Annotated in this window: 55 protein-coding genes (1 of these 55 only partly in view); 38 read left to right on the forward strand and 17 right to left on the reverse strand. The window is 75.7% G+C overall.

Features of this window, described 5'->3' with window-relative positions; genetic code table 11:
- The 7 genes from BLS21_RS17645 to BLS21_RS17675 form a co-directional block, all read left to right on the forward strand.
- On the forward strand, positions 1-471 hold a 471-nt coding region (locus BLS21_RS17645), incomplete at its 5' end, for a YsnF/AvaK domain-containing protein (RefSeq protein WP_139177195.1).
- A 247-nt stretch (positions 472-718) separates the two neighbouring features.
- The gene (locus BLS21_RS17650; protein ID WP_217636184.1) at positions 719-1,636 is read left to right on the forward strand and encodes an AAA family ATPase; all 918 of its coding nucleotides are present in this window, start codon (positions 719-721) and stop codon (positions 1,634-1,636) included.
- 124 nt (positions 1,637-1,760) lie between these two features.
- Entirely contained in the window at positions 1,761-2,804 is a 1,044-nt protein-coding gene (locus tag BLS21_RS17655; protein ID WP_245700518.1) for a vWA domain-containing protein, read from the forward strand.
- A gap of 74 nt (positions 2,805-2,878) precedes the next feature.
- Positions 2,879-4,000, forward strand: coding sequence for an XdhC family protein (locus tag BLS21_RS17660; RefSeq protein WP_091221483.1), 1,122 nt, complete (start codon positions 2,879-2,881; stop codon positions 3,998-4,000).
- 116 nt (positions 4,001-4,116) lie between these two features.
- Positions 4,117-4,416 carry a helix-turn-helix domain-containing protein gene (locus tag BLS21_RS17665; protein ID WP_091221486.1) on the forward strand — a complete coding sequence of 100 codons (300 nt, stop codon included), beginning with the start codon at positions 4,117-4,119 and terminating at the stop codon, positions 4,414-4,416.
- Positions 4,413-5,081: an ATP-dependent Clp protease proteolytic subunit gene (locus tag BLS21_RS17670; protein ID WP_091221490.1), complete on the forward strand. Its 669-nt coding sequence runs from the start codon at positions 4,413-4,415 to the stop codon at positions 5,079-5,081. Before BLS21_RS17665 ends, BLS21_RS17670 begins: the two co-directional genes overlap by 4 nt.
- Positions 5,059-5,715: a molybdenum cofactor biosysynthesis protein gene (locus tag BLS21_RS17675; protein ID WP_245700520.1), complete on the forward strand. Its 657-nt coding sequence runs from the start codon at positions 5,059-5,061 to the stop codon at positions 5,713-5,715. The genes BLS21_RS17670 and BLS21_RS17675 overlap by 23 nt, the downstream gene beginning before the upstream one ends.
- Here BLS21_RS17675 and BLS21_RS17680 read toward each other — a convergent pair.
- From BLS21_RS17680 to BLS21_RS17690, 3 genes are all read right to left on the reverse strand, one after another.
- A complete protein-coding gene (locus tag BLS21_RS17680) occupies positions 5,669-6,604 on the reverse strand; it encodes a vWA domain-containing protein (RefSeq protein ID WP_245700522.1) in 936 nt (311 codons plus the stop codon). The two genes, BLS21_RS17675 and BLS21_RS17680, sit on opposite strands and share 47 nt — an antisense overlap.
- A 98-nt stretch (positions 6,605-6,702) precedes the next feature.
- On the reverse strand, positions 6,703-7,596 hold the full coding sequence (locus BLS21_RS17685) for an AAA family ATPase (protein WP_091221493.1): 894 nt from the start codon (positions 7,594-7,596) through the stop codon (positions 6,703-6,705).
- Between the two features lie 128 nt (positions 7,597-7,724).
- Positions 7,725-8,855 carry an NDMA-dependent alcohol dehydrogenase gene (locus BLS21_RS17690; protein ID WP_217636185.1) on the reverse strand — a complete coding sequence of 377 codons (1,131 nt, stop codon included), beginning with the start codon at positions 8,853-8,855 and terminating at the stop codon, positions 7,725-7,727.
- 151 nt (positions 8,856-9,006) lie between these two features.
- Here BLS21_RS17690 and BLS21_RS17695 point away from each other — a divergent pair, with 151 nt between their 5' ends.
- The 8 genes from BLS21_RS17695 to BLS21_RS17730 all read left to right on the forward strand — a co-directional run bounded on the left by BLS21_RS17695 (position 9,007) and on the right by BLS21_RS17730 (position 18,849).
- Positions 9,007-10,452: a bifunctional 3-(3-hydroxy-phenyl)propionate/3-hydroxycinnamic acid hydroxylase gene (locus BLS21_RS17695; protein WP_091221498.1), complete on the forward strand. Its 1,446-nt coding sequence runs from the start codon at positions 9,007-9,009 to the stop codon at positions 10,450-10,452.
- A gap of 37 nt (positions 10,453-10,489) precedes the next feature.
- Positions 10,490-10,702: a hypothetical protein gene (locus BLS21_RS17700; protein WP_091221501.1), complete on the forward strand. Its 213-nt coding sequence runs from the start codon at positions 10,490-10,492 to the stop codon at positions 10,700-10,702.
- A gap of 117 nt (positions 10,703-10,819) precedes the next feature.
- Entirely contained in the window at positions 10,820-12,049 is a 1,230-nt protein-coding gene (locus tag BLS21_RS17705; protein WP_091221926.1) for a cysteine desulfurase-like protein, read from the forward strand.
- Positions 12,050-12,228: 179 nt separating this feature from the next.
- Complete coding sequence (locus BLS21_RS17710; RefSeq protein WP_245700523.1) at positions 12,229-13,482, forward strand: iron-containing alcohol dehydrogenase; 1,254 nt, start codon at positions 12,229-12,231, stop codon at positions 13,480-13,482.
- Positions 13,483-13,492: 10 nt separating this feature from the next.
- A complete protein-coding gene (locus BLS21_RS17715) occupies positions 13,493-14,812 on the forward strand; it encodes a sensor histidine kinase (protein WP_091221504.1) in 1,320 nt (439 codons plus the stop codon).
- Positions 14,805-15,473 (forward strand): MadR family response regulator transcription factor, encoded by a 669-nt coding sequence (locus BLS21_RS17720; protein ID WP_091221507.1) that lies wholly within the window; start codon positions 14,805-14,807, stop codon positions 15,471-15,473. Before BLS21_RS17715 ends, BLS21_RS17720 begins: the two co-directional genes overlap by 8 nt.
- 109 nt (positions 15,474-15,582) lie before the next feature.
- A complete protein-coding gene (locus BLS21_RS17725; protein ID WP_091221509.1) occupies positions 15,583-16,566 on the forward strand; it encodes an oxidoreductase in 984 nt (327 codons plus the stop codon).
- Between the two features lie 60 nt (positions 16,567-16,626).
- Positions 16,627-18,849 carry a glycoside hydrolase family 15 protein gene (locus tag BLS21_RS17730; RefSeq protein ID WP_217636186.1) on the forward strand — a complete coding sequence of 741 codons (2,223 nt, stop codon included), beginning with the start codon at positions 16,627-16,629 and terminating at the stop codon, positions 18,847-18,849.
- A gap of 63 nt (positions 18,850-18,912) precedes the next feature.
- Here BLS21_RS17730 and BLS21_RS17735 read toward each other — a convergent pair whose 3' ends face one another.
- The 4 genes from BLS21_RS17735 to mftR form a co-directional block, all read right to left on the reverse strand.
- The gene (locus BLS21_RS17735) at positions 18,913-20,424 is read right to left on the reverse strand and encodes a VWA domain-containing protein (protein WP_091221512.1); all 1,512 of its coding nucleotides are present in this window, start codon (positions 20,422-20,424) and stop codon (positions 18,913-18,915) included.
- A 1-nt stretch (position 20,425) separates the two neighbouring features.
- Positions 20,426-21,673, reverse strand: coding sequence for an AAA family ATPase (locus tag BLS21_RS17740; protein ID WP_245700525.1), 1,248 nt, complete (start codon positions 21,671-21,673; stop codon positions 20,426-20,428).
- 219 nt (positions 21,674-21,892) lie between these two features.
- Positions 21,893-23,185 (reverse strand): NDMA-dependent methanol dehydrogenase, encoded by a 1,293-nt coding sequence (gene mdo / locus BLS21_RS17745; RefSeq protein ID WP_091221515.1) that lies wholly within the window; start codon positions 23,183-23,185, stop codon positions 21,893-21,895.
- Positions 23,186-23,395: 210 nt separating this feature from the next.
- A complete protein-coding gene (gene mftR / locus BLS21_RS17750) occupies positions 23,396-23,995 on the reverse strand; it encodes a mycofactocin system transcriptional regulator (RefSeq protein WP_091221519.1) in 600 nt (199 codons plus the stop codon).
- A gap of 123 nt (positions 23,996-24,118) precedes the next feature.
- Here mftR and mftA point away from each other — a divergent pair, with 123 nt between their 5' ends.
- From mftA to BLS21_RS17770, 4 genes are read left to right on the forward strand one after another with little or no spacing between them, the layout of a single operon-like run.
- Entirely contained in the window at positions 24,119-24,244 is a 126-nt protein-coding gene (gene mftA, locus BLS21_RS17755) for a mycofactocin precursor MftA (protein WP_091221520.1), read from the forward strand.
- Entirely contained in the window at positions 24,229-24,615 is a 387-nt protein-coding gene (gene mftB / locus BLS21_RS17760; protein WP_245700527.1) for a mycofactocin biosynthesis chaperone MftB, read from the forward strand. The genes mftA and mftB overlap by 16 nt, the downstream gene beginning before the upstream one ends.
- Positions 24,612-25,853, forward strand: coding sequence for a mycofactocin radical SAM maturase (gene mftC / locus BLS21_RS17765; protein WP_091221523.1), 1,242 nt, complete (start codon positions 24,612-24,614; stop codon positions 25,851-25,853). Before mftB ends, mftC begins: the two co-directional genes overlap by 4 nt.
- Positions 25,814-27,676 (forward strand): mycofactocin system FadH/OYE family oxidoreductase 1, encoded by a 1,863-nt coding sequence (locus BLS21_RS17770; protein WP_245700529.1) that lies wholly within the window; start codon positions 25,814-25,816, stop codon positions 27,674-27,676. Before mftC ends, BLS21_RS17770 begins: the two co-directional genes overlap by 40 nt.
- Positions 27,677-27,849: 173 nt before the next feature.
- Here BLS21_RS17770 and BLS21_RS17775 read toward each other — a convergent pair whose 3' ends face one another.
- The gene (locus BLS21_RS17775) at positions 27,850-28,329 is read right to left on the reverse strand and encodes a pyridoxamine 5'-phosphate oxidase family protein (protein WP_091221525.1); all 480 of its coding nucleotides are present in this window, start codon (positions 28,327-28,329) and stop codon (positions 27,850-27,852) included.
- A 206-nt stretch (positions 28,330-28,535) separates the two neighbouring features.
- On the opposite strand from BLS21_RS17775, the gene BLS21_RS26350 reads away from it, so the two are divergent.
- Positions 28,536-28,919, forward strand: coding sequence for a DUF222 domain-containing protein (locus BLS21_RS26350; RefSeq protein WP_342705879.1), 384 nt, complete (start codon positions 28,536-28,538; stop codon positions 28,917-28,919).
- Positions 28,898-29,785, forward strand: coding sequence for an HNH endonuclease signature motif containing protein (locus BLS21_RS17780; RefSeq protein ID WP_342705880.1), 888 nt, complete (start codon positions 28,898-28,900; stop codon positions 29,783-29,785). Before BLS21_RS26350 ends, BLS21_RS17780 begins: the two co-directional genes overlap by 22 nt.
- A gap of 108 nt (positions 29,786-29,893) precedes the next feature.
- Here BLS21_RS17780 and BLS21_RS17785 read toward each other — a convergent pair whose 3' ends face one another.
- The gene (locus tag BLS21_RS17785; protein ID WP_091221528.1) at positions 29,894-30,271 is read right to left on the reverse strand and encodes a YchJ family protein; all 378 of its coding nucleotides are present in this window, start codon (positions 30,269-30,271) and stop codon (positions 29,894-29,896) included.
- A gap of 25 nt (positions 30,272-30,296) precedes the next feature.
- Complete coding sequence (locus tag BLS21_RS17790; protein WP_139177196.1) at positions 30,297-30,728, reverse strand: SPOR domain-containing protein; 432 nt, start codon at positions 30,726-30,728, stop codon at positions 30,297-30,299.
- Positions 30,729-30,795: 67 nt separating this feature from the next.
- Here BLS21_RS17790 and BLS21_RS17795 point away from each other — a divergent pair, with 67 nt between their 5' ends.
- From BLS21_RS17795 to BLS21_RS17820, 6 genes are all read left to right on the forward strand, one after another.
- Positions 30,796-32,721, forward strand: coding sequence for a mycofactocin system FadH/OYE family oxidoreductase 2 (locus BLS21_RS17795; protein WP_091221533.1), 1,926 nt, complete (start codon positions 30,796-30,798; stop codon positions 32,719-32,721).
- Between the two features lie 14 nt (positions 32,722-32,735).
- Positions 32,736-33,449, forward strand: coding sequence for a mycofactocin biosynthesis peptidyl-dipeptidase MftE (mftE, locus tag BLS21_RS17800; RefSeq protein ID WP_245700531.1), 714 nt, complete (start codon positions 32,736-32,738; stop codon positions 33,447-33,449).
- A 38-nt stretch (positions 33,450-33,487) separates the two neighbouring features.
- Positions 33,488-34,030 carry a cysteine hydrolase family protein gene (locus BLS21_RS17805; protein WP_091221538.1) on the forward strand — a complete coding sequence of 181 codons (543 nt, stop codon included), beginning with the start codon at positions 33,488-33,490 and terminating at the stop codon, positions 34,028-34,030.
- Positions 34,027-35,565 (forward strand): mycofactocin biosynthesis glycosyltransferase MftF, encoded by a 1,539-nt coding sequence (gene mftF / locus BLS21_RS17810; protein ID WP_091221541.1) that lies wholly within the window; start codon positions 34,027-34,029, stop codon positions 35,563-35,565. Before BLS21_RS17805 ends, mftF begins: the two co-directional genes overlap by 4 nt.
- A 5-nt stretch (positions 35,566-35,570) precedes the next feature.
- A complete protein-coding gene (locus tag BLS21_RS17815) occupies positions 35,571-36,893 on the forward strand; it encodes a GAF domain-containing protein (RefSeq protein ID WP_091221942.1) in 1,323 nt (440 codons plus the stop codon).
- Positions 36,894-37,093: 200 nt separating this feature from the next.
- The gene (locus BLS21_RS17820; RefSeq protein ID WP_091221544.1) at positions 37,094-38,323 is read left to right on the forward strand and encodes an MFS transporter; all 1,230 of its coding nucleotides are present in this window, start codon (positions 37,094-37,096) and stop codon (positions 38,321-38,323) included.
- A 70-nt stretch (positions 38,324-38,393) separates the two neighbouring features.
- Here BLS21_RS17820 and BLS21_RS17825 read toward each other — a convergent pair whose 3' ends face one another.
- Positions 38,394-39,395, reverse strand: coding sequence for an iron-siderophore ABC transporter substrate-binding protein (locus tag BLS21_RS17825; protein WP_091221547.1), 1,002 nt, complete (start codon positions 39,393-39,395; stop codon positions 38,394-38,396).
- A gap of 317 nt (positions 39,396-39,712) precedes the next feature.
- Here BLS21_RS17825 and BLS21_RS17830 point away from each other — a divergent pair, with 317 nt between their 5' ends.
- The 4 genes from BLS21_RS17830 (at position 39,713) to BLS21_RS17845 (ending at position 44,642) form a co-directional block, all read left to right on the forward strand.
- On the forward strand, positions 39,713-40,243 hold the full coding sequence (locus BLS21_RS17830) for a (2Fe-2S)-binding protein (protein ID WP_091221549.1): 531 nt from the start codon (positions 39,713-39,715) through the stop codon (positions 40,241-40,243).
- The gene (locus BLS21_RS17835; protein ID WP_091221552.1) at positions 40,240-42,735 is read left to right on the forward strand and encodes a xanthine dehydrogenase family protein molybdopterin-binding subunit; all 2,496 of its coding nucleotides are present in this window, start codon (positions 40,240-40,242) and stop codon (positions 42,733-42,735) included. Before BLS21_RS17830 ends, BLS21_RS17835 begins: the two co-directional genes overlap by 4 nt.
- Before the next feature lie 58 nt (positions 42,736-42,793).
- Positions 42,794-43,651 (forward strand): FAD binding domain-containing protein, encoded by an 858-nt coding sequence (locus BLS21_RS17840; RefSeq protein WP_091221554.1) that lies wholly within the window; start codon positions 42,794-42,796, stop codon positions 43,649-43,651.
- A 97-nt stretch (positions 43,652-43,748) separates the two neighbouring features.
- Positions 43,749-44,642: an SRPBCC family protein gene (locus BLS21_RS17845; protein WP_091221557.1), complete on the forward strand. Its 894-nt coding sequence runs from the start codon at positions 43,749-43,751 to the stop codon at positions 44,640-44,642.
- On the opposite strand, the gene BLS21_RS17850 is transcribed toward BLS21_RS17845, so the two are convergent.
- From BLS21_RS17850 to BLS21_RS17860, 3 genes are read right to left on the reverse strand one after another with little or no spacing between them, the layout of a single operon-like run.
- Positions 44,611-45,288, reverse strand: a complete 678-nt coding sequence (locus BLS21_RS17850; protein ID WP_091221560.1) for an alpha/beta hydrolase family protein — start codon at positions 45,286-45,288, stop codon at positions 44,611-44,613. The genes BLS21_RS17845 and BLS21_RS17850 overlap by 32 nt on opposite strands.
- Positions 45,285-45,980: an HAD-IA family hydrolase gene (locus BLS21_RS17855; protein WP_245700533.1), complete on the reverse strand. Its 696-nt coding sequence runs from the start codon at positions 45,978-45,980 to the stop codon at positions 45,285-45,287. Before BLS21_RS17855 ends, BLS21_RS17850 begins: the two co-directional genes overlap by 4 nt.
- On the reverse strand, positions 45,977-46,651 hold the full coding sequence (locus BLS21_RS17860; protein WP_091221562.1) for a DedA family protein: 675 nt from the start codon (positions 46,649-46,651) through the stop codon (positions 45,977-45,979). The genes BLS21_RS17855 and BLS21_RS17860 overlap by 4 nt, the downstream gene beginning before the upstream one ends.
- 64 nt (positions 46,652-46,715) lie before the next feature.
- Between BLS21_RS17860 and BLS21_RS17865 the strand changes: the two genes are divergently transcribed.
- Positions 46,716-48,020, forward strand: coding sequence for an amidohydrolase family protein (locus BLS21_RS17865; RefSeq protein WP_091221564.1), 1,305 nt, complete (start codon positions 46,716-46,718; stop codon positions 48,018-48,020).
- 98 nt (positions 48,021-48,118) lie between these two features.
- Here the strand turns inward: BLS21_RS17865 and BLS21_RS17870 are convergent, their stop codons facing one another.
- Both BLS21_RS17870 and BLS21_RS17875 read right to left on the reverse strand, forming a co-directional pair.
- Positions 48,119-48,979 (reverse strand): MBL fold metallo-hydrolase, encoded by an 861-nt coding sequence (locus tag BLS21_RS17870; RefSeq protein WP_091221568.1) that lies wholly within the window; start codon positions 48,977-48,979, stop codon positions 48,119-48,121.
- A 57-nt stretch (positions 48,980-49,036) separates the two neighbouring features.
- Positions 49,037-49,363, reverse strand: a complete 327-nt coding sequence (locus BLS21_RS17875) for a hypothetical protein (RefSeq protein WP_091221570.1) — start codon at positions 49,361-49,363, stop codon at positions 49,037-49,039.
- Positions 49,364-49,453: 90 nt separating this feature from the next.
- Between BLS21_RS17875 and BLS21_RS17880 the strand changes: the two genes are divergently transcribed.
- From BLS21_RS17880 to BLS21_RS17905, 6 genes are all read left to right on the forward strand, one after another.
- A complete protein-coding gene (locus BLS21_RS17880) occupies positions 49,454-50,968 on the forward strand; it encodes a TldD/PmbA family protein (protein WP_091221572.1) in 1,515 nt (504 codons plus the stop codon).
- A gap of 100 nt (positions 50,969-51,068) precedes the next feature.
- Positions 51,069-52,460 (forward strand): metallopeptidase TldD-related protein, encoded by a 1,392-nt coding sequence (locus tag BLS21_RS17885; protein WP_091221575.1) that lies wholly within the window; start codon positions 51,069-51,071, stop codon positions 52,458-52,460.
- 340 nt (positions 52,461-52,800) lie between these two features.
- Positions 52,801-53,103 (forward strand): hypothetical protein, encoded by a 303-nt coding sequence (locus BLS21_RS17890; RefSeq protein ID WP_091221577.1) that lies wholly within the window; start codon positions 52,801-52,803, stop codon positions 53,101-53,103.
- Positions 53,104-53,310: 207 nt separating this feature from the next.
- The gene (locus tag BLS21_RS17895; protein ID WP_091221580.1) at positions 53,311-53,799 is read left to right on the forward strand and encodes a hypothetical protein; all 489 of its coding nucleotides are present in this window, start codon (positions 53,311-53,313) and stop codon (positions 53,797-53,799) included.
- A gap of 178 nt (positions 53,800-53,977) precedes the next feature.
- Positions 53,978-54,985: a C40 family peptidase gene (locus BLS21_RS17900; protein WP_091221582.1), complete on the forward strand. Its 1,008-nt coding sequence runs from the start codon at positions 53,978-53,980 to the stop codon at positions 54,983-54,985.
- Positions 54,986-55,050: 65 nt separating this feature from the next.
- The gene (locus tag BLS21_RS17905; RefSeq protein ID WP_091221585.1) at positions 55,051-56,526 is read left to right on the forward strand and encodes an APC family permease; all 1,476 of its coding nucleotides are present in this window, start codon (positions 55,051-55,053) and stop codon (positions 56,524-56,526) included.
- 260 nt (positions 56,527-56,786) lie between these two features.
- Here BLS21_RS17905 and BLS21_RS25240 read toward each other — a convergent pair whose 3' ends face one another.
- Positions 56,787-56,892, reverse strand: partial view of a YdeI/OmpD-associated family protein gene (locus tag BLS21_RS25240; protein ID WP_175479617.1) — the 3' portion only. 32 nt of this gene lie beyond the right edge of the window; 106 of the gene's 138 nt are visible here — the last part of the coding sequence; its start codon lies beyond the right edge, outside the window; the stop codon is at positions 56,787-56,789.

Consider the following 56,892-nt stretch of genomic DNA (forward strand, 5'->3'; position numbering starts at 1 on the left):
GGTCCCACCACGGACAACGCGATGACCCGCTCGGAGGAGCGGCTGAACGTGGGCACCCGCACCGAGGAGGTCGGCCGGGCCCGGCTGCGCAAGTACGTGGTCACCGAGAACGTGACCGAGACCGTGCCGGTCTCCCGCGAGGAGGTGCGGGTCGAGCGCGAGCCGATCACCGACGCCAACGTCGGGCAGGCGCTGGACGGCCCGGCGATCTCCGAGGAGGAGCACGAGGTCACCCTGCACGCCGAGCGTCCGGTGGTGGAGAAGGAGGCCGTGCCGGTCGAGCGGGTGCGCCTGGACAAGGAGACCGTCAGCGACTCCGAGCGGGTGTCGGCCGACGTCCGCAAGGAGGAGGTCGAGGTCGACGGCGGCACCGGCGTGACCGGCGGCACCACCGGTGGCGACGACCGCAGCTTCACCCAGAAGGCCAAGGACGCCCTCGACCGCGACGACGACGGCCGCATCGGCCGCTGACAGAGGACCCCCTGCCCCACCGGAGGAGGACGCCGTCCGCCCCACCCCTCGCGAGCTCGGGGCGGGCCCCTGGACGGGGCCGGCGGCGGGACCCTGCAGGGGCCGGGCCGCCCGGCAGGACCGGGCACCAGACGGCGGTGGCCGGCCGAGGACCTGATCCCGGCCGGTCATCTGCCGTTCCCGGGCCGGTGCCAGGTCCACCCGACCGGGCAGGCCGCGTCGGCGGCGGGGGTGGGATGCTCGGGACGTGAGCGAGACCACGGTGCGGCCGGTGACCGGCGCGGACGGCGGGATCGGCGGCCCCGACGAGCTCGCCGCGGCCCTCGAGGGGACCGGCTACCTGCCCGACGAGGGCCTGGCGACCGCCGCCTACCTGGCCCTGGCCATGCACCGCCCGCTGTTCCTGGAGGGCGAGGCCGGCGTCGGCAAGACCGCGCTGGCCCAGGCGCTGGCGCGGGTCACCGGCCGGCCGCTGTACCGGCTGCAGTGCTACGAGGGCCTGGAAGCCAGCCAGGCGCTCTACGACTGGGACTTCGGCCGGCAGCTGCTGCACCTGCGCGCCGCCGAGGCCGCACACGCCACCGGCGACACCGAGACGCTGGAGGCCTCTCTCTACGACCGCCGCTTCCTGCTGGCCCGGCCGCTGCTGCAGGCGCTGGAGGACTCCCCGAGCGTGCTGCTGGTCGACGAGGTCGACCGCGCCGACGACGAGTTCGAGGCATTCCTGCTCGAGGTCCTCTCCGACTTCACGATCTCCATCCCCGAGCTCGGCACCATCCGCGCGGCCACCCCGCCGCTCGTCGTCCTCACCTCGAACCGCACCCGCGAGGTGCACGACGCCCTCAAGCGGCGCTGCCTCTACCACTGGCTGCAGCACCCGGACTTCGACCGCGAGGTGGCGATCCTGCGCCGTCGGCTGCCCGACGTGACCGAGCAGCTGGCCCGCGAGGTGGCCCGCGCGACGGCGAAGCTGCGCACCCTCGACCTGCTCAAGCCACCCGGCGTCGCCGAGGCGATGGACTGGGCGACCGCGCTGCACACCCTCGGCGCCCGGGAGCTGGACCCGGACGTCGCCGCGCGCACCCTCGGCGCGGTGCTGAAGTACCGCGAGGACACCGACCGCGTGCACGCCATGGCCCGGGGGGCGCTCTTCGGTGGCGCCTGAAGAAGGACCCCGTCCCCCCCACGCCTCGCAGGCTCGGGAGGAGGGCCGGGACGGGGCCGCCCGCCCACCCCGGGACGTCGTCGACACGGTGCTGGGCTTCGCGCGCACCCTCCGGGTCGCCGGGGTGGCCGCATCCCCGGACCGGGTCGAGGCGATGCTGGCCGCCGTCGCGGCGCTCGACGTCCTCGACGCCACCGACGTGTACTGGAGCGGCCGGCTGACGCTGTGCGCGGGCCCGGACGACCTGGAGCGCTACGACGCCGCCTTCGCCGCGTACTTCGGCGGCGAGACGCCGCGGCCGGTGCCGCCGGCGGCCCAGCAGCGGCAGCGGACGGTCACCACCGCGCCGATGGACCCGGGGGAGGGGCAGGGGGACGACGAGTCGCCCCCGGACCTCGCCGGCCAGGCCAGCGCCGACGAGGTGCTGCGCCACCGGGACGTCGCCGAGCTGACCGGCGCCGAGCGCGAGCAGCTGCGCCGGCTGTTCGCGCTGCTGGTCCCCGCCGCGCCGATGCGGCTCTCGCGCCGACGCCGGCCCAGCCCGCACGGCGCCGTCCACGCCTCCCGCACCGTCCGCCGCGCGCTGCACGACGGCGGCGAGGTCACCCGGCTGCTGCACCGGCGGGCCCGGCCCCGCCCGCGCCGCGTCGTCCTGCTCATCGACGTCTCCGGCTCGATGAGCCCCTACGCCGACGCGCTGCTGCGGTTCGCGCACGCCGCGGTCCGGGCCCACCCGGCCGCGACCGAGGTGTTCACCATCGGGACCCGGCTGACCCGGGTGACGCGGGAGCTGCGGCTGCGCGACCCCGACAAGGCGCTGGCGGCCAGCGGCTCGGCGATCCCCGACTGGTCCGGCGGCACCCGGCTCGGCGAGGTGCTCAAGGCATTCCTCGACCGGTGGGGGCAGCGCGGCACCGCCCGCGGCGCGATCGTCGTCGTGTGCAGCGACGGCTGGGAGCGCGGCGGCACCGACGTGCTCGCCGAGCAGATGGCCCGGCTGCGGCGGCTGGCGCACGCGGTCGTCTGGGTCAACCCGCACAAGGGCCGGGAGGGCTACGAGCCGCTCACCGGCGGGATGCAGGCGGCGCTGCCGTCGGTGGACCACTTCGTGGCCGGACACAGCCTGGCCGCGTTCCAGCAGCTGGCGGGGGTCATCAGCCGTGCCTGACGGACCCCCCGGAAGACCTCGTCCAGAGGCCGAAGGGGCCACCATGACCTACCTCCGTGCAAAGGAGCTGTCGGATGCGTGACGTGCTCGAGGACCTGATCGGCTGGTGGCAGGCGGGCGAGACCGTCGGCATGGGCACGGTGGTGGCCACCTGGCGGTCCGCTCCCCGCCCGGCGGGTGCGTCGATGCTCGTCGGGCCCGACGGCACCGCCGTGGGCAGCGTCTCCGGCGGCTGCGTCGAGGGCGCGGTCTACGAGGAGGCCAAGGACGTCGTCGAGTCCGGCGTCCCCACCCTCGAGCGGTACGGCGTCAGCGACGACGACGCCTTCGCCGTGGGGCTGACCTGCGGCGGGATCCTCGACGTCTTCGTCGAGGCGGTGTCGCGGGAGTCCTTCCCCGAGCTCGGCGAGGTGGCCGAGTCGGTGGCGCGGCACGAGCCGGTCGCCGTCGTCACCTGCGTCGCCGGCCCGGAGGACCGGGTGGGACGGCGGCTGGTCGTCTGGCCCGACCGCAGCTCGGGCACCCTCGGCCTGCAGCGCCTGGACGACGCCGTCGCCGACGACGCGCGCGGCATGCTGGCCGCCGGCCGCACCGGGATGCTGCACGTCGGCCACGACGGCGAGCGCCGCGGTGACGACCTGTCGCTGTTCGTCAACGCCTTCGCGCCGGCCGCCCGGATGGTGGTCTTCGGCGCCATCGACTTCGCCGCCGCTGTCGCCCGCGTCGGGGCCTTCCTCGGCTACCGGGTCACCGTGTGCGACGCCCGCCCGGTCTTCGCCACCCCGAAGCGCTTCCCCGACGCGCACGAGGTCGTCGTCGAGTGGCCGCACCGCTACCTGCAGGCCGAGGTGGACGCCGGCCGGATCGACGAGCGCACCGTGCTGTGCGTGCTCACCCATGACCCGAAGTTCGACGTCCCGCTGCTGGAGGTCGCGCTGCGGCTGCCGGTCGCCTACGTCGGCGCGATGGGCTCGCGGCGCACGCACGAGGAGCGGCTGGCCCGGCTGGAGGAGGCGGGGCTGTCGAAGGAGGAGCTGGCGCGGCTCTCCTCCCCGATCGGGCTGGACCTCGGCGCCCGCACGCCCGAGGAGACGGCCATCTCGATCGCGGCCGAGGTCATCGCCGGCCGCTGGGGCGGCTCGGGGGAGCGGCTCACCGGCACCGAGGGCCCGATCCACCGGACCGCGGACCGCTGAGGCGCCGGCGCGCGATCTGCACAGTGGTGGCCATCAGGGCCGTGGTGCCCACCACTGTGCAGATCCCGCATGCGGGAGGACCCCTTCCATAGCGGATCAGCGATACCTTTTCCGCTATGCCGGTCGAGCCCCGTCGCAGCGCCTTCCCCGGGCTGGGTGACGCCTCGGCGCGCCGGCACGAGCTGATCGAGCAGCTGGCCCGCGCCCGCCGGGAGAGCGGGCTGAGTCAGACCGAGCTGGCCGCGCGCATGGGCACCTCGCAGTCCGCCGTCGCCCGGCTGGAGAGCGGCGAGCTCGACGCGCGGCTGTCGACGCTCGAGCGGTACGCGGCCGCGCTGGGGCGCGCCGTCGACTGGCACGTCCGGCCTCCCGGGTCGTCCACCCGGCCCACCTCCCCGAGCGAGGAGCCCCCATGACCCGACCCACGGGCACGTGGCCGCCCGTCCCGCCCGGCCCCCCCGACCCGCCGTTCCCCCCGGGGCCACCGGAGTGGCCGCGCACGCCGTGGCAGCCCCAGCCGCGCCCGCCGGCCCCCGGCCCGGTGTCGGCATCGGCCGCCCTGGTCGTCGGCGGGGAGACCTGGCTCGCCGAACGGCTGCTCGAACAGCGGGTGGTCACCCTCTCCGGTGAGCTGGACACCGAGGCGGTCAACCGGGCGGTTGCCGAACTGGCGCTGCTCGACGCGACCGGTGACGACCCGGTCCGGCTCCGGCTCTCCGGGGTGGGCGCCGACCTCGAGGGCGCCCTGACGCTGGTGGACGCACTCGACCTGGTCGGCGTCCCGGTGCACGCGACCAGCCTGGGCACCCTCAGCGGACCGGCGGTCGCGGTCCTCGCCGTCGCCGACCGGCGGGTCGTCGGCGCGCACGCGATGGTCCGGCTGTGCGAGCCCCGGGCGCCGCGCGGCGTCCCCGGCCACGAGGTGGAGGCCTGGGCCGCCGAGCACGCACGGCAGCTGCGCCGGCTGCAGGAGCGGGTGGCCGAGGCCTGCGGGCGGTCGGTCGACGAGGTGGCCGCGGACATGCGCGCCGGGAGGCTGCTCGACGCGGAGGAGGCCCGTGCCTACGGCCTGGTCGACTAGCCCCCTGCCCGGTTCCCGCCCCGAGCTCGCGAGGGGCGCGGAGGAGGGGGTCCTCTCCCGGTACGACGTCGAGGTCGTGGCGCTGCTGGCCTCGCCCGTGCACCGCTACGACGGCCGACCCGCAGGACCCGTCCCGCCGCAGGACGGCGACCGGCGCGCGGCGGTCGAGGTGCGGGCCGGGATCGGCGTGGTCGGGGACCGCTACGCCGGCCGCCCGGCGCACCGCGACGCCCAGCTGACCGTGCTCGCCGTCGAGGCGCTGGAGGCCGTCGCCGCCGAGACCGGATCCGCCCCGTTCGACCCGCACCTGGCCCGGCGCACCGTCGTCCTGCGCGGCGCGGAGGTGGAGGCGCTGCGGGGGCAGCGGTTCACCCTGGACACCGGGTCCGGGCCGGTGCTGCTCGGCGGCGGGCGGCCGGCCCACCTCTGCGCCTGGATGGACGTCGTCCTGGCACCGGGCGCGCACCGGGCCCTGCGCGGCCGGGGCGGCGTGCGCTGCGCCGCGCTGTCGGACGGCGAGCTGCGGCTCGGGCCCGCCGTCCTCAGCTCGGCCGTCCCGCTGGACCCGGTGCGGGCCGGGGTAGCGGTCAGCCGAGCAGCGTGCGGACGGCCGCGGGGGCCTGCGTCGGCTTGAGCAGCGGCGCCACCCGGCCGTCACCGGCGGCGGCCAGCGCGGCGCAGTTGGCCACCGACTCCGGCTCCTCCGACAGCGAGAGCACGTGCAGGTGCGCGCCGGCGCGGGCCAGCGCCGCCGCGGCCGGCAGCGGGTCGGGGCTGTCGGTGGGCATCCCGTCGGAGAGCAGCAGCACGTCCCGGGCGGCCGCGCGGGAGCGGGCCAGCTGGGCCGCCGCGGTGCGCAGGCCCTGGTCCAGGTCGGTGGTGCCGCCGCCCTGCAGGTCGAACAGCCGGTCGACGACGGCGTCCGTGCGCGGGTCGGTGGACAGCGCCCGCAGCACGACCGCCCGCGACCAGAAGGCGACGACGGCCAGCTCGTCCCCGGGCCGCATCCGCTGGGACAGCGCCGAGGCGGTGAGCACGGCGACCGCGAGCTCGTCGCCTGCGACCGAGCCGGAGGCGTCGACGAGCAGCACGCACGCCCGGCCGGTGGAGCGCCAGCCGCGGGTGTGCAGGTGCTCGGCCCGCCAGTGCGGCTCGGCGCCGCGTGCGGCGAGGGTCGCGTCCAGGTCGATGTCGCTGCCGGTCTCGTCGCGGCGGGTCACCACGCGGCGGGTGCCCGGGCGGTCGGGGACCCCGGCGCGCGGCGTGCCCACCGGCAGCCGGCAGGCCAGCGCCCGCGCGGCGGCCCGCAACGCCGGGTCGAACGCCCGCCCCATGGCCGTCAGCAGCCGGTTGGCCGCGTCGGGGTCGCGGGCGGTGAGGTCGGCCAGCGCCTCCTCGTCGAGCTCTCCCAGCTGCGGGGAGACCTGCTGGAACTCGGGGTGGGCCCGGGACAGCTCATCGCGGCCGGCGCGGCGGGCCTGGTGCTGCTTCAGCAGCTGTTCGACGTCGTCGGGGTCCTCCACGGGCACCGGCCGCGGCGGGCGGCGCCCCGGGGGTTCGGTCGGCCCGCCGTCCCCCGGCGGGGGTGGTGGCGGCTCGGGGTCGCCCGGTTCCTCGGGCGTCAGGCTTTTCCCAGCTCCTCACCCGCCCGGCGCCAGATGTCCGCGACGACGTCCTCCACCGGCCGGGTCGCGCCGTCGGCCAGGGTCACCTTGCCGGTGAGCGCGGCGAGGGCGGCGTCGAGTCCGGTGGTGTCCTCGACGGCCTCGTGCCCGCGGACGGTGGCCAGCTCCAGCGCGATGAGCACCGTGTCCAGGGCGCCGCGCACCGAGGAGCCGATCCGCAGCTCGGGGTGGTCGCGGGTGATCCGGACCGCCCGCACCGCCTGGGCGACCAGCCCCGCCGGCCCGCCGGTCGCGGTGGCGACGACGGCCAGCTCGGCCTCCTCGTCCTGGTAGCCCATCGCCACCCGGCAGGAGCGGTCGTACAGCGCCGGCGTCACCCGCGCGGTCCCCACCGCGTCGAACGGGTTCATGGCGGCGACCAGCCGGAACGTGGGCCGCGCGGTGACCCGGCCGAAGCGCGGCACGTGCATCTCCCGCTCCGACAGCACCCCGAGGAGCACGTTCATCGTCTCCTCGGGGACCCGGTTGAACTCCTCGACGTAGAGGATCGCGCCGTCGGTCATGGCCCGGGTGAGCGGGCCGGGCACGAAGTTCTCGGGGCGGTAGTCCTCGGTGAGCACCCGTGAGGCGTCGTGGTGGCCGACCAGCCGGGTGGGGGTGAGCTCGGCGTTGCCCTCGACCAGCACCAGTGGCACGCCGGCACCGTCGGCCAGCGAGCGCAGCAGCGTCGTCTTGCCCGTGCCCGGCGGGCCCTCCAGCAGGACGTTGCGGCCGGCCGACAGCGCGGCCGCGACGACCTCGGCCTCGCGGATGCGGGCGACCACCCGCTCGCGGGCGACCCGGACCATGCCGGTCACGTCGAGCCGCCGGGCGGTGGTGGTGGTGCTCACGACGGGGCTCCTCCTGGGTGGCGACGTGCGACCGGGGCGCCCCCGCGAGGGGGCGCCCCGGCCTCGGCCGTGGCCCCGTCCAGGGCACCACCCGAGCCTGCGAAGGGTGGTGAGGACGGGGTCCTCTCTCAGTCGTCGTAGATGATGACGCCGCGGATGTTCTTGCCGGCCTTCATGTCCTCGTAGCCCTGGTTGACGTCGTCGAGCTTGTACCGGTTGGTGATCAGCTCGTCGAGCTTGAGCTTCCCCTCCTGGTAGAGGCGGAGCATCTTGAGGATGTCGGCGCTCGGGTTCTGGTCGCCGAACAGCGCCCCGCGGATCTCCTTGGTGAACAACGCCATCATGCTGGGGTTGATCGGGATGCCCACGTCGGTCAGGTCGCCGAGGCCGGTGATGACGACCCGCCCGCCCTTGCCGATCGCCTCGAAGGCCTGCGCGACGTGCTCGCCCTTAAGCACCCCGACGGTGATCAGCGCCTTGTCCGCACCCTGTCCGTTGGTGACGCTGCGCGCGAAGTCGGCGGCCTCCTCGATGCTCTCGAAGGCGTGGGTGGCGCCGACCTCCTGCGCCTTCTCGCGCTTGAAGGCGATCGGGTCGACGGCGATGACGTGGCTGGCGCCGGCGTGCGCCGCACCCTGGACGGCGTTGATGCCGATGCCGCCGATGCCCATGACGATCACCGTGTCGCCGGCCTTGACCTCACCGGCCTGCACCGCGGTGCCCCAGCCGGTGCCCACGCCGCAGCCGGTCAGGCACGCGACGTCGAGCGGGATGTCGTCGGGGATCTTCACCGTGGAGCGGACGTCGACGGTCGTCACCTCGGCGAAGGTGCCCAGGCCGCACATCTGGCCGACCGGCGTGCCGTCGCTGGTCTGGAAGCGGAAGCTCTCCGCGTCGTCCCAGCGGGAGCCGATCAGCAGGTTGGCGCCGGAGTCGCAGATGTACTGCTGGCCGTTGGCGCAGTAGCGGCACCGGCCGCAGCCGGGCAGGAACGAGAAGACGACGTGGTCGCCCTCCTTGAACCCCGGGGTGCCCGGGCCGACGGCGGTGACGACGCCGGAGCCCTCGTGGCCGCCCAGGAACGGGTAGTGGCCGACCTGCATGTCGCCGGTGGCGATGTGGTCGTCCGAGTGGCAGAGACCGGACGCCGCCAGCTTGACCTGGAGTTCGCCCTGTCGCGGGTCGTCCGCGACCAGGTCGGTGACCTCCCACTTGCCGGGAGCGGAGCGCAGGATCGCGCCGCGGGTGTTCACGGGCACAGTGACCTCCTCGTCGCCCTCACCGCTGAGGGCCGCCTGCATGCAACGGTGCATGTCCGTGACCGGCACGTTATGGCGTGGCTCACACCGATGGGAAGGCGGGTGCAACGTTGCCGCTACCCCGCCGTCCGCGGGCTGCGAGAGTGACCCCGTGTCGGGAGCCCCGGTGGTCGTCGTCGGCGCCGGTCCCGTGGGCCTGACCGCGGCCCTGCTGCTGGCCCGTCGCGGGCTGCCGGTGCAGGTCCTGGAGCGGCGGTCGGCGCCCTACGGGCAGCCCCGCGCGGTGCACCTGGACGACGAGGCCCTGCGCGCGCTCGCAGACGCCGGGGTCGCCCAGGGCTTCCTCGCGCTCAGCCGCCCCATGCGGGGGCTGCGGCTGCTCGACGGGAGCCACCGGGTGCTCGCCGAGTTCGCCCGCGCCTCGTCGTCCGGACCGCACGGCTGGCCGCAGGGGTCGATGTTCTCCCAGCCCGACCTCGAGGAGCTGCTGCTGGCCGCCGTCCGCCGGGAGCCGCTCGTCGAGCTGCACACCGGCTGCGAGCTCGTGGGGCTGGCCCGGGACGGGGGCGTGACGCTGGACGTGCTCGACCGGGCCTCCGGCGCGCGCTCGCGGGTGCGCGCCGCCGCGGTGCTCGGCTGCGACGGGGCGAACAGCACGGTGCGGCGCCTGGTCGGGGCGCGCATGCGCGACCTGGGGCGTCCCGACCGCTGGCTGGTGGCCGACCTGCGCTCCGCTCAGCCGCTGCCGCTGTGGCCCGGGGTGCACCAGGTCTGCGACCCGCACCGGGCGGCGACCGCGATGCCGGTGTCCGGGGACCGCTACCGCTTCGAGTTCCGGCTGCTGCCCGGCGAGACCCGCGAGGACGTGGTCGCCCGGCTGCCCGCGCTGCTGGCCCCGTACGGCGCGGCGGACGCCGAGGTGGAGCGGGTCGCCGAGTACGTCTACCGGGCCCAGGTGGCCGACCGCTGGCGCTCGGGGAGGGTGCTGCTCGCCGGCGACGCCGCACACCTGACCCCGCCGTTCATCGGGCAGGGGCTGGGGCTCGGGCTGCGCGACGTCCACCAGCTGGCCTGGAAGCTGGCCGCCGTCCTGGCCGGGACGGCGGCCGAGCGGCTGCTGGACACCCACCAGGCCGAGCGCGAACCCCACGCGCGGGCGATGGTGCGGCTGGCGCTGCTGCTCGGCCGGCTGATGACCGGCGGCGGCCGCGGGGCCGCGGTGCTGCGCCGCGCGGTGCTGGCGGGCGTGCGCCGGGTGCCCGCCGTGGCCCGCTTCGCCACCGACAGCCGCACCCCGCCGCTGCGCCGCGGGCCGCTGGTGGTGCGCCGCGGCCGGGCCGGACGGCGGCTGGCCGGTTCACTGCTGCCGAGGGCCGCCGTGGTGCTCGACGGCCGGACGGTGCCGGTGGACGACGTCCTCGGCCCCGGGACGGCGCGGCTGCGGCTGCTGCTCCCCGGTCGGCTGGCGGTGCGCCCTGCGGGGGGCGGCGAGGTCGAGGTGGCCGACGCCGACGGCGGGCTCAGCGGGTGGCTGCGCGGGGCCGGGGCGGTCGCCGTCGTCGTCCGGCCGGACCGGATCGTCCTCTCGGCGTCCTGAGCCGCGTGGGCCCCCGGCTGCCGGGTACGACCGGCACATGCAGATCGACAAGAACCAGATCCTCGAACTCCTCCGCAGCCAGGGCGACGACGCCAAGGCGCAGCAGGCCGACCAGGAGCTGCCCGGCACCGTCGACACCGACCAGCACGCCGGCATCCTCGAGAAGCTGGGCCTCTCGCCCATGGACCTGATCAGCAAGCTCGGCGGCGGTGGCGGCGGCGGGCTGGGCGGCCTCCTCGGCGGCCGCTGACCTCGTGTGTGCGCACGGGCGGCCCGGTCCCGCTGCGGGACGGGGCCGCTCGTGCGCAACGGCCCCGACCTGGGGACCGCGCTGCGTGCACGCACCGCGACGCGGCATGCTGCCCGGGTGAGCTACGACGTCGCCGCCGTCCGCGCCTGCTTCCCCGCCCTGCGTGCGGGAGCCGCCCACTTCGACGGCCCCGGCGGCTCCCAGGTGCCCGAGTCGGTGGCCGCCGCGGTGGCGGCCACCCTCACCTCGCCGATCGCCAACCGCGGGCGGGTCACCCAGGCCGAGCGCACCGCCGACGACGTCGTCCTGGCCGCGCGGCAGGCGATCGCCGACCTCGTCGCCGGCGACCCCGGCGGGGTGGTGTTCGGCCGCAGCACGACCCAGCTGACCTACGACCTGTCCCGCACGCTGTCCGCCGGCTGGGGCCCGGGCGACGAGGTCGTGGTGACCCGCCTGGACCACGACGCCAACGTCCGCCCGTGGGTGCAGGCCGCGGCCGCCCGCGGGGCGACCGTGCGCTGGGCGGAGTTCGACCCGGCCACCGGCGAGCTCGCCCCCGAGGCGGTCGGGCGGGTCCTCTCCGACCGCACCCGGCTGGTCGCCGTCACCGGCGCCTCCAACCTCATCGGCACCCGGCCGGACGTCGCGGCGATCAGCGCGCTCGCCCACGACGCCGGCGCCCTCACCCACGTCGACGGCGTGCACCTCACCGCGCACGCCGCGGTGGACGTCCGCGCGCTCGGCGCCGACCTCTACGCCTGCTCGCCGTACAAGTTCCTCGGCCCGCACCTGGGCTGCGTCGTCGCGGACCCCGCCCTGCTGGGGAGACTGCACCCCGACAAGCTGCTGCCCTCCACCGACGCCGTCCCCGAGCGCTTCGAGCTGGGCACGCTGCCCTACGAGCTGCTGGCCGGCACCACCGCCGCGGTGGACTTCCTCGCCGGGCTGGGTGGCCTCGCCGGCAGGGCCGGCGACGGCGGCCCGGAGAGTGACCGCCGCGCCCGGCTGGAGGCCGGGATGGCGGCGCTCGAGGAGCACGAGGACCGGCTGCGGGAGCGCATCGAGGACGGCGTCCGCGCGCTGCCCGGCGTCACCGTCTGGTCCCGGGCGGCCCGCCGCACGCCCACCCTGCTGCTCACCTTCGACGGTCGCGACGCCGCCGACGCGTACCGGTTCCTCGCCGAGCGCGGGGTCAACGCGCCCGCCGGGTCCTTCTACGCGATCGAGGCCTCCCGCCACCTCGGGCTCGGCGACACCGGCGGCCTGCGGGTGGGGCTCGCGCCCTACAACGACGACGAGGACGTCGACCGGCTGCTCGCGGGGTTGGGGGAGTGGCTCGACGGCTGAGGAAGGACCCTCCTGCCCCGCCACAGGAGGACCCCGTCCTCCTCACCGCTCGCAGGCTCGCGGTGAGCCTCTGGACGGGGCCACGGCGAGGGCCGGGTTGCATCGCACGCAACCGAACCGTGTGACAGCGGTCACCGGCGGGTTAGTCTGACGGCACCGCCGAGAGCCCGGAGGTCGTCGTGCCCGCTGCCGTGCGCACCCCGAGCGGGGCGACGACGACCACCGCCATCCCGGCCCGGTCCGCGTCCCCCGACGGTGTCGCGGTGCACCCGACCCCGGCCGTCGCCACGTTCACCAAGTACCTGGTGCCCGAGGTCGTCTTCGGCTGGGGCTCGCTGTCCGAGGCCGGCTGGGCCGCCCGGAGGTTGGGGGCGCAGCGGCCGTTCGTGGTCACCGACGCCGGTCTGGTGCAGGCCGGCTGGTGGGCCGAGCTCGCCGGCCACCTCGCCGAGGCCGGGCTGCGCGCGACCGTCTGGCAGGAGCTCACCCCGAACCCCAAGGACCACGAGGTCGCCGCCGGTGTGCAGCGCTACCTGGACAGCGGGTGCGACGTCATCGTCGGCCTCGGCGGCGGCTCGGTCATCGACGCGGCCAAGGCGATCGCGGTCGTGGCGAGCAACGGCGGGCAGATCCTCGACTACGAGGGCGTCGACAAGGTCACCGCGGCGATCCCGCCGACCGTGATGTGCCCCAGCACCGCCGGCACCGGCGCCGACGTCTCGCAGTTCGCCGTCATCACCGACACCACCCGCCGGCTCAAGGCCACCCTGATCGGCCGGGCGCTGGTGCCCGACATCTCGATCACCGACCCGCGGCTGCTCACCACGATGCCCGACGACCTCGCCGCCGCGACCGGCCTGGACGCGCTGACCCACGGCATCGAGGCGTTCGTCTCCCGGGCGTCCGGCCCGCTCACCGACGTGCACGCGCTGCACGCCATCGAGCTGATCTGCAGCTCGCTGCGCGGCACCCTCGACCGGCCGGAGGACCCCGCCGCGCACACCGCGATGGCCCAGGCCAGCCTCGAGGCGGGGCTGGCCTTCACCAACGCGATCCTCGGCGCCACCCACGCCATGAGCCACCAGGTCGGCGGGCTGCTCGACCTGCCCCACGGCGTCGTCAACGGCGTCCTGCTGCCGCACGTCATCCGGTTCAACGCGCGCAGTGCGCCGGACCGGTTCGTCCCCATCGCGCGGGCCATGGGCATCGACGTCACGGGGCTGCCGGCCGACGTCGCCGCCGAGGAGGCCGCCGAGGCCGTCGGCCGGCTGGCCGCGGACCTGGGCTGCCCGCGCGGGCTGGCCGAGCTCGGCGTGCGCGAGACCGACATCGAGACCCTCGCCGTCACCACCCTCGGCGACGCGTGCCTGTCGACCAACCCCCGCGACGCCGACTCCACCGACATCGCCGCGCTGTTCCGCGCGGCCCTGTGACCCGCCGCTGATGCGCGCACCCGACATCTCCGAGCTCACCGGGCTGCGCTCGTCCAAGCCGAGTTGGTACGCCGAGTACCGGCAGACCGTCGACGACCTCGACCGCGCGCTGGGCTCGCTGGAGCACATCGCCGGCGTCCTCTCGGCCACCGGGCAGGGCGCCCAGGCGCTCTGCCGGGCGGTCGTCGACGCCACCGCGGAGCACCTCGGCGAGCCGTGGGCCGTGCTGGCGCTGTCCGGGACGGCGCTGCCGCTCGCCCGCCCGCGGCTGCTCGGCCGCGGCCCGTCGGGGGTCGGGGTGGGCCACCTGGCGCTGCTGCCGGAGGTGGTGCGCCGCCCGGTCACCGAGGCGCTGGAGGCCGACGCCGTCGAGCCGTGGCAGACCGCGGACGGCGCGGTCGTCGTCCCCCTGGTGGTCGACGGCGAGCCGGTCGGCGCGCTGGTCGCCTGCGGCGGGCCCCGGCGGACGGCGACCGCCGCGGACCTGGCCATCCTGCGGATCGCGGCCAACCAGTCGGCGGTCGCGCTGCTCTCGGACCACCTGCTGGCGCGGTCGGAGGGGCTGCGCCGGCAGACCGAGGAGCTCTACGCGCAGGCCGAGCAGCGGGCCCGCGACCTCGCCGACCGGCACGAGCAGCTGGCCGAGGCCGAGCGGCGGCTGGACGTCGCCGCGCAGCGCGAGGCGGTGGACGCCGAGCGGCACCGGATCGCCCGCGAGCTGCACGACAGCGTGGCCCAGCACGTGCTCTCGGCGGGGATGACGATCGAGTGGTGCCGGCCGGAGGTGGCCCACCACAGCGAGGTCTACGAGCGGCTCGGGCACGCCAAGGCGCTGACCCGCGAGGCGGTGGAGCGGCTGCGCGGCGCCATCCACGCGCTCTCCTCCGACGGCCACGGGGACGGTGACGGGCTGCCCGCGCTGCTGGGCCGGCTCTCCGACGTCGCCCCGGTGCCGGGCCTGGCCGTCGCCGTCCGGGTGGAGGGGCGCCCGCGCGAGCTGCCCCCGGAGGTCGAGCACTCGCTGTTCCGGATCGCCTCGGAGTGCCTGTTCAACACCGCCCGGCACGCGCAGGCCACCCGGAGCACCGTGCGGCTGGCCTACCGGTCCGACGAGCTGCGGCTCTCGGTCGCCGACGACGGCTGCGGCGACCCCGACGTGCTGCGCCGGGCGCTGCGGGCCTCGGGACGCCGGGACGACGGGTACCACCGCGGGCTGGGCAACATCGCCTCCCGCTGCCGGGAGATGGGGGCGACGGTGCGGATCACGCGGGCCCGGATGGGCGGGGTGCGGGTGGAGGTCCGGATGCCGTGGGACGCCGTCGATGGCTGAGCGCACCGCGGAGACCATCCGGCTGGTCATCGTCGACGACCACGCGATCGTCCGGCAGGGGCTGCGCTCGATCCTGGAGCGCGAGCCCGACATCGAGGTGGTCGGCGAGGCGGCGTCCGCCGGGGAGGCGCTGGACCTGGTGGCCGCCAGCCGCCCGCACATCGTGCTGCTCGACCTGAAGCTCTCGGCCGGCTCCGACGTGGCCGGCCTGGCCCTGTGCGGGCAGCTCACCGCCGCGACACCGGCCCCCGGCGTCCTGGTGGTGACGACCTTCCTCGACCAGCAGCTGGTGCTCGAGGCGATCCAGCGCGGCGCCCGCGGCTACGTGCTCAAGGACGTCGACGCGGTCGCGCTGGTCGCGGCGATCCGGGCGGTGCGCCGCGGGGAGAGCGCCTTCGACAGCCACAGCGCGACGATGGTGGTGCGCTCGCTGGCCGCCCCCGCGCCGTCCCCCGTGGCCCCCGCCGGTCCGGGCCTCACCGCGCGCGAGCGCGAGGTGCTCACCCTGCTGGCGCGCGGGCTGTCCAACGAGGCGATCGGCAGGGAGCTCTACATCTCGGCGACGACGGCGAAGTTCCACGTCGGCAACGTGATGCGCAAGCTGGCGGTCTCCCGCCGCGCGGAGGCCGTCTACGCCGGGTCCAAGTTGGGGCTCATCTGACCCGACACGCGCAGGACACGCCGCGGCCGCCCCACGTCCCGTGACGGCCGCGCCGGGAGGCGCACCGGACCCGTTGACCGGGAGACCTCCGCCCCTAGGTTTGCGCGGCATGACGACGACTGCAGCGGGCTCCGGGCAGGTCACCCTCGGCGACCGGACCGTGCACCGGGTGGGCTTCGGCGGCATGAAGCTCTCCGGGCCGCGGTTCCTCGGGCCACCGGCCGACCGGGAGGCGGCGCTCGCCGTCCTGCGCCGGGCCGTCGAGCTGGGCGTGACCCACGTCGACACCAGCGGCCTGTACGGCCCGCACGTCGTGAACGACCTGATCAGGGAGGCGCTGCACCCCTATCCCGAGGACCTGGTGATCGTCACGCGGGTCGGCGCCCGCCGGACGCCGGAGGGGGGCTGGGAGGAGGCGCTCGGCGCGGACGAGCTGCGCCGGTCGGTGGAGGAGGAGTGCGAGCACCTCGGCCTCGACGCGCTGCACGTGGCCAACCTGCGGATGCCGGGACTCGGCGAGCCGGAGGAGGGCTCCCTCGCCGAGCCGTTCGAGGCGCTGGCGCGGCTGCAGCAGGAGGGGCTGGTCCACGGCCTCGGGGTCAGCCACATCACCGGCCGGCAGGTCGCGGAGGCGCGGGGCATCGCGCCGCTGGCCTGCGTGCAGAACCACTACAACCTGATCCACCGCACGGACGACGGCCTGGTGGCGGAGCTGGCGCGGGAGGGGATCGCCTACACGGCGCTGGAGGGCGTCTCCTACACGTCGTTCTTCCCGATGGGCGAGATGGGCCCGGCGCAGTCCGAGGTGCTGGGGGCGGTCGCGCAACGGGTCGGCGCGAGCCCGCTGCAGGTGGCGATGGCCTGGCTGCTGGCCCGCTCGCCCAACGTGCTGCTCATCCCCGGCGCCACCACGGTGGCGGAGCTGGAGCAGGCCCTCGCGGCGGCCGAGGTGGTGCTCGGCCCCGACGACATCGCGGAGCTGGACCGCATCGAGGGCATGGGCGGACCTCCTCCCGCGCCGGCGTGGGGCGGTGGCGGCCCGGGCGGCCGGCCCCCGTGGGGCGGGGGCCCGGGCGGTCGGCCGCCCGCGTGACCCGGCGGCCATCTCCGCGGAGATGGCCGCTGCGACCGGCAGAGGACGGAGGAACAGCCGGTGTTCTCCAGGGACGTGCTCCACGGCAGGCGCCCGGCGCGTGCGCTCCTCGGCGGGGCCGCCGTCGCCGGTGTCCTCGTCCTCGGTGGCGGCGGGGTGGCCGGGCTCGGTGTCGCCGCGGCGCAGGCAGCGCCGCCGGCGCCGGGGCAACCCGGCGTGGCGGCGACCTGGGCACCGGGGGACAAGGACGGGTTCGGCACCGCGATCGGTGCCCTGGACAGCACGGTCTGGTACACCCTCGAGGACGGCACGCTCAGCGAGGTCTTCGCCCCGCGGATCGACACGCAGAGTTCCCGGGACACCCAGTTCGTCGTCACCGACGGCGCCACCTTCGCCGAGCGCGAGGACGAGGCGACCGAGTCCGTCGTCGAGCTGGTCGACCCCCGTGCCCTCGTCTACCGGCAGGTCAACACCGCGACCAGCGGCCGCTACCGCATCACCAAGACCTACACCACCGACCCCGACCGGGCCGCGGTGCTCGTCGACGTCCGCTTCGAGTCCCTCGACGGGCAGCCGTACCAGGTGTACGTGCTGCACGACGTCGGACTGGGCCTGAACGCCAACGACGACACCGGGCGCTCGGCGGACGGCCGGCTGCTGGCCACCGACGGTGCGTTGAGCAGCGCCGTCACCGCCACGGGCGGTCTCACCGACACCTCCAGCGGGTACCTGGAGCGCAGCGACGGCTGGACCGACCTGAGGGACGACTTCGTCCTCGACGACCTCTGGGACGCGCCGACCCCCGGCAACGTCGCCCAGATCGGGCGGACCGGCCTCACCGGTCTGGACGGCGGGCAGCAGCTGACCCTGGCCCTCGGCTTCGGGACGACGGAGGACGACGCCGCGCAGGCCGCCGGCCAGGCGCTGGACCGGGGCTTCGACGCCGCCCTGCAGGCCTACACCGAGGGCTGGCACGCCTACCTCGACGGCCTCGCCCCGGTACCCGCCAGCGCCGCGCAGTGGCGCACGGAGTACCAGGTCTCGGCGATGGTGATCGCGGCGTCGGAGGACAAGACCGTCCGCGGCGGCTTCGTCGCCTCCCCCGGTCGGCCGTGGGCGTGGGCCGACGAGCTGCAGCAGTTCCCCGTCTACCACGCCGTCTGGTCGCGCGACCTGTACCAGCACGCGACCGCGCTGATCGCCATGGGCGACGTCGCGGCCGCCGACCGGGCCCTGGACCACCTGTGGACGGTGCAGCAGCGCCCCGACGGGTCGTTCCCGCAGAACGCGCGGCTCGACGGGGAGCCGGTCTTCGGCGGGCTGCAGATGGACGAGGTCGCCCTGCCGATCGTGCTCGCCTGGCAGCTCGGCCGCACCGGGCCGGCGGACTGGGAGCGGGTGCGGCTCTCGGCGGACTTCCTGGTGGCCGAGGGGCCGGCGACGGGGCAGGAGCGGTGGGAGAACCTGGGCGGGTACTCGCCGAACACCATCGCCGCGGAGATCGCCGGCCTGGTCACCGCCGCCGACATCGCCCGCGCCAACGGCGACGGCGCCCGGGCGGACACCTACCTCGCCACGGCCGACGAGTGGCGCGCGGGCCTGGCGGAGTGGACGGTGACCACCACCGGCCCGCTGTCGTCCGAGCCGTACTTCCTGCGGATCACCGCCGACGGGGACGCCGACGCCGGCACGCAGATCCAGATCGCGGACGGCGGCCCGCTGGTCGACCAGCGCGAGGTGCTCGACCCGAGCTTCCTGGACCTGGTCCGGCTCGGGGTCCTGCCGGCCGACGACCCGGTCGTCACCACCACGCTGCGCCTGGTCGACGAGCAGCTGGCCTACGACGCCCTCAACGGCCGGTTCTGGCACCGGGCGAGCTTCGACGGGTACGGGGAGCGGCCCGACGGCACCCAGTGGGAACCGGTGGACCCGGGCTCGCGGGAGACCATCGGCCGCGGCTGGCCGCTGCTGACCGGGGAGCGCGGCGAGTACGAGGTGGCCCTCGGTGGCGAAGCCGCCGAGAGCACCCAGGAGCGGCTGGACACGATGGCCCGCTCGGCCGACGACGAGTCGCTGTTCATGGCCGAGCAGGTGTGGGACGACCAGCTGCCGTCGGCCGAGGGCACGGAGTTCGTGCCGGGGGAGCCGACGTCCTCGGCGACGCCGCTGTCCTGGACCCACGCCGGCTTCGTCCGGCTGGCCCACGCCATCGACGCCGGCCGTCCCGTGGACACCCCGTCCGTCGTGGCCTGCCACTTCGGGACGTCGCTCTGCCAGGAATGACGGGTCGGCCCCCTGCAGGGTCCCGCCACGAGCCTGCGAGTGACGGGGGGCAGGGGGTCTTCCTCAGCGGGAGGAGGCGCGGGTGACGACGTCGGTCGCCCAGCTCTCCAGCCCCGAGTGGTCGCGGATGACCTCGACCCGGTCGCAGCTCTCCGCGTAGGCCGGCAGGTCGCAGCCGCCCAGCGCCCACGAGTAGCGCGGCTCCGGGGTCAGCCAGATCGTCTCGCGCACCCGGCGGGTCAGGTCGGCGAAGACGTCCAGCCGGGGGGCGTTGCCGTTGCCCCGGCCGTCGCCGAGCACCAGCAGCGTCGAGCGGCGGGTGAACGCGCCGGAGTGGTCGGCGGCGAGCGTGGCGAACACCGCGCCGTAGTCGCTGGAGGCGTCCACGTCGATGACGTCGCCGCCGAAGACCAGGCCCAGGGCGTGCTCCAGCGGGTGCTCGTCGAACAGGTCGGTGATCTCGACGACGTCGTCCACGAACGCGAAGGTGCGCACCTGCGCGAACAGGTCCTGCAGCGCGTGGACGACGTGCAGCGTGAACCGCGCCGTCGTCCGCACCGACAGGCTGACGTCGGCGACCACGACCAGCCGCGGCTTGTCCTCGGCGAGCCGGGTGGTGACGGGCCGGAAGGGGACTCCGTCGTAGCGCAGGTTGCGCCGCATCGTGCGGGCGACGTCGACCCGCCCGCGCGGGGACTGCCGCTTCTTGTGCGTCAGACCGCCGTGCAGCGAGGTGGCCAGCCGGCGCAGCGACTCCTCGATCCGCGCCCGCTCGGCCTCGGTCACCTTCTCCACCGGCGCGCGGGCCAGCTCGCGCTCCTCGACGGCGACGTCGGTCATCTCGGCGAGCTTCTGCAGGTGCGCGGCGAGCAGCTCGGGGAGGTCCTCGATGACGCCGGCGAGCTGGCGCCGCAGCGCCTCGGCCACCTCGGGGTCCAGGTCGCCGACCGGGTCGGCCAGCCAGTCCCGCAGCGCCTGCTGCTGGGCCACCGACAGCTCCAGGTCCAGCTGGGTGCCCCCGCCGCGCACCAGGTCGCCGGGCAGGCCGGGGTCGTGCAGCCGCGACACCTCCAGCTGCACCTTCTGAGCGTCGTCCGCCGGCCCGCCGCGGCTCTCCGAGGACAGCACGATCTGCTGGGTCAGGGAGGCCAGGTCGACCTTGTTGGCCTCCTGGTGCAGGTTGTACTGCGCCGCGAGGTCCTCGGGCTTGAAGAACTCCTTGATGTCGACCGGCTTGCCGTGGCTGTGCCCCTCCTGCACGTCGGCGGCGGGGTCCGGCGACCAGGTCATCCGCTGCAGCTCGCCGGTGTCGGCCAGGTCGTCGTGGGCGTGCCCGTGCCCCTCGTCCGCGTCGACCACCGCCCGCAGGCCGAAGAAGCGGGCGAAGGTGTCGGCGAAGACCTCGGCGTCCCGGCGGTCCTTGAGCAGCGCCGCGCCGAGCGCGGCCTCCAGCGCGAGCCGGTCGCTCACCCCGACCGCGGCCGCGGCGTCGAAGGCGTCGATCGCCTCCGCCGTCGAGATCCGCATCCCGCGCAGTCGCAGCAGCCGGACGAAACGGTGCAGGGCCCCCTCCACCTCAGACCGGCCGCCGTCGCGTGCCGCCCCCGCGGTTGGGGGCGAACGAGCGGGCACCCTGGCCGGCGCGGACCTGGCGCGGGGGAGCCGGCGTCCCGGACTCGGTCGGCGCCTGCTGGCCGTAGTAGTTCTCGTCGTGCCGGCCCGGCCGGTCCTTCGCCGCGCGCGCCCGGCGGCCGTCGTCCTCGTGGTCGTGGTCGTGGTCATGGGAGTGCCCGCCGTGGGTGTGCGCCCCGTGCGAGTGGGGATGCCCGTGCGCGTGGTCGTGCCCGTGCCCCAGGGACTCGGGCACCGTCGCGTTCGGGTCGACCAGCCGGGGCAGCGCCTCGCGGGAGCGCTGCACGTCGCGCTCGTACTTGGCGACGACGGAGACGGTGTCGCCGAGCACCCCGGCGTCCAGCTCGCTCACGCCCAGGACGGCGAGGGTGCGGGCCCAGTCGATCGTCTCGGAGATGCTCGGGGCCTTGCGCAGGTCTAGGCCGCGCAGCCCGCGGACGATCTCGACCAGCCGCTGCGCCGCCGCGTCGTCCAGGCCGGTCTGCTTCGAGCGCAGGATCTCCAGCTCGCGGTCGGCGTCGGGGTACTCGAGGAACAGGTGCAGGCAGCGGCGCTTGAGCGCTGCCGAGAGGTCGCGGGTGTTGTTCGAGGTCAGGACGACGTAGGGCGGCGCCTTGGCGACGAACGTGCCGATCTCGGGCACCGACACCTGGTACTCCGCGAGCATCTCCAGCAGCACCGCCTCCAGGGCCTCGTCGGCGCGGTCGACCTCGTCGACCAGCAGAACGACCGGCTCCTCGGAGCGGACCGCCTCCAGCAGCGGGCGCGGGGCGAGGAATCGCTCGTTGAAGAACGCGCTGTCCGCGCCGGCGATCCGGTCGACGGCGTCCGCCAGGGTGGAGGTGTCCTCCAGCAGCTCGGCCGCCTTGTCCCGCAGGATCTGCGTGTAGAGCAGCTGCTTGCCGTAGTCCCACTCGTAGAGGGCCTTGGTCTCGTCCTGCCCCTCGTAGCACTGCAGGCGCAGCAGCCTGCGCCCGGTGGCGGCGGCCAGCGTCTTGGCCAGCTCGGTCTTGCCGACGCCGGCCGGGCCCTCCAGCAGCAGCGGCTTGGCCAGGCGGGACATCACGAAGGTCGTCGTCGCCAGCCGCCGGTCGGCGATGTAGCCGTGCTCGGCGAAGGCGCGGGCGACGTCGTCGGGGGAGGTGAAGTCGGAGGTGGGGACGGCGTCGGCGGGCACGGGCTGGACGGTCACGCGTTCTCCTCGCTGGCGCTCGTCGTCCGCGCGCCCAGGGGTGCTGTGTCTCCGGGTGACCTCGCGAGCTCGGTCACGGGTTCTCCTCGCTGGCGCTCGTCGTCCGCGCGCCCAGGGGTGCTGTGTCTCCGGGTGACCTCGCGAGCTCGGTCACGGGCTCCTCGTCGGGAGGGTGGGGCGGGGTGAGCAGGCGGCGCACCCCGCCCCACCGGGGTCGGATCAGCTGAGGAGGTCGTCCAGGTCGCCGTTCATGCAGTGCTCGACCACCGGGCGGACGGTCTCGAACGTGCACTCCTTGGCGTTGCCCGGGGTGCAGGCGTCGCCGAGGACGTGGTTGGTGATGCGGTCGACGTCGGTGTCGTCGCCCTTGATCACCGAGGCGTTCTCGTAGAACTTGGTCGGGCCCTGGCCCAGCCGGTTCTTCGAGTAGCTGTCCTGGGTGACGTCGGTGAACTTCTCCGGGATGCCGACGTCGCGCAGCAGTCGGATCGCGGCGGCCAGCGCCGCGTCGGCGGCCTGGGGGGCGGTCATGCCGTGGGTGTCGACCCCCATGGCCTCGGCGATGTCGGCGAAGCGCTGGTACTGGGTGGGCATGTTGAACGCCCACACGCGGGGCAGCGCGATGGCGTTGTTCAGGCCGTGGTGGGTGTCGTAGAAGGCGCTCACCGCGTGGCTGATCGAGTGGATGATGCCGAGGCCGCCGGAGTTGAACGCCTGGGCGGCGATGTACTGCGCGTACATCATCCCCTCGCGGCCGGCGAGGTCCTGGCCGTTCCACACCGCCTGGCGCAGGTGCTCCGAGGTGAGCTTGATGGCGTACAGCGCGTTGCCCAGGGAGGGCTGGAAGTTCAGCCGGGAGACGTAGGGCTCGCTGGCGTGCGCCAGGACGTCGAAGCCGCACTGCGCGGTGTAGTCGATCGGGCAGTCGTAGTAGAGGACCGGGTCGTCGATCGCCAGCGTCGTCACCGAGGTGTCGTCGAACGCCACGTACTTGTGCGGGTTGTCCGGGTCGGTCGTGGTGTCGGTGATGACGTAGGCCCAGCTGGTCTCCGAGCCGGTGCCGGCCGTGGTGGAGACGGCGATGTGCGGCGGGTTCCTCGGGTTCTCCGACTGGTTGAAGCCCTCGAACTCGTTGACGCTGCGGCCGTCGTGGGCCACCGAGATCCGCGCGCCCTTGCAGGCGTCGTGGCTGGAGCCGCCGCCGATGGAGACGAAGCTGTCGCACTCGTTCTCCTGGTACAGCGCCACGGCGTCCATGACGTTGTAGTCCTTGGGGTTCGACTCGACCTTGTCGTAGACCACGACATCGAGGCCGTGGTACTTCATCGACTCGGCGATCTTGTGGACGACGTCCGTGCCGCGCAGGCCCGACGTCATGATCAGCGTCCGCTTGAAGCCCAGCTTGAGGGCCTCCGGGCCGATGATCTCGTGCGCGCCGGGGCCCATCAGGGCCCGCGGGAACGGGTGGAACTCCTTGATCGGGAAGGGCTTGAGGAGTTCTTCGACCTTCATGGCGGGGTCCTTCCTGCCTGCCTGCGGGGAGCCGTCGGCGCGGACGGTATGAGCGGCGTTCCCCCTCGCGGCAGGGGCGGACGGGAGGAACCGGCCGTCCGGAGGAGCAGGTCGGCCCGCCCGGTGAGGTGCACCTGCCCGACCGGGCAGGGGAAGGACGCCGTCGCGGCCATGTCCGCGGCCATGTCCGCGGAGATGGCCGGGAGGGTGTCAACCGGTCGGCGTGCGCAGGCCGGGGAAGCCCAGGGCCAGCTGGTCGAAGGCCGCGTGCAGGGCGGCGGCCAGCGTCGTCGTCCCGTCGGCCAGCCAGACCTCGAACGCGGTCGTCGCGGCCGCGCGGGTGGTGGTCGCGACCAGCCGGGGGAGCAGTGCTCCCGGGGACTGGCCGGTGCGGCGGGCGACGTGCTCGGCGACCACCCGGTCGACGTCGGCGTAGCGGACCTGCGAGTGGGCCTGCAGCGCCGGCTCGCCGAGGATGAGCGCCATCCGCTGTCGCAGGGTCGGCAGGTCCTCGGCGGCGTAGTCGTTCACCTCGACGTAGGCCGCGCAGATCGAGGCGAGCACCGGCTGGTCGTCGCGGGTGGCCGCCAGGAGTGCCTCCAGCCGGGCGACGTGCGCCTCGAACTCGCCCCAGACCGCGTCGGCCTTGGTGGCGAAGCAGCGGAAGAACGTGCGCCGGCTGATCCCCGCGGCGTCGGCGATCTCGTCGGCGGTGACCTGCTCGAAGCCGGTCCGCGTGAACAGCTCCAGGGCCGCCTGCTGGACGCGGGCGCGGGTGTCGCCGCGCACGTCCGCGGGCGCCTCGGTCACGGCCCCATCTTGCGTCACGGACACGCGGGGGACGGCGCGCCGCGGCGACAGACCGGTGTTGCCGGTGGCACTCGGTGTCACTAACGTCCCCGCCACCCCGTAATCCAGATCACAGGAGGCGCCGTGCCCGAGAACGACGACACGCAGGCCGTGAGCAGCCGGGAGGCGGCCCCCGCGGTCGAGGAGGCCCTGGTCGAGGAGTCCCTCGTCGAGGAGGTCTCGATCGACGGCATGTGCGGGGTGTACTGATCGACACCCCCGTCGCGGCGCCGGCCGAGCAGGTGCGCGAGGCCGGCGCCGCCCTCCTCCCGGGCTCGGTCGCCGCCGCGCCCGCCCCCATCGCTGACTTCGACCCGTCGTTGCCCTGGCGGCGGGCCCGTTCCGTGGCCCTGCGCCCGGAGCCCTTCGGCGCGCTGGTCTACCACTTCGGGAACCGGAAGCTCTCCTTCCTGAAGTCGAAGACGCTGGTCCGGGTCGTGGAGACCCTCGCCGACCACCCCACCGCCTCGGCCACGCTGGCCGCCTGCGAGGTGCCCGAGGCCCAGCGCCCGGCGTACCTGAAGGCGCTGGCGGACCTCGCCCGCTCGCAGATGATCGAACGCCGGGAGCCCTCCGCATGACTGCTGTCCTGCCGTCCCGTCCCGCCGGCGAACGCCCCACCGGCGGGCGCCTGATCGACCAGTTCGAGTACGGGCTGGACGCGCCGATCTGCCTGACCTGGGAGCTCACGTACGCCTGCAACCTGGCGTGCGCGCACTGCCTGTCCTCGTCGGGACGGCGGGACCCGCGTGAGCTGTCCACCGCCGAGGCCGAGGCGGTGATCGACGAGCTGCATCGGATGCAGGTGTTCTACGTCAACGTCGGCGGCGGCGAGCCGACCGTCCGGCCGGACTTCTGGCACCTGCTGGACTACGCCATCGGCCACGACGTCGGCGTCAAGTTCTCCACCAACGGCGTCAAGCTCGACCGGGCCCGCGCCGAGCAGCTGGCCCGCACCGACTACGTCGACGTCCAGATCTCCCTCGACGGCGCGACCGCCGAGGTCAACGACCGGGTCCGCGGCACCGGCTCGTACGCCACCGCCGTCCGCGCGCTGGAGAACCTGGCCGAGGCGGGGATGAAGGACTTCAAGGTCTCCGTCGTCGTCACCCGGGAGAACGTCTCCCAGCTCGACGAGTTCAGGGCGCTCACCGACCGCTACGGCGCCCAGCTGCGCATCACCCGGCTGCGCCCGTCGGGCCGCGGCGCCGACGTCTGGGACGAGCTGCACCCCACGCAGGCCCAGCAGCGCGAGCTCTACTCCTGGCTCCTGGCCAACGGCGAGGAGGTGCTCACCGGCGACTCGTTCTTCCACCTGTCGGCCTACGGCGAGGCCCTGCCCGGCCTGAACCTGTGCGGCGCCGGTCGCGTGGTCTGCCTGATCGACCCGGTGGGCGACGTCTACGCCTGCCCGTTCGCCATCCACGAGCAGTTCCTCGCCGGCAACGTGCGCGACGGGGGCGGCTTCCAGCGGGTCTGGCAGCAGTCGGACCTGTTCCAGGACCTGCGCAGCCCCCAGACCGGTGGCGCCTGCACCAGGTGCGCGCACTTCGACGCCTGCCGGGGCGGCTGCATGGCGGCCAAGTTCTTCACCGGCCTGCCGTTGGACGGACCCGACCCCGAGTGCGTGCAGGGGTACGGCGAGTCGGCCCTGGCCGCCCGCGACGCCGACCTGGTCACGCCGCGCAGCCACCTCGACCACTCGCACAAGGGCCCGGTCCGCGGCCAGCCGACCCTGCTCGGCATGCCGTCGATCCCGAGGGTGGCTCCGGCCAAGATGTGCGACGAGTCGCCGCTGGCCGGGCTCGAGCTGCGCTGACGGGACTGCTCGACCCGCTGGTCCTGGCGGGCCGGACGGCGCCCTCCCGGGTGCTGTTCGGCCCGCACGAGACCAACCTGGGCCGCGGGCGGGCGCTCTCGGAGCGGCACGTCGCCTACTACGCCCGCCGGGCCGCGGGCGGCTGCGGCGTCGTGGTCACCGAGACCGCGTCGGTGCACGGGAGCGACTGGCCCTACGAGCGGGCGCCGCTGGCCGCCGACTGTGGCCCGGGCTGGGCGGACGTCGTCGCCGCCTGCCGCCCGCACGGCGCGCTGGTGCTCGCCTCGCTCGGGCACACCGGCGCGCAGGGCAGCTCCGGGCACGCGCAGACCGCGCTGTGGGCGCCGTCCGCGGTGCCCGACGTCGTCACCCGCGAGGTGCCGGTGGCGATGGAGCAGCCGGAGATCGACGCGCTGGTCGCGGGCTCCGCGGCGGGCGCCCGGATCGCGGTCGGCGCCGGTGTGGACGGCGTGGAGGTCGACGCCGGCCCGCGCTCGCTGCTGCGGCAGTTCGCCTCCGGCCTGACCAACCACCGGGCCGACGGGTACGGCGCCGACCGGCTGCGGCTGCTGCGCGAGGTGCTCGCCGCCGTCCGCGCGGAGCTGGGCCCCGGGCGGGCGCTCGCGCTGCGCCTCTCCTGCGACGAGGAGGCGCCCTGGGCCGGGATCACGCCCGACCTGGCTGTCGGGCACGTCCGTGAGCTCGCGCCGCTGGTCGACCTGCTCGTCGTCGTGCGCGGCAGCGGGCCGGCGCCCTCGGCGTACCGGCCCGACGGGCACACCGCGCCCGGGTTCAACACCGACCTCACCCGCTCCGTGCGGGCGGCCGCCGGCGGGACGCCGGTCGTGCTCCAGGGCTCGGTCGTGGACGTCGCCGCCGCGCAGCGAGCGCTGGACGACGGGGTCGCCGACGCCGTGGAGATGACCCGCGCGCAGATCGCCGACGCCGAGCTGGTGCGCCGGGCGCGGGCCGGCGTCCGGGTGCGGCCCTGCACCCTGTGCAACCAGGCCTGCCAGGTGCGCGACGTCCGCAACCCGCTGGTCAGCTGCGTCGCCGACCCGTCCGACGAGGGCGCCCTCGCCGCCGGCGCCGGCCGGCGGGTGACGGTCGTCGGCGGCGGGCCGGCCGGGCTGGAGGCCGCGCGGGTGCTCGCGTCCGCGGGCGCCGAGGTCCGGCTGGTGGAGCGCACCGGCCGGCTCGGTGGGGCGCTGCGGCTGGTCGCCGCGCTGCCCGGGCGGGCGCGCTTCGCCGACCTCGCCGACTGGCTGGCCGGGGAGGTGGCGCGGCTGGGGGTGCGGGTCGAGCTGGGGACGACCGCGGAGGGCGGGGACGTCGTCGCGACGGGCGCTCACCGGCCCCCGGGTGGGAGCGCCGCCGACGTGCTGGCCGGCGCGGAGCTGCCGCCCGGCCCGGTGGTGGTGCACGACCCGGTCGGCGGGCCGGTCGGCGTGGGGGTGGCCGAGCTGCTCGCCGCGGCGGGCCGCGAGGTCACGCTGGTGACCCCGGACGCGGTGGTCGGCGAGCGGCTCGGCGGCGACCTGGCGCCGGCCGGCGCCCGGCTGGCGCGGGCGGGGGTGCGGCGGGAGACGTCGTCCCGGCTGCGCTCGGCCGGCGGCGGGGTCGCGGTGCTGGCCGACCGCTGGACGGGGGAGGAGCGCACCGTGCCGTGCGCCGTCGTCGTCGACGCGGGCCCCGGCCTGCCGGGCGACGTCCCCCCGGGGGTGCCGGCCGCCGGGGACGTCGTCGCGCCGCGCACCGTGCTCGAGGCGGTGCTCGAGGGGCGGCGCGCGGCGCGGGCGCTGCTCGCCGCGCCGCCGCGCTAGCGGGGCAGCACGACCAGGGCCGCGCGGTCGGACGGCAGCAGGTCGGCCACGGTCAGCGTGGCGAGGAAGGCGAGCAGGACGGCGATGGTGAGCAGCGGGCACCTCCGAGGGGACGCCGTCCACGGTGGCGCGGCCGGCTGGAGGCCCGGTGCGGACCGGCTGGGAGCCGGCTGTCAGAGGTCGACGACCTTCTTCTCACCCGTGTCGGGCTGGTCGCCGGTGACCTTGGCCTTCACGAAGCTGTACGCGGTCGCCAGCCGGTTGCCGGGGCTGTCCCAGTACTCGGCGGAGTCGCCGTCGACCTTGACCAGCACGACCGACGGGTCCTCCGGGCCCTGCGGCAGCCAGGCCTCGACGCCGCTGTTCCACAGCTCCTTCTTCTTGGCGACGTCGGCGACGACGACGGCCTCACCGGTGAGGGAGACCCAGGTGCCGCCCGAGCCCACGCCGACGTTGACCTGCGGCGAGCGCGAGATGTGGGTCAGCCACTCGGCGCTCTGCTCGGCGAAGAACCACAGGTCGCCGTCGAACTCCACCTCCTGCAGCGCCATGGGACGGCTGGTCAGCTTGCCCTCGGGCGTGGTGGTGGTGAGGAAGCCGAACTTCTGCCCCTTGATCAGCTCGGCGACCTTGCGGGTGTCCTCGGCGCTCATGGGGGTCCTCTCGGAGTGCGCGATCAGGTGTCGCCCGACTCCTGCCCACGGCCGTCGGCGCTGACACACGCCCGCCACGCCGCCGACGACGTGTCAGCGGACAGCGCGAGCCTCGGCTGTCAAGGCGCGTGTCGTATCTGTGGACGAGCTATTGACCTGCGGATTCATCGTGAGGCCGCGTCCTCGGCGCGCTAGGATTCGAACGCGTGATCGATCCGGCGGGAGGTGTCGTGGACGAGCTGTTCGCCTCCCTCGACGCCTTGGCCGCCGAGGACCTGGCACCGTTGTTCGGCCCGGCGCTGCTGGAGCGGCTGCGGCCGCTGTTGGTGGCGCAGAACCGGCTCGCCGCCGAGGTCGCCCGCACGGTGCGCGCGTGTGAGGTGTCAGGTGCCGCGGAGGTCGACGGGCTCAAGACCATGGGCCCCTGGCTGCGCGGGCACGGGCACCTGTCGGCCGCGGAGGCGGCGCGGGTGGTGCGCCCCGGCCGCGCGCTGGCGCACCTGCCGGCGATGGCCGCCGCCTTCGCCGCCGGGCAGGTGACCGGTGAGCAGGTGGCGGCCATCGCCGGGTGGCCGAGCCCGAGCCCCTGACCCGGGCGGCGGCGCAGGAGGTGGAGCTGGCCGTGGTCGACGCGCTGCTGACCGGCGTGGCGGTTGCGGCTCCGTGTGCCGACGTGGCGAAGGCGGTGGCCCACTACCTGGACCGGCTCGATACTGACGGCCCGGAGCCCGATCCGACTGAGGGCCGCCGGCTCGTCATCGCGAAGCACGCGGACAGGTCGGTCAGCGGCCGCTTCGACCTCGACACCGTGGGCGGGGAGAGGCTGCAGGCGGCGCTGGAGTCCCTCGTCCAGGCCGGCCGCTGTGCCGCCGATGAGCGCACACGAGCGCAGCGGCTGGCCGACGCGCTGGTGCAGCTGTGCGACAACCAGCTGGCCGCCGGCACCCTGCCGACGCTGCGCGGGCACAAGCCGCAGGTCATCGTGACGCTCGGCATCGAGGACCTGGTCGACCCGGCCACCGGCCGCGGCGCGGCCAAGACCGGCTTTGGGGCGGCCATCTCCGCGGCGCGGGCCCGCTGGCTGGCCTGCGACGGGCAGGTCACTCGGATCGTGCTGGGCCCGGACGGGGTGCCGCTGGAGCACGGCCGCACGGTGCGGCTGTTCCCCGCCCACGTGCGCCGCGCCGCGGAGCTGCGCGACGGCGGCTGCGTGTTCGCCGGCTGTTCGGCGCCGACCTGGTGGTGCGACGTCCACCATGTGCTGGCCTGGGTCGACGGCGGAGCGACCGACCTGGCCAACGCCGCGCTGCTGTGCGAGCGGCACCACACCAAGGTCCACCACGGCTCCCGGGTCGAGCGACGACCCGACGGGCGATGGCGCACCTGGCGACCCGACGGCACCGAGATCCGCACCGGCCCGGGCCGCACCGGGCCACCCCTGGCCAGCGCCGCCTGACCCCGCACCCACGACCACACCCCGGCCGGCAGCCGACCGACGCCCACCCCCGGGCACGGTCCGCTGCCGGCTGCCGGCTGCCGGCGCGCGGGAGGGCTCCCGAGGACCTCACCGTCCGTCGAGGTAGCGCCAGGCACCGTCCTCACGGAGGAAGCGGCTGACCTCGTGCTGGCTGCCCGTCTCGCCCTCGTGCCGGTACCAGGCCCGGAACTCCACCGTGCCCTCCGCGGCGAGCAACCCGCCGTCGCTGGTGGCGAGCACGTCGAGGCCGGTCCAGCGCACGGTCGGGTCGAGCTCCAGCGACGGCGGGCGCGTCGAGGGGTGCCAGGTGGCGAGCAGGTATGCCGGGTCGCCCACGGCGAAGGCGCTGTACCGCGAGCGCATCAGCTGCTCGGCGGTCGCCGCCGTCGCGGTGCCGTCGTGCAGCCGGCCGCAGCACTCGGCGTAGGGCAGGCCGGTCCCGCAGGGGCAGCGTCGAGGGGCCATGCCCGCGAGTCTCCGCCGGCCGCGCTCAGCACTCGACCCCGTCCTCGGTGGTGCCCACGTGCAGGCAGTCGAGGGCGGCGGCGAACTCACTGCGCTGCGCTCTCGTCAGCGCCCCCGGCTCGAACCGGACGACGATCCAGCCGGACAGGTAGGCCTCCCCGGCGAAGCGGCGGGCCACGGCGATGGCGTCGTCCCGGTCCGCGAACCGGTACATCGTGAGCGTGTCCGACCGGACCGCCTGCCGGCACGGGAGGTCGCCGCCGCACAGCTCGTCCGTCGCCCACCGGGCGTTCGGCATGGCGGTCCGCGCCCAGCTGTCCCCGGGCTCCACCCAGGCGCCGAGGTCGATGTCCCGACGGGGGTCGCTGGTCACGACGAACGCGGCCGCCGCGACCAGCGCGGCGACCACGACCCCAGCGACTCCCCACACGGTCCGCCGGACCCCCCGCGTCGCCATCGGCACATCATGACCGCGCCGGACGTGTTCCCCTGCTGTGCGCCGGCCGACCGCGGAGGGAGACCACGTGCGACACCTGTCTGCGCCGCTGCGGGTCGGGCCGGTGACGCTGCCCAACCGGCTGGTCTTCCCGGCCCACCTGACGAACTACGCCGTCGACGGCCGGTTCACCGAGCGGCACGCCGCCTACTACGCGGCCCGCGCGGCCGGCGGGGCCGGGCTGGTCGTCACCGAGGAGCTCTCGACCGACCCCGCCGACCGGCCCTACGAGAAGCTCGTCCACGGCTGCGACCCCGACGCCCTGCCCGGCATGCGGCTCGTCGCCGACGCCGTCCACGCGCACGGCGTGCCGGTGTTCGCCCAGCTCAACCACAACGGCGGGCAGTCGGACTCGCTGCACACCCGCACGCCGGTCCTCGCGCCGTCCCCGGTGCCCGACCCGCTGTTCCGCGAGGTCCCGCGCGAGGCGAGCACCGCCGACCTGGCCCGGCTGGTCGCCGGCTACGCCGACGTCGCCGCCCGCTGTGCCGCCGCCGGGTTCGACGGCGTCGAGGTCCAGGCCTCGCAGTCCTCGCTGGTCCGGCAGTTCCTCTCCCGCGCCACCAACCTGCGCACCGACCGCTACGGCGGCCCGCTCGAGTCCCGCGCCCGCTTCCTCGTCGAGGTGCTCACCGCCGTCCGGGAGGCGCTGGGGCCCGGCCGCGCGCTCGGCGTCCGGCTGGCCGACGAGGAGGGCCGCGACGGCGGGACGACGCTCGCCGAGGCGGTGGCCACCGCGAGGCTGCTCGTCGAGCGCGGGCTCGTCGACTCCGTCAGCACCACCGTGGGCGTCGCGACGGCGACCCTCGACCGCGTCGTCCCGCCGATGACCACCCCGCCCGGCTACGCCCGCTACCTCTCCGCGGCGATCCGGGCCGCCGTCGACGTCCCGGTGATCGGCGTCGGCCGCTTCCTCACCCCCGCGCAGGCCGAGCGCGCGCTGGCGATGAGCGACTGCGACCTGGTCGGCGCCGTCCGCGCGCAGATCGCCGACCCCGAGTTCGCCGCCAAGGCGCTGACCGGGCGCGACGGCGAGGTCCGCCGCTGCCTGGGCTGCAACCAGGAGTGCGTCGGCCGCGTGGGCCTGAACCGGCCGCTGGGCTGCGTGACCAACCCGCGCGCCGGCCGCGAGGCGCCGCTGCCGGCACCGGAGCGCCGCCGCCGGGTGCTCGTCGTCGGCGGCGGACCGGCAGGGCTCCGCGCCGCCGCCACCGCCGCCGCCCGCGGCCACGCGGTCACCGTCTGGGAGCAGGCGACCGACACCGGCGGCGCGATCCGGGTCGCGGCGTCCGCCCCGGGCCGCGAGGGGCTGCGCCCGCTGGTCGACGACCTCGCCGCCGAGTGCGCCCGGACGGGGGTGGCGGTGCGCACCGGCGTGCGCGCCACCGTCGAGGCGGTGCGGGCGGAGGCGCCGGACGTCGTCGTCCTCGCCACCGGCGCCCGCCCGCTGCGGCCGGACTGGGCGGGGGACGGCGACCGGGTGGTCGACGTCCGGGACGTGCTCACCGGCGCGGCCGACCCGGCCGGCGCCGTCCTGGTGGTCGACGACCTCGGCGCCGCCGCGGCGACCTCGGTCGCCGAGCTGCTCGCCGCGCGCGGCTGCACGGTCGAGGTGGTGACGGCGGCGCTGGTCGTCGGCCAGGACCTCGGCCTCACCCTCGACCGGCCCGGGTGGGAGCGGCGGGCCGCGGCTCTCGGCATCCGGCGGACGACGGAGCGGCTGGTCACCGCCGTCGACGGCCGCGCCGTGCGGCTGCTGCACCACCCGACCGGCGCGGTCGAGGAGCGCACCGTCGACTGGCTGGTCGTCGCCACCGCGCCGCGGGCGGACGACGGGCTGTGGCACGCGCTGCGCGACAGCGGCCTGGAGGTGCACCGGGTCGGCGACTGCCTCGCCCCGCGCAGGGCCGGCGCGGCCACCCTGGACGGGGACCGGGTGGGCCGGGCGGTCTGACTACCGTGGCACCGGTGACCGACGCCGTCCCGAGAACGAGGCTCGCCGGCGCCACCTGGCCCGACCTGCCCGAGCGCCCGCTGCTGCTGGTGCCGCTCGGCGCCGTCGAGCAGCACGGCCACCACCTGCCGCTGGCCACCGACACCACGGTCGCCTGCGCGGTCGCCGAGGCCGCCGTCGACGACCTGGACGGCGCCCTGCTCGCCCCCGCACTGGCCTACGGCGCCAGCGGCGAGCACGAGGACTTCCCCGGCACCGTCTCGATCGGCACCGAGGCGCTGACCGGGCTGCTCGTCGAGTACGGCCGCTCGGCGTGCCGCTGGGTCGGGCGGCTGGTGCTGGTCAACGGCCACGGCGGCAACCTCGACGCGCTGCGCACGGCCGGCGCGCAGCTGCGGGCCGAGGGCCGCGAGGTCGCCTGGTTCCCGTGCGGCGCTGCCGGCGCCGACGCGCACGCCGGGCGCACCGAGACCTCACTGATGTTGCACGTGGAACCAGAGGAGGTCCGCGAGGACCGGGCGGTGGCGGGGGAGACCGCACCGATCGACGAGCTGCTGCCCCGGCTGCGCGCCGAGGGGGTGCGCGCGGTCAGCCCGACCGGGGTGCTCGGCGACCCCGCCGGGGCGTCGGCGGAGGAGGGCGCGGAGCTGCTCGCCGGGATGGCCGGGCGGCTGACCGCCGCCGTCCGGGCGTGGGACGTCGACCCCGCCGGCCGGCTGCGCGGCTGACGGAACCGCGCCGACCACCCCGGGCTATCGTCCGACGCATGGGGTCCCCGTCCGGTTGGCTGGTCGTCGTCGACTACCAGGAGGTCTTCCGCGATCCGACCTCCCCGTGGACGACGCCGCGCTTCGACGAGATCCGGCCGCGCCTCCGCTCGCTGGTCGAGGCCTTCGGCGACCGCGTCGTCTTCACCCGCTTCGTCGTCCCGGACGAGCCGACCGGTGCGTGGGCCGACTACTACGCCAAGTACGACTACTTCACGCAGGACCACGCCATCCCGCTGTTCCAGCTCTCCGAGGACCCGGGCGACCGCCCCGTCGTCGACGCGCCGACCTTCGGCAAGTGGGTCCCCGCCGTCGCCGAGCTGGTCGGCGACGGCCCGGTCGTCGTCGCCGGGGTGGCCACCGACTGCTGCGTGCTCTCCACCGTGCTGCCCGCGGCGGACGCCGGTGTGCTGGTCCGGGTGGTCTCCGACGCCTGCGCCGGCGCGGACGACGAGGCGCACGACGACACCATGCGGATCCTCGGCTGCTACGCCCCGCTGGTCGAGGTCACCACGACCGCCGAGGTCCTGGCCGGGGCATGAGCGGGGGGCTCGCGGTCGCCGCACCCCCGCCCGACCGGCTCCCCGACGGCACCGCCGTCCGCCTCGATGCCCGCGTCCGCTCCCGGGACGGGGGGACGACGCTGCTCGGCGGCTCCCCGCTGCGGCTGCTGCGCCTGCACCCCCGCGCCCGTGACCTGCTGCGCACCGACCGGCTCGTCGTCCGGGACGCGACCACCGCCGCCCTCGCCGCCCGGCTGCTCGACGCCGGTCTCGCCCACCCCGAGCCGGACGGCGACCCGGTGGGGGAGCTGACCGTCGTCGTCCCGGTCAAGGACCGCCCGGCCGAGCTGGCACGGCTGCTCACCGCGCTGCGCGCCGACCCCGACACCGCCGCCGTCCCGGTGCTCGTGGTGGACGACGGCTCCGCCGACCCGGCCGCGGTGACCGCCGTGGCCGGCCGGCACGGCGCCCGGGTGCTGCGGCACGCCACCGCCCGCGGCCCGGCCGCCGCCCGCAACGCCGGCCTGCGCGCGGCGAGCACCCCGCTCGTGGCGTTCCTCGACTCCGACTGCGTGCCGCTGGCGGGCTGGTCCGGGCCGCTGGTGCGGCTTCCCGCCGACCCGCGGCTGGCGCTGGTGGCGCCCCGGATCACCGCGCTCCCGTCGGACGGCGGCGGCTGGGTGGCGCCGTACGAGGCCACGGTCAGCGCGCTGGACATGGGGCCCGACCCGGCGCCGGTCGCCCCGGGGACGGCGGTGTCCTACCTGCCCAGCGCCGCGATGGTGGCCCGCCGGGACGCCCTCGGCGACGGCTTCGACGAGTCGATGCGGGTCGCCGAGGACGTCGACCTGGTGTGGCGGCTGGTCGCGGCCGGCTGGCGGGTGCGCTACGAGCCGTCGGCCGCCGTCGCCCACGAGCACCGGGCGGCGACCGGGGAGTGGCTGCGCCGCCGCGCCTTCTACGGCACCGGCGCCGCGCTGCTGGCCGCGCGGCACGGGGCCGCCGTCGCTCCCGTCGTGCTCTCGCCGTGGTCGGCGGCGGCCTGGGCGCTGGCGCTGACCGGACGCCGCTCCGGCGCGCTGGGCTGCGCCGCGGTGCTGGCCGTCGCCACCGCCCGCCTGGCGCCCCGGCTGGCCCGGCCCGGGCAGCGCGCACCGGTCGGGCTGGCGGCGGTGCTCGTCGTGCGGGGCAGCGCCGCGGCGGGCAGGACGCTGGCGCGCAGCGTCACCCGCCACCACTGGCCGCTGGCCCTGGTCGCGGCTGCGGTCTCCCGCCGGGCCCGCCGTCTCGCCGCGGCGGCCGCCGTCGCCGACGCCGTCCTCGCCTGGTGGCCGCACCGGCGCCGGGTCGGTCTGCTGCGCTTCGCCGCCGGCCGGCGCCTCGAGGACCTCGCCTACGGCGCCGGTCTGTGGGCCGGCGCGCTGCGGGCGGGGGACCCGCGGGCGCTGCTGCCCGCCCGGCCTGCACCGATACCTCCTCCGAACCGGTTGGGCACCACCGGTTCCCTGGTGGAATCGCGTGGGAGCGGTCACGATGGGCGGACGATGGACCCGAGCCCGCGGACGACGCCGTGACGACGATGAACCCGTGGGTCGCGCTGCCCGACGGCCGGCCCGACCCCGCGCACACCCGGCGGCTGCGCGCCGCGCACGAGGCACTCGTCACCAGCTCCGGCCCCGCCGCGCCGGACCTGGTGCGCGCCGTCGTCTGGGACTCCTGGCAGCGCAGTCTCGCCGGCGGCGTCGACCCCGACGGCGCCGCCCCGCCGGTCGACCTGCTCGACGACGAGCTGCTGGCCTACCGCGCCGCCCACCCGCTGGCGCCGGCGCTGCCGGTGATCCGTAGGCTGCTGGTCGAGGACGCCGAGGCCGACCGGATGATCGTCGCGGTCACCGACGCCGACGGCCGGATGCTGTGGGTCGAGGGCGACCGGCAGCTGCGGGCACGCGCCGAGGCGATGCACTTCGTCGAGGGCGCCCGGTGGTCCGAGGACGTCGCCGGCACCAACGCCCCCGGCACCGCGCTGGCCCTCGACCACGCCGTCCAGATCTACGGCAGCGAGCACTACCGCCGCCCGGTGCAGCCGTGGAGCTGCTCGGCCGCGCCGGTGCACCACCCGGTCACCGGTGTGCTGCTGGGCGCCATCGACGTCACCGGCGGCGACCACGTGGCCAGCCCGCAGGTGCTCACCCTCGTCCGTGCCACGGTCGCCGCCGTCGAGGCCGAGCTGCGCTGGCTGCACCGCGAGGACGCCGCCCGGCCGGCGGCCCCGGCGCCCCGCCCGGCCGCCCGCCCCGTCCCGCGGCTGGAGGTGCTCGGCCGCGAGCGCGCCCGGCTGCAGCTGCCGTCGGGCCCCGCTGAGCTCTCGCTGCGCCACTCCGAGCTGCTGCTCCTGCTCGCCGAGGCGGCGGCCGGCGGCGGTGGGCGCACGGCCGAGCAGCTGGCCGCGGAGTGCCACGCCGGCGACGCGGCCGCCGTGACCGTCCGGGCCGAGCTGTCCCGGCTGCGCCGGCTGGTCGGCGCCCACCTGCTCGGCTCCCGCCCCTACCGGCTGACCGGCCCGCTGGAGACCGACCTGGACCAGGTGCGCCGGCTGCTCGCGCGCGGCGCCGTCGGCCCGGCGCTCGAGCGGTACCCGGGCGCCGTGCTGCCCCGCTCGTCGGCGCCCGGTGTGGTCGCCGCCCGCGACCGGCTGTCCGCGGCGCTGCGGCAGGCCGTGCTCGCCGCCCGCCGTCCCGAGCTGCTGCTGCGCTACACGCGGCTGCCCGAGGCCCAGCACGACGCCGCGGTGTGGCAGGCCTGCCTGGAGACCCTGCCGCCCGGCGCCCCGAGCCGCCCGGCCGTCGCCGCGCACCTGCACCGGCTGCGCCGGGTCCCGCGCGGCCCGCTGCGCCTGCACTGAACGAGGACCCCCTGCCCCACCGCTCGCAGGCTCACGGCGAGAGGTGACCCGACGTCCCGTGCACCGATGGTGGTCTCCGGCCCCCCGGACACCACCATCAGTGCACACCCCGCGGACGAGCCGCGGGGTCGGGGCCGCGACGGGACCTGCCGGTGGGCCGGCGGGAATGCGGCCGCGGTGGGCCGCCTTGCCTCTTCCACGTGACTGCAGCGCCCGACGTCCCCCAGCTCAGCACCCGGTGGGTCGTCGCCGCGGTCGTCGCCCTCGCGCTGGGCGGCTTCGCCATCGGCACGACCGAGTTCGTGACCATGGGCGTGCTGCCGGAGATCGCAGAGGGCGTCGGGGTCGACATCCCCACCGCCGGCCACGTCATCTCCGCCTACGCGCTCGGCGTGGTCGTGGGCGCCCCGGTCATCGCCGCGCTCGGCGCCCGGCTGCCGCGGCGGGGACTGCTGGTCGGCCTCGTGGTCGCGTTCCTCCTCGGCAACCTCGGCAGCGCGCTGGCCGTCGGGCCCTCCTCGCTGCTGCTCGCCCGCTTCCTCAGCGGGCTGCCGCACGGCGCGTACTTCGGGGTGGCCTCGCTCGTGGCCGCCTCGCTGGTGCGGGCCGAGCTGCGGGGCCGGGCGGTCAGCTCGGTCATGCTCGGCCTGGCGGTGGCCAACCTGGCCGGGGTCCCGGCGGCGACCTGGCTCGGGCAGACGCTGGGCTGGCGCGCGGCCTACTGGGCGGTCGTCGTCCTCGCCGTCGCCACCGTGCTGGCCGTTCTGGCGTTCGTGCCGTCCGCGCCCGGCCGGAGCGAGGTCACGATCGCCACCGAGCTCACCGCGCTGCGGCGTCCGCAGGTGCTGCTGACCCTGCTGGTCGGCACGGTCGGCTTCGGCGGCATGTTCGCCGTCTACAGCTACGTCTCGCCGCTCAGCACGGAGGAGGCCGGCCTGCCGCGCGGGGCGGTGCCGTGGGTGCTGCTGGTCTTCGGCGTCGGCGGCGTCCTGGGGACGGCGCTCGGCGGCCGGCTCGCCGACCTCGCGCTGTTCCGCTCGCTGGTCGGGGCGATGGGCACCATGGGCCTGCTGCTGGCGCTGGTGGCGCTCGTCGCCGGCTGGGCGCCGGCGCTGCTGGTCATCCTCTTCCTGCTCTCGGCGACCGCCTCGGTGCTGGTGGTGACCCTGCAGCTGCGGCTGATGGAGGTCGCCGGCGAGGCGCAGATGCTGGGCGCCGCGCTCAACCACTCGGCGCTCAACGCCGCCAACGCCCTCGGCGCCTGGCTGGGGGGCGTGGTCATCGCGGCCGGCCTGGGCTGGACCGCGCCGGCCGCCGTCGGCGCCGCGCTGGCCGCGGTCGGGCTCGTCGCGCTGACCGCCTCGGCGCTGCTGCGCCGTCGTGAGCAGCGGACCGGGCCGGTGCGGACGGCGCCCGCACCGGCCCGGTGACGCTCGGGGGCGGCCCCTCTGCGGGGGCCCGCCGCGAGCCTCCGAGCGGTGGGGGCAGGGGGTCCTCCTGCTAACCGAGGGTGTCGGCGAACAGCGGGACGGCGTTCTCCAGCGCGTACCGGGTGCCCAGCGCCGAGCCGCTGGAGAAGGCGTTGACCAGCGTCTGGTCCTCCAGCACCAGGGCGTTGCCCTGCTGCACCGAGGGCAGCGACTGCCACAGCGGGTTGCCGGTGATCTGCGACGCGTCGACGAAGATCGGGAAGACCACGGTGAGGGGCGCGTCGAGCAGCGGGACCTGCTCCTCGCTGATCGAGACGAAGAAGTTCTCCCCGGCCAGGTCCTGGACGGCCGCCTTGTTCGTGAAGCCCAGCGCCTCCATGAAGTCGACGCGGGTGTCGCCGCGGACGTAGGCGCCGAAGCCCTCGGAGGTGTAGGCGCCGACGGCGACCTCGGTACCGTCGAACTCCGGGTGGGCCGCCGCGGCCGCGGTGAACTGCTGCTCGACCTCGACCTGCAGCTCGTCGGCCTGCTCCTCCCGGCCCAGCGCATGGCCGACCAGGTCCAGCTGCTGCTGCCAGGTGGTCTGGTACGGGCCGACCCCCTCGGGCTGGCCGACGGTCGGCGCGATGGAGCTGAGCGCGTCGTAGCGCTCCTGCGTGGCGGGGGAGCGGGTGTCCAGGATGAGGTCGGGCTGCAGCGCGGCGACCGCCTCGAGGCTCGGCTCGAGCGTCTCGATGATCTCCGGTGCCTCGTCGTAGCGCCCCTCGGCCCACGGGCCGACGCCCTCGCCGCCGAAGGCCAGCCAGTCGCTGGCGCCCACCGGCTGGACGCCCAGCGCCAGCGCGGTCTCGGCGTCCGACCAGCCGAGGGCCACGACCCGCTCAGGCTCCTCCGGGACCTCGACGTCGCCGAAGGCCGTCTCGACGGAGACCGGGAAGGCGCCGCCGGAGCCCGAGGGGCTGCTGGACGCGGCGGTCCCCCCGGAGGACCCTGCGTCGCCGGAGCCGCAACCGGCGACGAGGACGGTGGTGGCGAGCAGGGTGGCGCCGCGCAGGAACGGGCGAACGGACATGAGCTTCCCTTCGAGTAGGTGAGGCTCACCTAACTACGTCGTCCTGGAGCCGCTCCAGCCGGGTCCGCGCACCGGTGCCCACCGGAGTCGCTGCAACGCCCCTGCAACGTTGGCCGCACGCCGCAGAAACGGAGATGCGTCCGCGGATCCGCCGCACAAGCGGAGGATCACGACCCTCCAGTCCGCTGGTGCGGTGTTCCCTGCGCGCGACGTCCTCAGGTAAGCGTGGCCTAAGTCACGTGCTCCTCGACACACTCGCCGCAGGTGGGGCTGTTGCCCGGCACCACGCGTGACCCCTGCAGAGGAGCGGAGGAACGGTGACCCAGATCAACGTGCGGGTGGACGGGGTGACGTACACCGACGACGTCGAACCCCGGACGCTGCTGGTGCACTACCTGAGGGAGCAGCTGGGGAAGGTCGGCACCGTCATCGGGTGCGACACCAGCAACTGCGGCGCGTGCACCGTCCACCTGGACGGCGCGGCCGTGAAGTCCTGCACCGTGCTGGCCGTCCAGGCCGACGGCGGTGAGGTGACGACCATCGAGGGGCTGGCGCCGAACGGCGGCCTGCACCCGGTGCAGAAGGCGTTCCACGAGATGCACGGCCTGCAGTGCGGGTACTGCACACCGGGGATGATCATGGCCTCGGTCGACCTGCTCAAGGAGAACCCGGACCCGAGCGACACCGAGGTCCGCGAGGGCATCGAGGGCAACCTCTGCCGCTGCACCGGTTACCAGAACATCGTCCGCGCGGTGCAGCAGGCCGCCGGCGAGATGCGCGGCGCCGGCTCCGTCTCCCCGGCCGAGGTCGACACCGCGGCCGCTCCGCACGTGGTGGGCCAGGCATGACCGCCGTCGAGGACCGGGCCACCGCCGAGGCGCCGGAGCGCGAGGTCGGCAAGGCCCGCCGCCGCAAGGAGGACGCCCGGCTGATCACCGGCCGGACCACCTGGACCGACAACACGGTGCTGCCCGGCATGCTGCACCTGGCCGTCGTCCGCAGCCCCGTGGCGCACGCGAAGATCAGCTCGATCGACGTCAGTGCCGCCCAGGAGGCCCCGGGCGTCATCGCCGTCCTCACCGGGCGGGACGTGGCCGACGAGCAGGGCTCGATCCCGTGCGCCTGGCCGGTCACCCCCGACATGGTCAACCCCGGCCACCCGTCGATCGCCGTGGACGAGGTCAACCACGTCGGCGAGGCCGTCGCGGTCATCGTGGCGCGCAGCAAGGCCGCCGCGCAGGACGCCGTCGAGCTGGTGGACGTCGACTACGACCTGCTGCCCGCGGTGCTGGACATGGAGGAGGCGGTCGCCGAGGGCGCCCAGCTGACCCACGACCACCTCGAGTCCAACCGCAGCTTCCACTTCGTCTTCGAGTCCGGGGACGCCGGCACCGGCCAGCACACCGACGAGGCGTTCCGCGACGCCGAGGTCGTGGTCAGCCGCCGGTTCGTGCAGCAGCGGCTGATCCCGGCGTTCATGGAGCCCCGCTCGGTCGTCGTCCAGCCGCAGGGCGACAACTACACGATGTGGTCCTCGACCCAGGTGCCGCACATCCTGCGGATCATGCTGGCGATGGTCACCGGGGTGCCCGAGCACAAGCTGCGGGTGGTCGCCCCCGACGTCGGCGGCGGCTTCGGCGGCAAGCTGCAGGTCACCCCCGAGGAGGTCATCAGCCTGCTCGTGGCCCGCCGGCTCGGGAAGCCGGTCAAGTGGACCGAGACCCGCAGCGAGTCGCTGATGACGGCCCACCACGGCCGTGACCAGATCCAGTACATCGACATCGCCGCCGACCGCGAGGGCAACGTCAAGGGCCTGCGCTGCCGGATCCTCGCCGACATGGGCGCCTACCTGCGCCTGGTCAGCCCGGGCGTCCCGGTGCTGGGTGCGTTCATGTTCAACGGCATCTACAAGTTCCCGGCCTACCGCTTCGAGTGCGACGGCATCTTCACCAACAAGACGCCCACCGACGCCTACCGCGGCGCCGGGCGCCCCGAGGCGACCTTCGCCATCGAGCGGATCATGGACGAGCTCGCCGTCGAGCTCGGCATGGACCCGCTGGAGCTGCGCCGCAGGAACTGGATCCGGGCCGAGGAGTTCCCGTTCACCTCGGTGGCCGGGATGACCTACGACAGCGGCGACTACGAGACCGCGACCCAGAAGGCGCTGGAGCTGCTCGGCTACGACGAGCTGCGCGCGGAGCAGCGCCGCCGACGGGAGTCGAACGACCCGGTGCAGCTCGGCATCGGCGTCTCCACCTTCACCGAGATGTGCGGTCTGGCGCCCTCCCGGGTGCTCGGCTCGCTGTCCTACGGCGCCGGCGGTTGGGAGCACGCCTCCATCCGGATGCTCCCGACCGGCAAGGTCGAGGTGGTCAGCGGGGCGACCCCGCACGGCCAGGGTCACGAGACCGCGTGGAGCCAGCTGGTCGCCGACCGGCTCGGGGTGCCGTTCGAGGACATCGAGGTGCTGCACGGCGACACCTCGATCTCGCCGCGCGGGCTGGACACCTACGGGTCCCGGTCGCTCGTGGTCGGCGGGGCCGCGGTCGTCAACGCGGCCGAGAAGGTCGTGGCGAAGGCCCGCAGGGTCGCCGCGCACCTGCTCGAGGCGAGCGAGGACGACCTCGACTTCTCCGGCGGGAAGTTCTCCGTCCGCGGCACCCCGGGCGCGGAGGTCTCCATCCAGGAGATCGCGCTGGCCACGTTCGCGGCGCACAACTTCCCCGAGGGCGTGGAGCCCTCGATCGACGCGGACGCGACCTTCGACCCGGAGAACTTCTCCTTCCCGCACGGCACGCACCTCTGCGCCATGGAGGTCGACACCGAGACCGGCATGGTGAAGATCCGCAAGTACGCCTGCGTGGACGACGTCGGCACGATCGTCAACCCGCTCATCGTCGAGGGGCAGATCCACGGCGGGCTGGCGCAGGGCATCGCGCAGGCGCTGTTCGAGGAGGCCGTGTACGACGCCGACGGCAACCTCACCACCGGCACCTTCGTCGACTACCTGGTGCCCTCGGCGGCCGACCTGCCGCACTTCGACACCGGCAACACGGTGCACGAGGCCCCGGGCAACCCGATCGGCGCGAAGGGGGTCGGCGAGGCCGGCACCATCGCGAGCACGCCGGCCGTGGTCAACGCCGCGCTGGACGCCGTCCGGCACCTCGGGGTGCGCGACATCCGGATGCCGCTGACCCCCGAACGGGTCTGGCGGGCCATCCACGGCGGTGGGGACGGCGGCGACCGCGCCACCGCCGGCACCAACGCGTACGGCGGGGCGCAGACCGAGACCACCGCCGGCGTCTCCACCCCCCAGTCCGCGCTCGGAGGTGACCGGTGATCCCGCCGAGGCGACAGGGGAGACGAGCCGTGACCGGTGACGACGAAGGAGTCGAGCCATGATCCCCGCTGCGTTCGAGTACGCCCGCCCGACGAGCATCGACGAGGCCCTGCAGGCCATCGCCGACGGCGGGGACGACGTGAAGGTCCTGGCCGGCGGCCAGTCGCTGATCCCGGTCATGCGGCTGCGGCTGGCCGCGCCGGAGACGGTGGTCGACCTGGGCCGGGTCGCCGAGCTGCGCGGCGTCCGGGACGACGGCGACGCCATCGTCATCGGGGCCATGACGACGCACCACGACGTCATGACCGACCCGCTGGTGCAGCAGCACGCCCCGCTCATCGCCGAGGCGACCGAGACGGTGGCCGACCGGCAGGTGCGGGCCCGCGGCACCTTCGGCGGGGCCCTGGTCCACGCCGACCCCGCGGGCGACCTGCCGGCGGTGGCCCTCGCCCTGGACGCGGAGTTCGTCATCGCCGGCCTCCAGGGACGGCGGACCGTGCCGGCGGCGGACTTCTTCGTCGACTACCTGACCACCGCCGTGGAGGAGGGGGAGCTGCTCGTCGAGGTCCGCGTCCCCAAGCTGGCCGGTGAGTGGGGCATGCGCTACGAGAAGTTCAACCGCGTGGCGCAGGCGTGGTCGATCGTGGCGGTGGCCGCGGTCGTCCGGCGGGAGGACGGGCACATCGCCGAGGCCCGGATCGGGCTGACCAACATGGGCACCACGCCGCTGCGGGCGACCGCGGCGGAGGCCGCACTGGCCGGTGCCGAGGCCACGCCCGAGGCGATCGCCGCGGCGGCCCGGTCGGCCGCCGAGGGGACCTCCCCGAGCAGCGACCTCAACGCCCAGGCGGACTACCGGGAGCACCTGGCGCAGGTGCTGACTCGTCGCGCGGTGACCGCCGCCGCGGGGCTGTAGCGTCGGTCCACCCCTCGGAACCCGCTCGACCGACTCGGCCGGCCCGCCCTCGTCCGGGGGCGGACCGGCCGAGCTCCGTACCCCAGGAGGTAGCACCGTGCAGTTGGAGAACTCGTTCACCGTCCCCGTGCCGATCGACGAAGCCTGGCGGGTGCTGCTGGACATCGAGCGGATCGCGCCGTGCATGCCGGGCGCCGCCCTGGACTCGGTCACCGGTGACGACTTCACCGGCCGGGTCAAGGTCAAGCTCGGCCCGATCAACCTGACCTACCAGGGCAAGGCCTCGTTCGTCGAGAAGGACGAGGCGGCGCACAAGGCGGTCATCGACGGCCGCGGCAAGGACCAGCGCGGCAACGGCACCGCGGCCGCGCTCATCACCGCCCAGCTCAAGGCGGAGGGCGACACCACGCGGGTCGACGTCCTGACCGACCTGAACATCACCGGCCGCCCGGCCCAGTTCGGCCGCGGCGTCATGACCGACGTCGGCAACAAGCTGCTCGGCCAGTTCGCCGACAAGCTCGCCGCCCAGCTGGGTGCCGGCGACGCGGGTGCGACGGCAGCGGCCGCGCCCGCGGAGGAGACGCCGACGCAGAAGGTCGCGGCCACGGCGGCAGGTGCCGCCGGGGAGGTCGCCGCCTCGGTGGAGCAGGTGCCGGGGGACAACGCCGTGGCCGAGCGGACCCGCACGACCGCGGCGGCGGCGCGGGAGACCGCGACGGCGGCCTCGGACCGGGCGTCGGGCGGCGACACCGCCCCGGCCGCGGGCGACACCGCGCCGGCCGCCGTCATCCCGAGCCCGCCGCCGGCCGGGACGACGACCCCGGCGGCCCCGGCCGCGCGGACCACGAGTCCCAAGCACGCCGAGCCCGAGCCGATCGACCTGCTCGAGGTCGCCGGCGGGGCCGCGCTGACCCGCTACGCGGCGCCGCTGGCCGGTGCCGCGGCGCTGCTGCTGGTCATCACGCTGGTCGTGCGGCGCCGGCGCCGCTGACGGTCGCGGGGTCGCCGGGGTCCGCCCCGGCGACCCCGGCCAGCCAGTCGACGGCGGCCAGGGCGACCACGTCCGGGCTGCGCGTCAGTGCGTGGTCGCCGGGGACGGCGTAGAGCGAGGCGCCCGGCCGTCCGGTCAGCACCGCGGCGAGCTCGTCCGGGCGGCCGAACGCGTCCCGCTCGCCCTGCACGACGCCCAGCGGCACCTCCACGGCGGTCAGCTCGTCGGCGCGGCTGCGCTCGGGCCGGCCCGGCGGGTGCAGGGGGAACGCCAGGCACAGCACGCCGTCGGCCCCGAGCGTCGCCGCCGTCCGGCAGGCCACCCGGGCGCCGGCGCTGCGACCGCCGACCACCAGCGGCCCGCTCAGCCGGTCGTCGTCCCGCAGGGTGCCGAGCACCGCCGTCCAGCCCTCGTCCAGCCGGGGCGGCGCGGGCGCGATGCGCCTGCCCGCCACCCGCCAGGGCTGCTCGACGCCCAGCACCCGCCAGCCGGCCGCGGCGGCGCCGGCGGTGACCGCGGTCAGGTCGGCCGACCCGAGGCCCCCGCCCGCACCGTGACCGAGCACCAGCGTGCCGACGACGGCGCCCGCGGGTTCGGTGGCGGTGACCCGCGCCGGGCCGAGCGGGGTCTCGACCTCCCGGGTCACGCCGGGGGCAGCGCGAGCAGCGCGTCGACCGCGCCGGCGAGGTCGCCGGCCACCAGCGCGGCGGGGTCGTACACGGCCGGGTAGACGCGCTCGGTGCGCGGGAACCAGGCCGCGGTCAGGCCGGCCCGCAGCGCGCCGTGGACGTCCCAGCCGTGCGACGCGACCAACGCCAGCCGGGCCGGCTCGACGTCGCAGACCCCGGCCGCCCAGAGGTAGACCTCGCGGGCCGGCTTCCACGCCCGGATCACCTCGCTGGACAGCGAGCGCTCCACCAGCGGGCTCACGCCACCGCGCTCCAGCCCCGCCTCGGCGACGCCGGGGGAGCCGTGGGTCAGCGTCACCACGCGCACGCCGGCCTCGACCAGCCGGCGCAGCGCGGGCTCGACGTCGGGGTGCGGGGCGAGCTCCAGGAAGGCGTCGGCCACCCGGGATCGGTCGGCGTCCCCCAGGTCGGTGGCCTGGGCGAGGGCCGCGTCGAACGCCTCGCGGAACCGGCACCAGGTGCCGGCCGTGGCGGCGGCGAAGCCGGTGAGCAGGGTGCGCGAGAAGACCGCGGGCAGCAGGTCGGCCGGCTGCCCGAGCTCGACCAGTGCGGCGCGCACCGGGCCGAGGTCGAGCAGCGTCTCGTTGACGTCGAAGGCGACGACGCTGGGGCGGGCGGGGGGCACGGAGCCGGGGCGCAGCGCGCTCACGCCGGCCGGCTCTCGTCGGTGCCGGCGCGACGGGCCTGCCGGTGCCGGCGCACGTCCCGCCAGCGCTTGTGGACCAGGTAGCCGATCCCCAGCGCGAACGCGGCCACGACGGCGTAGTCGAGGTAGTGCAGGTTCTGCTGCACGAAGTCGCCGGCCGCGACACCCAGGCCGATGAGCACGCTGTTCCAGATCAGGCTGCCGGCGGCGGAGTACAGGACGAACTGGGCGAGCGGCATGCGCACGACCCCCGCGGGCACGGAGATGAAGCTGCGCACGATCGGCACCATCCGGCCGAAGAACACCGCCGAGCGCCCGTGCCGCTCGAACCAGGCGAAGGTCTTGTCGACGTCCTCGGTCTCCACCAGCGGCAGCCGGTCGAGGAAGGCGTGCGAGCGGCGGGGGCCCAGCGCCCGGCCCACGTAGTAGAAGAAGACCGCGCCCAGGATCGACCCGAGGGTCGCGCACAGGACCACCGGGACGATGTCCAGCCGGCCGTCGTTGATGAGCACCCCGGCCAGGCCCAGCACCGCCTCGCTGGGGATGGGCGGGATGACCGTCTCCAGCAGGATGGCGAAGCCGACGCCCACCGCGCCCAGCCGCTCCACCATGTCGAGCAGGAAGCCGGTGATGCCGCCCTGGTCGGAGGAGGCCGCGGCGGCGAGGAAGGACATGCGCCCCACGGTAACGGCGCGCTCTGGGCGGCACCTGGCAGCCGCGGGGGTAGGTTCGCCACCCATGCGGCAGCGCTTCACCGCCCGGGCCGTCGTCGTCGGGGACCGCGCCGGCACCGTCGTGCCCGACGCCGCGGTCGACGTCGAGGACGGCACGCTCACCTGGGTCGGCCCGGCCGCCGACGCGCCGGACGCCGGGGACGCCGAGGTCGTCGCCGTCCCCGGGGTGCTGCTGCCGGGGCTGGTGAACGCCCACTCGCACGCGCCGATGGTGCTGTTCCGCGGGCAGGCCGAGGGGCTGCCGCTGGCGCGCTGGCTGCGCGAGGTGATCTGGCCGCGGGAGGCGCGGCTGACCCCCGAGGACGTCGAGGTGGCGATGACCGCGGCCTCGGTGGAGATGCTGCGCGGCGGGGTCACCACCAGCGTCGAGATGTACTTCTCGCCCGAGCGGATCGCGGCCGCCGTCGGCCGCACCGGTGCCCGCGCGGTAGTCGCCACCCCGCTGCTGCCGCTGCCCGGGATGCCGCCGCTGGCCCAGCAGCTGGCCGAGGCGGTGACGCTGGCGACCTCCGTGCCCGGCGACGGGGCCGTCGAGTACGGCATCGGCCCGCACGCGGCCTACACGCTGCCGCTGCCGGTGCTGCGCGACGCCGCGGCCGCCGCCCGGGAGCACGGCCTGCTGCTGCACCTGCACGTCGCCGAGACCGCAGGCGAGGGCGCGGACCTGCTGGCGACCCACGGGCTGTCGGTGCCCGCCCTGCTGGCCGCGCACGACGTCCTGGGCGGCCGGGTGCTGGCCGCGCACAGCGTGCACGTCGACGACGGCGACCTGGAGCTGTGGCGGGAGTACGACGTGGCGGTGGCGCACTGCCCCGCGAGCAACGCGAAGCTGGCCAGCGGGATCGCGCCGGTGCGGGCGCTGCTCGACCGCGGCGTCCGGGTGGGGCTGGGCACCGACGGGCCGGCGTCCAACGACGGGCTGGACCTGCTGGCCGACGTCCGGCTGGCCGCGGGCCTGGCCCGGCTCCGTGAGGGCTCGGCCACCGCGCTGACCGCCGCCGAGGCGTTCTGGCTGGCCACCGGCGGGGCCGCCGACGCGATCGGCCGCCCGGACCTCGGCCAGGTCGCCGTCGGCCGCCGGGCGGACCTGGTGCACGTCGACACCCGCGACCTGGCCTTCGAGCCCGTTCTCGACCCGGTGGACCTGCTCACCCACCTGGTCTGGTCGGGCACCTCGCAGCTGGTGCGCGACACCTGGATCGGCGGGCGGCAGGTCGTGCGCGACGGCGTCTGCACCACGGTGGACGCCGAGGCGCTGCGCGCCGACGTCGCCGAACGAGCCGCACGGCTGGCTGGGCGCGCAGGCTGACCGACACGGGCGCCCCGGTCGCGGGTGGTGAGCCGCCTGCGCTGGTCGGGCCGCGGCGCGGGGGGCGGAGCCCTCCCGGTGCGGTGCGACGGTAGGGCTCAGTGCCCGTGGGGGACGGCACCTGGCTGCGGTCGCGGTCCGGAGGACCGCAGTGAGATCGTCTCGCCGCGGGTGACCGCTCGGATCTCGCCCGGTGCGCGCCGGGCGGCCACCTCGCGGACGAAGTCGCCCAGCGGCGAGGCGAACCGGTCGTAGTCGTCGTAGTGCACCGGCACGGTGACCGGCGGCTTGAGCAGCTCGACGAGATCGGCACCCTGCCGGCCGTCCATGGTCACGGTGAAGCCGAGCGCCTTGGTGCCGCCCAGGTGCGGGATGACGACGTCCAGCGGGCCGCAGCGCTCGAGCACCTCGCCGAGCTCGGGGCGGAAGACGGTGTCGCCGCTGATGTAGCCCCGCCAGGACACCTCGCCGTCCCGCACCAGCTCCAGCACGCTGCCCATCACCGGCGGCAGCAGCTTGGCGACGGGCTGGGGGCCGTGGACGCCGGGGACCGAGGTGATCCGCAGCGTGGCGCCGTCGCGGCTCAGCTCGTGCCGCTGCCAGGGGGTGAGGTCGACGGTCTCCCGGAAACCGCGCCGGCCCAGCGCGCGGGCGGCGGCCCGGGTCGTGATCACCGGGGTGCCGCGGTCGAGGGTGCGGGTGGCGATGCGGTCCCAGTGGTCGGCGTGCAGGTGCGACAGCAGGATGGAGTCCAGCGCCGGCAGCTGGGTGGGCTGCAGCGCGGGCTCGGTGAGCCGCTTGGTCCACAGCCCCTTGCCGAGGTAGGCGCGCTGCCCGCGGTGCAGGAAGTTCGGGTCGGTCAGCAGCGTGAAGGGCCCGAGTCGCAGCAGCGTGGTGGCGTTCCCGCCGAAGGTGAGCGTGACGTCGTCGGCAGGGGACGGCGGGGAGGGCGCGGCCATGTGCTGGCGTCTACCCCGGTCGTCTCGCGGCCACGCCGTCCGGAGCCGGCGGCCGGGTCAGCCCCCGGGGCGCTCCCACCCGTGGTCCCCGCAGGCCCGCAGGAAGTTCGCGCCCGCCTCGACGACCGCGGCGTAGTCGAGGTCCTCCTCCCGGGTGTCCCGGAACCGCACGTAGGGGTCGGTCAGCGGTGTCGAGTCCGACCGCCCGAGCAGGTCGCCGACCCGCTCGGTGACCTCGGCCCGCCGGTCGGCCGGGCTGCCCGCGTCCATCCAGGCGGACACGGCGTCGCACGCCTCGGTGGACGGCCGGTCCAGCCCGCCGCCCGCGCAGGCGGCGAGGGCGAGGGCCGCCGCCGGGACGGCCCAGATCCGGCGTCGGGGCACCCGGCGAGGCTAGTGGCGCCGGTGCCCGACCGGGTGCCGGGCCCTCGGACCCGCCGTGGACCGGGTCGCCCGCGCTGGTAGACAGGGGCGGTGGCTGCCTCCCGCGACGTGGACGCGTCCTTCCTCGCCCTCCCGCTCTCCGCGCTGACCGACGCCGCGCTCACCCGGGCCCTCGACCTCGGCTGCGAGCACGCCGACCTGCGGGTGGAGCGGATCCGCACCCAGTCGATCAGCCTGCGCGACGCCCGGCTGGAGTCGCTGGCCGACGGCGAGGACCTCGGCCTGGCCGTGCGCGTGGTGTACGAGGGCACCTGGGGGTTCGCCGCGGGCGTCGTCCTCACCGCGGCGGAGGCCGTGCGGCTCGCCGAGGAGGCGGTCGCCGTCGCGCAGGTGTCGGCGGCGGTCAACAGCGACCGCGTCGAGCTCGCGCCCGAGCCGGCGTACCCCGACGCGGTCTGGGTGTCCGACTACGACGTCGACCCGTTCGAGGTGCCCGACGCGGAGAAGACCGGGCTGCTCACCGAGCTGTCCGAGCAGCTGCTGGCCGCCGACGGCGTCGAGCACGTGCAGGCGGTCTGCCAGGCGGTGAAGGAGCAGAAGTACTACGCCGACACCGCCGGCACGCGCACGCGCCAGCAGCGGGTGCGCATCCACCCCGACCTCACCGCGCTCACCGTCGACCGCTCCACCGGCGCGTTCGAGAGCATGCGCACCGTCGCGCCGCCGGCCGGCCGCGGCTGGGAGTACCTGACCGGCACCGGCTGGGACTGGCGCGGCGAGATCGCCGAGATCCCCGAGCTGCTGCGCGAGAAGACTAAGGCGCCGTCGGTGCAGGCGGGGCGCTACGACCTCGTCGTCGACCCGTCGAACCTGTGGCTGACCATCCACGAGTCCATCGGCCACGCCACCGAGCTGGACCGGGCGCTGGGCTACGAGGCCGCCTACGCCGGCACCTCGTTCGCCACCGTCGACCAGCTGGGCACGCTCCGCTACGGCTCCGAGATCATGAACGTCACCGGCGACCGCACCGCCCCGTACGGGCTCTCCACGATCGGCTGGGACGACGAGGGCGTCGCCGGGCAGCGGTGGGACATCATCAGGGACGGCGTGCTGGTCGGCTACCAGGTCGACCGGAACACCGCGCGGATGGGCGGCATGACGCGCTCCAACGGCTGCGCCTTCGCCGACTCGCCGCAGCACACGCCGGTGCAGCGGATGGCCAACGTCTCGCTGCAGCCGGCCCCCGACGGCCCCTCGACCGCCGATGTCATAGCCGGCGTCGAGCGCGGGATCTACGTGGTCGGCGACAAGAGCTGGTCGATCGACATGCAGCGCTACAACTTCCAGTTCACCGGCCAGCGCTTCTACCGGATCGAGGGCGGGCAGCTCGCCGGGCAGCTGCGCGACGTGGCCTACCAGGCGACGACGACGGACTTCTGGGGCTCGATGCGCGTCATCGGGGGCCCGCAGACGTACCTGCTCGGCGGCGCCTTCAACTGCGGCAAGGCCCAGCCCGGGCAGGTCGCCCCGGTCAGCCACGGCTGCCCGGTGGCGCTGTTCGAGAACGTGAACATCCTGAACACCGTGCAGGAGGCCGGGCGATGAGCGGCGCGAGCGCCAGCGAGCGGGCTGTGAGCATCGCAGCGAGCGCCAGCGAGCGGGCTGTGAGCATCGCAGCGAGCGTCAGCGAGCGAGGAGCGGGACGATGAGTTCGTGGTCGCGTCCGCAGGACGTCGTCGAGAAGGCGCTGGCCGCCTCCACCGCCGACGAGCAGGTCGCCTTCGTGGTGGAGAGCTCCGAGGCGAACCTGCGCTGGGCGAAGAACAGCCTCACCACGAACGGCTCGATGCGCTCCCGGCAGGTCGTCGTCGTCTCGTTCGTCGACGGTGGGGCCGGGATGGCGGCCGGCACGGTGGCGCGCACCGGCAGCCCGGACGTCGAGGAGCTGGTGGCCGCCAGCGAGCAGGCCGCCCGCGACGCCGGCCCGGCCGAGGACGCCGTCCCGCTGGTCAGCGAGGCGCCGCCCGGCGCCGGTGACTGGGACGCCGACCCCGCGGAGACCTCGATCGGCGTCTTCCGCGACTTCGCGCCCGCGCTGGGGCAGGCCTTCGGCGGCGCCCGCGACCGCGACGAGCTGCTCTTCGGTTACGCCGAGCACGCCATGGCCACCACCTACCTGGGGACGTCGACCGGGCTGCGGCTGCGGCACGACCAGCCCAGCGGCCGGGTGGAGCTGAACGGCAAGAGCGGCGACATGAGCCGCTCGGTGTGGGCCGGCGTCGGCACCCGGGACTTCACCGACGTCTCGGTGGCCGACCTGGTCGCCGACGTGCAGCGCAAGCTCGGCTGGTCGCAGCGGCGGGTCGAGCTGCCCGCCGGGCGCTACGAGACGCTGCTGCCGCCCTCGGCGGTCAGCGACCTGATGATCTACGCCTACTGGACGATGGAGGCCCGCGACGCCGACGAGGGCCGCAACGTCTACGCCCGGCCCGGCGGCGGCAACCGCGTCGGCGAGCGGCTGGCCGCCCTGCCGCTGACGCTGCGCAGCGACCCGTTCGAGCCCGGCCTGGAGGCCTGCCCGTTCCAGGTGGTCAGCGGCTCGTCGGGCATGGCATCGGTGTTCGACAACGGCATGGCGACGCCGGCGGTCGAGTGGATCTCCGGCGGCGTGCTGGCCAACCTGATCCGGCCGCGGGCCTGGGCGCTGAGGACCACCGCGCCGGCCACGGCCGCCGTCGACAACCTGGTCCTCGAGCAGCCGGGCGCCACGGCGTCCCTCGACGAGATGGTCGCCGGCACCGAGCGCGGGCTGCTGCTGTCCACGCTCTGGTACATCCGCGAGGTCGACCCGCAGACGCTGCTGCTCACCGGGCTCACCCGCGACGGCGTGTTCCTGGTCGAGGGCGGGGAGGTGACCGGCGCGGTGAACAACTTCCGGTTCAACGAGTCGCCGGTCGACCTCCTCGGCCGGATCACCCAGGCCGGTCGCACCGAGCGCACCCTGCCGCGCGAGTGGAACGACTGGTTCACCCGCGCCGCGATGCCCGCTGTGCGCGTGCCGGACTTCAACATGAGCTCGGTGTCGCCCGCCAGCTGAGGGAGGACCCGGCCCCTCGCAGGTCCCGCCGCGAGCGGGCGAGCGGTGGGGGTCCAGGGGTCCGTCTCCCACCCCTCGCCGGCTCGGGGCGGTGCCCTGGACGGGGCCGCGTGCGCGAGGGGCGGCTGTGACCGGTGGGGCGGAGCGACCGGTCCGTCACGCTCCGCCCGCCTGGCATCGTGACGTTCTGCGTTCGGTCACCTACCGTCTGTCTCGCGGGACCGGGGACGCTCGACTTCACCACCCCCGCGCGCACGCCGAAACGTGCACCGAGCGGAACGAGGCTCCGCTCGCCAACGGACGGGCTCCGGCACAGCCGGACCGGGGAGGGGAGGGTCCCGTGACCAGGACTCAGAAGCCGTCGGTCTTCCAGGTCGGCAGGGTGTGGGACGACGGGCACGCCGTCGTGGTCTCCGGCTGGGGTCTGGGCCTGTGCGCCTCGGCCTGCGCCTGCCACCGCCACCCCTCCACCGGTAGCCTGGCGATCGCCGAGGACCAGACCCGGGGCCTGCTCGGCCTGGTGAGCCACCGCGAGGACGGCTGCGACTGCTGCGAGCCGTGGACCGCCGTCGAGCTCTCCGCCATCGTCCGGGACCTGCGGGTGGTCGCCGACCTCGACGCCCCCGAGCCGCTCGCCGGCTGACTGAGGACCACCTCTCCCCCCTTGAAGGACCCCCGTGCCCCCCGCCACTCGCAGGCTCGCGGCGGGACCCCGCACGGGGGCCGACGGGGCCGACGAGGCCTGCGGGACCCGGAGAGGTGGCCGTTCCAGCACGTTCCCCGACCCGGCTCCGCACCTGCGGGGCCGGGTCGCGGTTCCTCCGCACGCCTCCCCGGGTAGGGCCGTCCCATGCTGGGACGTGCTGCCCTCCGAGGTGCCCTCGCCGGTCTGGCCGGCACCGCGGCCATGACGCTGGCCGAGCAGGTCGAGCAGTCGGTGACCCGCCGCCCGGACTCCTATGTGCCCGGGCGCACCCTGACCGCGCTGACCACCCGCCGCCGCCTGCCGGGGTCCGCGCGCCCGCTCGTGCGCAACCACCTCATGCACTGGGGCACCGGCGCGCTCGTCGGCGCCCTGCGCGGCGTGTGGTCGGCCAGCGGGCTGCGCGGTTGGCGCGCCTCGGCCTGGCACACCTCGGTCCGGCTGGCCACCGACCAGACCCTGGAGAACGCCACCGGCGTCGGCGCGCCGCCGTGGACGTGGTCGCGCCGCGACCAGGTCGTCGACATCGGCGGCAAGGCCGTCTACTCCTTCGTGACCGGCGCGGTGGCCGACCGGCTGGTCCCCCTCGCGCCCGACCGCACCTCGTCGGGCTCCGCTCCGCCCCGTCGCCGGTAGCCGGTCCTCCCGCGTCGCACGGGACCCCCGGTGCCGCTGTGACGACTGAGGTGCGCGCCGCGGTCGGCGGCCCGCGCGCCACCCCCTACCCCTTGGCGTCGTGTCCTTACCGTGCGTGCACACGTGCATGGAACACCGCTCACTTCCCGGGGCGGGGCGCGGCGAGAGGGGGCCGGACATGGGCCACAACCGGACGACGAGTCGACGCTGGTCGCGCGCCGCCCTGGCCGCCACCGCCACCGTCGCCGTGCTGCTGACCCCGGCGACCGCGAGCGCCGCCCCGGCGTCCGCGGAGGAGGCTCAGCGGCTGGTCGCCGAGACCAGCAAGCAGCTGGCCACCCTCGACGAGCAGGTCCGCGAGGCCGAGCTGACGGTGGCCGCGCAGCAGCAGACCGCGGCCGATGCCGCCGCGCGGGCGTCCCAGGCCGAGGCCGTGCTCGCCGGCTACGGCCCGCAGCTGGCGGCCATCGCGCAGAGCGCCGGCACGACGCAGTCCCGGATGGCCGCGTTCCTGACGTCGGACTCCGCGGCGGACGTCGTCCAGCAGATGACCACGCTGGACCTCATCGCCGCGCACACCGAGGGCCTGCTGGCCGAGGTGTCGGTCGCGCAGCGCACCGCCGAGCAGGCCCGGGCCGACGCCGACGCCGCCGCCGCGCAGGCCACCGCGTCGCTCGACGAGCTCCAGCGCCAGCGGGCCGAGGTGCAGGCGCGTCAGCAGCAGTACGAGAGCGACTACGCGAGCCTCTCGGCCGCCGCGCAGGCCGCCGTCCGCACCGCGATTGCCGGCCCGGCACTGACCGCCGACGTCGGGGCGGTCGTGGCCGCCGCGCCCAGCGGGGACGTCGGCGCCGTCCTCGAGGCCGCGCTCGCGCAGGTCGGAGACCCCTACGTCTGGGGCGGCAGCGGCCCCGACGGCTTCGACTGCTCGGGTCTGACCAGCTACGCCTACGCCGCCGCCGGTGTCTCCCTGCCGCACTCCAGCCGCGCCCAGTCGCGGATGGGCACGGCGGTCTCCCGCAGCGAGCTGCAGCCCGGTGACCTGGTGTTCTTCGGCTCGCCCGTCTACCACGTCGGCATCTACGTCGGGAGCGGGAAGATGGTGCACGCCCGCACCTTCAACCAGCCGGTGGCCGTGACCAGCGTGGACATCGGCGACTACGTCGGGGCGCGCCGCATCCTCTGAGGACGGGGTCCTCCCACGCAGGGGGCCGGCGCCCGACCGGGGCGGGAGCCGTAGCGTCGCGCGCCGTGACCGCGCCCGCGGAGTCCCCGCCCACCCTGCGCCCCGATGCGATCGGGTTCGGCGACGCCCTCGTCGTCGGCCTGGCCGCGACCTCCCCCGCCTACTCGCTCGCCGCGGTGATCGGGCCGGTCGTGGCCCTGGTCGGCGTCCACGCCCCCGGCGTCCTGCTCGCCTCGTTCGTGCCGATGCTGCTGATCGCGGCCGCGTTCGCCGCGCTCGACCGGGCCGACCCCGACTGCGGGACGACGTTCTCCTGGGTCACCCGGGCGATGGGCCCGTGGGCCGGCTGGATCGGCGGCTGGGCGATCGCGATGACCGGCGTCCTGGTGGTGGGGTCGCTGGCGGAGGTCGGCGTCCGCTCCACCCTGCTCGCGGTCGGGCTGGACGGCTGGGAGTCCTCGACGCCGGTCGTCCTGGGGCTGACCGTGCTGCTCGTCCTGGTCATGGCGGCGCTGTGCGTGCTCGGCACGGAGCTGTCCGCGCGGGTGCAGAACGGGCTGATCGTCGCGCAGACGCTGGCGCTGGCGGTGTTCGCCGTCGTGGCGCTGGCACGCGGGCTGCGCGGGGACAGCCCGTTCGGCGCGCTGACGCCGGAGTGGTCCTGGCTGGACCCGCTCGGGGCGGGCGGCCCGGCGCTGACCGGCGGGCTGCTGCTCGGGGTCTTCGCGTACTGGGGCTGGGAGTCGGCGGTCAACCTGACCGAGGAGACGCGCGGGGGCGCCGCCGGCCGCGCCGCGGTGCTCTCGACCGTCGTCCTGCTGCTGACCTACCTCGGGGTCGCCGTCGCCGTCGTCTGCTTCGCCGGGACCAGCTGGCTGGCGGAGAACGCCGACGAGGAGGAGGCGGTCTTCGCGCTGCTCTCCGAGCGGGTGCTCGGCGGCTGGGACTGGGTGGTGCTGCTCGCCGTCGCCACCTCGGCGATCGCCTCCACCCAGACGACGATCATCCCGGCGTCCCGCACCGGGCTGTCGATGGCCCGGCGCGCCGCGCTGCCCGCCCGGTTCGGGTCGATCTCGCCGCGCCACCGGACGCCGGACGTCTCCACCTGGTGGGTCGCCGGCATCGCGGTGGTCTGGTACCTCGGCGTCAGCGCGCTGTCGGAGAACGCGCTGTTCGACTCGATCACCGCGCTCTCGCTGCTCATCGCGCTGTACTACGCGATGACCGGCATCGCCTGCGCCGTGTACTTCCGCCGGCGCCTGACCCGCAGTCTGCGCGACCTGCTGCTGCTCGGCGTCGGGCCGCTGGCCGGTGCGGGGATGCTGGTCTGGCTGCTCGTGCTCTCGGTGCGCGACCTCGCCGACCCGGCGAACAGCTACACCGGCGCGGCCTGGCTGGGGCTCGGGCCGCCGCTGGTCATCGGCGTGGCGATCATGGCCGCGGGCGTCGTCCTCATGCTGCTGTGGCGACGGCGCGACGCGCGGTTCTGGGCCGAGCGACCGCAGGTCAGCAGGGACGCCGTCCCTCCGCGAGCGTCGTGACGCTCCGGCCCTCCGGGCAGGGGCCCGCCGCGGGCGTGCGAGCGGTGGGGGCAGGAGGGTCCTCCAGGTGGCGGTTGCGGCCGTCGAGGGCGTCGACGGCCTGCTGGGCGGCGGGCTCGGCGGCGAGGTCGTCGGGGACGGTCGTCGTGGCCGGGCCCGCGCAGGGGTGATGCGCTGCAGGCGGGAGGGTCCGCCCAGGCGCTGCGACCTCCCGTCGGTCCAGCCGGAGCAGAGCACCGACTCGACCCGTCGGGCGTAGGTCACCGAGGGGACGCGGAGCCCTGCTCGGCCAGCCGCACGTACGGCCCGGGCGCCGTCGCGTGCCCGGCGTCCAGCCACTCCTCCCGCGCGGCCCGGTCGGGGAAG

The organism is Geodermatophilus siccatus (assembly GCF_900103785.1).
GTDB classification, from domain to species: domain Bacteria; phylum Actinomycetota; class Actinomycetes; order Mycobacteriales; family Geodermatophilaceae; genus Geodermatophilus; species Geodermatophilus siccatus.

Excerpts from the sequence above, each read along its gene's own strand:
- BLS21_RS17700 (WP_091221501.1), top strand. The coding sequence starts at position 10,490 with ATGCAGATCGACAAGAACCAGATCCTCGAACTCCTCCGCAGCCAGGGC.
- BLS21_RS17870 (WP_091221568.1), bottom strand. The coding sequence starts at position 48,979 with ATGGCCGCGCCCTCCCCGCCGTCCCCTGCCGACGACGTCACGCTCACC.
- BLS21_RS17775 (WP_091221525.1), bottom strand. The coding sequence starts at position 28,329 with ATGAGCGCCGAGGACACCCGCAAGGTCGCCGAGCTGATCAAGGGGCAG.
- BLS21_RS17895 (WP_091221580.1), top strand. The coding sequence starts at position 53,311 with ATGCTGGGACGTGCTGCCCTCCGAGGTGCCCTCGCCGGTCTGGCCGGC.
- BLS21_RS17885 (WP_091221575.1), top strand. The coding sequence starts at position 51,069 with ATGAGTTCGTGGTCGCGTCCGCAGGACGTCGTCGAGAAGGCGCTGGCC.
- BLS21_RS17840 (WP_091221554.1), top strand. The coding sequence starts at position 42,794 with ATGATCCCCGCTGCGTTCGAGTACGCCCGCCCGACGAGCATCGACGAG.
- BLS21_RS17665 (WP_091221486.1), top strand. The coding sequence starts at position 4,117 with ATGCCGGTCGAGCCCCGTCGCAGCGCCTTCCCCGGGCTGGGTGACGCC.
- BLS21_RS17785 (WP_091221528.1), bottom strand. The coding sequence starts at position 30,271 with ATGGCCCCTCGACGCTGCCCCTGCGGGACCGGCCTGCCCTACGCCGAG.
- BLS21_RS17725 (WP_091221509.1), top strand. The coding sequence starts at position 15,583 with ATGACGACGACTGCAGCGGGCTCCGGGCAGGTCACCCTCGGCGACCGG.
- BLS21_RS17660 (WP_091221483.1), top strand. The coding sequence starts at position 2,879 with ATGCGTGACGTGCTCGAGGACCTGATCGGCTGGTGGCAGGCGGGCGAG.
- BLS21_RS17720 (WP_091221507.1), top strand. The coding sequence starts at position 14,805 with ATGGCTGAGCGCACCGCGGAGACCATCCGGCTGGTCATCGTCGACGAC.
- BLS21_RS17715 (WP_091221504.1), top strand. The coding sequence starts at position 13,493 with ATGCGCGCACCCGACATCTCCGAGCTCACCGGGCTGCGCTCGTCCAAG.
- BLS21_RS17815 (WP_091221942.1), top strand. The coding sequence starts at position 35,571 with ATGAACCCGTGGGTCGCGCTGCCCGACGGCCGGCCCGACCCCGCGCAC.
- BLS21_RS17900 (WP_091221582.1), top strand. The coding sequence starts at position 53,978 with ATGGGCCACAACCGGACGACGAGTCGACGCTGGTCGCGCGCCGCCCTG.
- BLS21_RS17835 (WP_091221552.1), top strand. The coding sequence starts at position 40,240 with ATGACCGCCGTCGAGGACCGGGCCACCGCCGAGGCGCCGGAGCGCGAG.
- BLS21_RS17790 (WP_139177196.1), bottom strand. The coding sequence starts at position 30,728 with ATGGCGACGCGGGGGGTCCGGCGGACCGTGTGGGGAGTCGCTGGGGTC.
- BLS21_RS17865 (WP_091221564.1), top strand. The coding sequence starts at position 46,716 with ATGCGGCAGCGCTTCACCGCCCGGGCCGTCGTCGTCGGGGACCGCGCC.
- mftF (WP_091221541.1), top strand. The coding sequence starts at position 34,027 with ATGAGCGGGGGGCTCGCGGTCGCCGCACCCCCGCCCGACCGGCTCCCC.
- BLS21_RS17805 (WP_091221538.1), top strand. The coding sequence starts at position 33,488 with ATGGGGTCCCCGTCCGGTTGGCTGGTCGTCGTCGACTACCAGGAGGTC.
- mdo (WP_091221515.1), bottom strand. The coding sequence starts at position 23,185 with ATGAAGGTCGAAGAACTCCTCAAGCCCTTCCCGATCAAGGAGTTCCAC.
- mftC (WP_091221523.1), top strand. The coding sequence starts at position 24,612 with ATGACTGCTGTCCTGCCGTCCCGTCCCGCCGGCGAACGCCCCACCGGC.
- BLS21_RS17670 (WP_091221490.1), top strand. The coding sequence starts at position 4,413 with ATGACCCGACCCACGGGCACGTGGCCGCCCGTCCCGCCCGGCCCCCCC.
- BLS21_RS17825 (WP_091221547.1), bottom strand. The coding sequence starts at position 39,395 with ATGTCCGTTCGCCCGTTCCTGCGCGGCGCCACCCTGCTCGCCACCACC.
- BLS21_RS17860 (WP_091221562.1), bottom strand. The coding sequence starts at position 46,651 with ATGTCCTTCCTCGCCGCCGCGGCCTCCTCCGACCAGGGCGGCATCACC.